Below are 55,355 nucleotides of genomic sequence, written 5' to 3' on the forward strand. Positions count from 1 at the left end.
GTGGGCGGTGGCGGGCGGCCGTCGGGTATGAGCGGCAAGGCGGGGCTGGGATGAAGGCGGTAACGGTGGCGGGCGGTTCCTCGGAACGGTCGGAGCCCGACGAGAAGACGCTCCCGGAAGCGGAACCCGACACGGTCGTGGAGGAACCCGCGGCGGCCGGCTCCGAGGCGGAGGCCGAAGCGGAAGCCGAAGCTGTGTCCGAGTCAGAGTCCGAGTCCGAAGCCGCGTCCGAGTCCGAGTCCGTCGAGGACTCTCCCGCCGGTCCGGACGAAGCGGAGGAGACCGCCCCGGCAGCCGAAGGCGGGGACCACAAGGACTCCGTCGTGTCCGACGACGCGGACGGCACCGCTGACGGGGTGCCTGACGCGCCCGGGGCTGTGGACGAGTCCGAGGCCGGCGGCCCGGAGACCACCGAGCCGGAGGCCGGAACCGGGCCCGACGCGACGGAGCATGCCGAGGAGGCCGACGCCGATGCCGCCGCTGTGAAGGCCGAGGAGGCCGACCTCGGGCCCGAGGCAACGCACGACGCAGACGCCGAGCCCGACGCGCCGAAGACCGAGGCTGCGGAAGCCCCGGAGGCCCCGACCGAACCCGGGCCCGAGGCAACGCACGACGCCCACCCCGACACCGAGCCCGACGCTCCGAACGCTGACGCTCCGAACACCGACGCTCCGAACGCCGACGCTGCGGAGGCGGACGCTGCGGAGGCCGCCGAGGCCGAATCCGGGCCCGACGGCCCGGAGACCACCGAAACCGCCGAGCCCACCGACACCACGACCGACGCCGGACCCGGGCCCGACGCCACGGCCGACACCGAGGACGCCGACGCCGACGCCGAGAACCACGCGCCGAAGGCCGAGGCCGCCGGGACTGCCGAGACCGCGCCCGGGACGGGGCCCGGGGACCGGGACGACGCCTCCGCCGCGTCGGCGGGTCCGCCCCGGCGGGTGCCCTCCTGGGCGCGGGGGGCCGAGCGCGACTCCGAGAAGACCAGTCAGTTCGTCGCGCTCAAGCCCCTGGACACCCCCGCACCCGCCCAGACCCCGGGCCCGGGCCCGGCGCACCCGCCGCCCCCGGCCGAGTCCGGGGCCAAGACCGCGGCACCGATGCCCCCGCTGGACCTGTTGGCCGAGCTCACCAACACCCCTCCCCCGCCGGAGACCCCCCGCCGGACCGCGCTGCGCCGCGTCAAGGTGTGGACCCCGATCCTGCTGCTCCTCACAGGCGCGTTCACCGGGGCCCAGTTGCTGCGCCCCCTGCCCGCCCCCACGGTCGTCGCCGACGCGCCCGACCGCACCCTCGACGGGCAGTTCTCCATCCCCTGGCCAGCCAAGGGACAGGGCGCCGTCCGCGTCCCCGGCTCCGGCGACATCGGCACCTTCGGTGAACAGAAGCCCGTCCCGACCGCCAGCGTCGCCAAGGTGATGACGGCCTACGTCATCCTCAAGAACCACCCGCTGCGCAAGACCGATCCCGGCCCCTCCATCGAGGTCGACGCGAAGGCCGTGACGGACGGCACCTCCGAGCACGAGTCCCGCGTCGAAGGACTCACCGCCGGCACGAAGTTCAGCCAGCAGGACATGCTCAAGATGCTCATGATCCCCTCGGCCAACAACGTCGCCCGCCTGCTGGCGCGCTGGGACACCGGCAGCGACTCCGAGGCGGCGTTCGTCGAGAAGATGAACGCCGCCGCCAGAGAACTCGGCATGCGTGACACCACGTACACCGATCCCAGCGGCCTGGACGCGGGGACCGTCAGCACCGCCGCCGACCAGCTGAAGCTCGCCGAGGCGGTCATGAAGGACGAGTCGTTCCGCGCGATCGTCGCCCTGCCGAACGCCACGATCAAGGGTCTGCCCCAGCCGATCATCAACAACAACGACACCCTCACGGCCCAGGGCCTGAGCATCCGGGGCATCAAGACCGGCTCCAGCACGCCCGCCGGCGGAGCCCTGATGTGGGCGGCGTACAAGTCGGTCGGCGACGAAACCCCGCTGATCCTCGGCACGCTGATGGACCAGCACGTGGAGGGACCGGACCCGGACGGCGCCAACAGCCTGATCCTGGTGAAGGCGAACAGCAAGAAGATCATCGAAGCGGTACGGGAGGCACTCGCGTCGGCCCCGGTCGTCCGCAAGGGGCAGCTGGTGGGGTACGTGGACGACGGGCTCGGCGGCCGTACCCCGCTGGTGGCCACGAAGGACCTGAACGTGGTCGGCGTACCGGGCCAGCGGCTGCAGCTCACCCTCGGAACCGGGGCGGCGCCGGTACCGCACACGGCGAAGGCCGGGTCGGAGATCGGCGTGCTGACGGCCGGTGAGGGGGGCGGGGCGAAGAGCGTGCCCGTGGCCGTCCAGGGCGACCTGGCCGAGCCCTCGTTCGGCACCCGGCTCACCCGACTCGGCTAGGACACCGCCACCCGTACGGATGACATCCCCCGCGTCAGGCTGCCCCGACCGGCGGCGACCACCCGGTGCATGCGGAGAATCTGTCTCTGCGGTCCGGCGAAGGGGAGGCAGGTGCGCGGCACGGTGGTCGAAACGGCCTGCTGGTGGGCGGTCCTGGCGGGGGTGTCCCTCGTGGTGGTCAGTTCACTCAGCCCGGTCGAACTGGCCGTGGCCGGCTCCGGTGCGGCGGGCGCGGCCCTTGTCGCGGTCCGGACGAGACGGGCGGCCGGGGTACGGGTACGGGGCACGGCCGGAGCGCTGCGGGCGCTCGGAGTACTGCCGTTCACGGCCGCGCGGGGCTGCGCCACGCTGGTACGGGTCCTCGTACCGGTCCTGCTGCGGCGCGGGCCGGGCAGCGGACGCGTCCGCCGGATCCGGCTGCGCGAGGGGACGGACGCGGGCTGGGCGGCGACGGCCCTGGGCTGGTCCGCCGACACGTGCGTCCTCGACGTCCCCGAGGGGACGGCGGAGGTCGTCGTGCACACCGTCGACGGCGGCGGCGCCATCGAGCGGGCGGTGGCCCGCCGTTCGGGCGACGGCCGGTGAACGCCTGGTCGGCGGCGGCCCTCGTGCTCCTCGTGGCCGCCTTTCCCGCGTGCATGTGGGCTTCGGCCCGGGGCAGCGCGGTGCACCGGCTGGCGGGCGTCTGCCTGGCCGGTACCGTCACCGGCGCCCTCTTCCTGGTCCTGCCGGAGGCGTACGACCGGTCCTCCTACCAGGACCTGGCGCTGGTCCTGGCCGTCCTCTCCCCGGCGGGCGTCCTGGTGTTCACCCGTTTCGTCGGCGGCCGGCCACGGTCCGAGGGCGGCTGAGATGACGGCCGCGCACGGGGCGGCACTGGCCCTGCTCTGGGCCGGAGTTGCCTGCGTCCTGCTGGCCGCGGCGGCCCTGGTGCTGCTGCCGGGCCCCTACTCGCGGCTGCACGCGCTGGCCCCCGCGAACGGCCTCGGCGTGGTGCTGATCGCGCTATCCGTCGCGGTGGAGCAGGGACCGGGGCGGGCGGCCGTCAAGACGCTGCTGATCGGCTTGCTCATGGCCGTCGGCGGGACCGTGAGCACCATCGCGGTCGGGAACGTCACCACCGAGGCGCCGGAGGCGCCCGCGGAGACCGGGGCGGGACGCCGTGACTGACGCGCTGACCGCTGTCTCCCTGCTGCTGGTCGTGGTGGCCGCGACGATCTCCGTGCTGTGCCGGGAGCCGGTACGCCAGGCCGCCGCGCTGGCGGTCCTCGGGCTGGCGCTGGCGGTCCTGTTCACCGTGCTCCAGGCCCCGGACGTGGCCATGTCCCAGCTGGCGGTCGGCACGGCGCTGACGCCCGCTGCTGATCCTGCTCACCACCCGCAAGGTCCGCCTCGAACCCGCCGACGCCGACGAGCCGGATGCGGATACGGATACGGATACGGGCACGGCCACGGATCCGGCTGCGGCCACGGAGGAGGGGCGGTGAAGGACCGGACCAGGCTGCTGCTCTTCGTCCCGGCCGCCGCCGTGCTCGCCGGCTTCCTCGCGGCCGCCTGCCTGCGGCTGCCGCCCTTCGGTACGGACGTCCATCCGTACGGCGACCGCGCGGTGGCCGCGGCGCTCGCCCACCACACGGCGAACGTGGTCTCCTCCGTCAACTTCGACCTCCGGGCGCTCGACACCCTCGTCGAGGAGTCCATCCTGTTCGTGACCGTGCTGGCGTCCACCCTGCTGCTGCGGCTGGCCCGCGACGAGCACAAGGGACGGCCCCGGCCCGGGCACTCCCTCCCCACCACACGGCTGTTCGGCGCCGTCCTGCTGCCCGTCGCCCTGGTCGTCGGTGTGTACGTCGTCGCCCACGGGCAGCTCACGCCCGGCGGCGGGTTCCAGGGCGGTGTGGTGCTGGCGACCGCCCTCCACCTCGCCTACCTCGCGGCCGACTACCGGGTGCTGGAGAAGGTCCGGCCACTCACCGTCCTCGACGTCACGGACGCGCTGGCCGCCGTGTCGTTCACGGTGATGGGCCTGGCCGGTCTCGCGGCGGGCGGTGCGTACCTGGAGAACGTGCTCCCGCTGGGCGCGTTCGGCCAGATCACCTCGGGCGGCTTCGTCCCGCTCTTCAACGCCGCCGTGGGGGTCGAGGTGGGCTCGGGCCTGGTGGTGCTCCTCGCCCACTTCCTCGACCAGGCGGTCGAGATCGGTGGATCCGACCGACCGGAGGACCGGAACTGATGGGCGCCGTGCCGTTCCTGGCCGCCGTATGGGTGCTGCTGGTGGCCCTCTACGGGCTGGTGACCAGCCGCAATCTCATCCACGCGGTCGGCTGCCTCGCCGTCGCGCAGTCGTCCACGTATCTGATGCTGCTCGGTGTCGGCTACCGCCGCGGTGGCACGGCCCCCGTCTTCGGGGACCTGGAGCCCGGCAGCCGCCCCGTGGTGGATCCCGTCGTACAGGCCCTCACCCTCACCGACATCGTGGTCGGCGCGACGGTGACGGCGCTGCTGCTCGCCCTCACCATCCAGCTGCGCAAACGCCACGGGACGATCGACCCGCGGGCGCTGACCGGGCTCCGGGGCTGACGGGGTGCCGGCCGCCCCGGCCGTCCTGCTGCCGCTCGCCGTTGCCGTCCCGCTGATCGGCGCGGCCCTGCTGGCCGTGGCCGGCCGGTGGCTGCCCCGGCTGGGCTGCGACGTCCTCGCGACCGCGACCGCCGGGGCGGATCTGGTCTGCCTGGTCCTGCTGTGGCCCCACGCAGCCGAGCGGGCGACGGCCAGGATCGGCGGTCTGCCCGCGGGGGTGGGCATCGTGCTCGCCGCCGACCCGGTCGGGGCGGGACTGGCCCTGCTCGCTTCGGCGCTGGTCCTCGCCGTACTCGTCTACTCCTGGCGGTACTTCGACGAGCCGTCGGGAGACCGGGCAGGCCTCTTCCCCGCGCTGCTCCTGCTCTTCGAGGCGGGGATGGCCGGTTTCGTCCTCACCGCCGACCTGTTCAACGCGTTCGTCTTCTTCGAGCTGATGAGCGTCGCCGCGTACGCCCTCACCGGTTACCGCATCGAGGACCCGAGGCCCCTCCAGGGCGCCCTCACCTTCGCCCTGGTCACCTCGTTCGCCGCGTACTGCTCGCTCCTGGGCATCACCCTGCTGTACGGCCGTACGGGCGAGCTGAATCTCGCCCGGCTCGGGGAGCGGCTCGCGGGGCGGCCGACGGACGTGCTCACGGTGGTCGCCTTCGTCCTCGTCGTCACCGCGATGCTGGTGAAGGCCGCAGCCGTGCCGTTCCACTTCTGGCTGCCCGACGCCCACGCGGTCGCGCCCACGCCCGTCTGCATGCTGATGTCCGGTGTCATGGTCGAAACGGGGGTGTACGGCACGGCCCGCGTCTACTGGACGGTGTTCTCCGGGCCCGGCGGGCTGCCGCTGGGCGCCTTCCGGAACACCTTCGTGGCCCTGGGCGTGGTCACGGCGCTGCTGGGCGCCCTCATGTGCTGGCAGCAGCGGCACCTGAAGCGGATGCTGGCCTTCTCGACCGTGAGCCACGTGGGGCTGTTCCTGGTCGGGATCGCCCTGCTCACCCCGGCCGGCGCCGCGGCGACCGCGGTGTACGTGGCGGGGCACGGCTGTGCGAAGGCGGCGCTGTTCGGGCTGTGCGGCGTACTGCTGAACCGGTTCGGTTCGGTGGACGAGCACGGCCTGTACGGACGGGCCCGTCGGCACCGGGCGGTCGGCGCGCTGTTCGGACTGGGCGGCCTGGTGCTGGCGGGGCTGCCGCCCTTCGGCACCGGCCTGGGCAAGGCGCTGGCCGAGGAGGAGGCGGGGGACGCGCTGGCCGCGGTGTTCGTCCTGACCTCCGCGGTGACGGGGGCGACCGTGCTGCGGGCGGCGGCGCGGGTCTTCCGGGGGGCGGGTCACCGGCCGCGCGAGCGCCCGGGCGAGGCCGAGACCACCGGTGAGGGCGAGGAACCGGAGGTCCGCCCGGGACGCGGGCGGCTGCCCTGGCCCCTGGTGGCGGTGCCGGCCGTGCTGCTGGGCCTGTGCCTGCTGGTCGGCTGCGTACCGGCCGTCGCGGAGAGCTTGGCGCACGGCGGGGCCCTGTTCACCGACCGCTCCGGTTACGCGGCTGCCGTGGCCGGAATCCCGGGCGGGGGCGCCGGTGCCGCACAGCCGCCGCACACGGGCTGGACGGCGGAGGGGGTCGGGCTCGGGACGGTCTCGACTCTGCTGGCCTGCCTGCTGACGTGGTGTGCGCTGTTCGGCCGGGCCCCGGCTTCGCTGCTCCGGTCGGCGGCGCAGGCGGTGGTGCCGCTGCGGCGTCTGCATTCGGGACTGCTCGGCGACTACCTGGCCTGGCTGGCGGTGGGCGCGGCCGCACTTCTCGTGGCACTTGCCCTGCAGACGTAGGCGCGGCAGACGTAGGCGCGATCGCGCAGCGCGGTCTGGACCGGGTCTAATGGCGCTCTTCCATCCCGATCGCGTCCTCCAGGTCCTTGTGGGCCTGGCGCGGCTCGCCCTCCTGCTGGTCCAGGAGGGCGGCGGCGATGGCGTCCAGCTTGCGCTGGATGGCGTGCTCGGCGCGGCGCTCGGAATTCTTGAGCAAGGCCAGCAGGAGGAGGGAGACGGCGGCCATCGCATCGCCCGCGAGGTGCTGCCATTCGATCGGCAGGCGGGCCACGTGAGCGGCGATGTAGCCCGCCACGAGGGCCACGCACAGCATCGAGAAGAGGGCGGAACTCGTGAAGTTGGAGGCGAGCTCGGCCAGCTTCTCGAAGCGGCCGATCCCGCCGTCGCCCTTCTTCTCCTTCTCCGCGGGATGCTGGAAGCTCATGCTGCACGCCTGCCCCGGCGCGGCCCGCTCATACCCGCAGCACGTGCCATTCCACGCGGACGGCCGCGGCCCCGGGGAGGTGTTCCCGGGCCCGCGGCCGTCTGCCGCAGTGCGCTGTCAGGCCTGGGGCGGCACCCGGGACGGGCGGCCCGCGCCGCGCGTCAGGGAGTAGCCGAAGATGCCCGCGAGGGCGCCCAGGATCCCTCCGGCCGCCGTCCAGAGCCAGCGGTCCGACCACCAGCCCCCGGACCAGCCGTCCTCGGGTTCGCGCAGCGATCCGGTCACGGTGGCCGGGACCAGCGGGGCGGCGAGAGCGCCGTCCACGGCCTGGGCGCCGCCGGTCTCCCGCACCGAGGCCTCCACGGACGCGCGTACCGGCAGGCCGAGGTCCTCCTCCGGCAGGTCGACGACGGTCAGACGCACGTAGTAGCTGCCCGGGAGCGGGTCGTTGGCCCACTGCTCGGCCGCGGCGCGGACCGTGCGCAGGGTGCAGGACAGCTCCACCGAGGCGGCGTCCTTGGCCGCGGCCCGGGACTGCATGCCGTAGGTGCACGCCTGCCGGCGGCGCAGACCGTCGTACACGTCGAGCTGCCAGGTCGCGGCGCCGTGCCGGGTGGCGGAATCGGGCAGCGTGACCGCTGCCTTCACGGTCACCCGCTGCTGCGCGTCGACGGGCAGGACCCAGTAGAGGTAGTCACCGGTGGACGCGCCGGCGGTGGCCCGCTGCCCCGGACGGAACGCCGCGGCGGTACGGAAGCTCGTACCGGCCTCGGTCGGAGCGGCGGCCCCGCCCTGCCCGGACGGCGAGCCGGTACTGGGGCTGGGGCTCGCCGACGGGGTGTCCGCGGCGGCCGTTCCCACGGCCGGTCCCGCCACCGTGAGGGCGGCGGCAGCGGCCAGCAGCGGGGCGGTCAGTGTGCGTACGGTACGCATCAGTTGGTCCTCCAGACGGAGATGCGCCAGCGTGAGATCCATCCCCACACCACACCGGCCGCCAGCCCGGTGAGCACCAGGACGGCCAGCAGCCACCAGCCGCGGCCGAGGCCGAAGGCGGCGGCGTCGGACGCCTCGTCGGGGCCGTCCACCACGTCGATGGTCAGCTCGACGGGCATGCCCGGGGTGGTCTTGCCGGAAGCGGGCGCGGAGAAGGAGTTGCTGACCTGGATGCAGACGGTCTCCGCCGCGTCCTTCGCGTCCTCGTCCGCGCCGTCGGACTCGGCCTTCGGGTAGCGCAGGCCGGTCGACAGGACGTCGGTGCGTCCGTCACCCGCCTCCGAGCCCCGGACGATCTCGCGGCCGTGCACGGTGGTGGCGCGCAGCAGGACGCCGTAGTCGTTGTTGACGGCGCGGTCGGCGGCGATGCTCACCGAGGCGCGCAGCTCCTGGCCGGGGCGGACGTCGACCCGGTACCAGCGGTGTTCGCCGAAGGTCTCGCGGTCGCTGTAGAGGCCGGGCTTCAGCTGCGGGGCGCCCGCGCACTGCTTTGTGCCCTCGGTGGCCACGGGGTTGACCACGGGGTCGGCGGCCCGGTCGACCAGCTGTTTCACCCTGCCGGAGAGTTCCGCGGTGTGCTGCACGGAGGTGTACGTACCGCCGGTGGCCTCGGCGATGCAGGTGAGCTGGGCCCGGGTCTTGGCGTCCGGGACGAGGCCGAGGGTGTCGATGACCAGATGAATGCCCTTGGCGGCGATGTCGCGCGCCACTTCGCACGGGTCGAGCGGGGCGCAGGTGTCCTCGCCGTCGGTGATGAGCACGATCCGCTTGGTGGCGTCGCCGCCGTCCAGGTCCTGGGCCGCGGCGAGCAGGGCGGGGCCGATCGGCGTCCAGCCGGTGGGGGCGAGCGTCGCGACGGCGGTCTTCGCCTCCGTCCGGTTGAGCGGCCCGACCGGGTAGAGCTGCTTGGTGTCCTTGCAGCCGAGGGCCTTGTCCTCACCCGGGTAGGTGGCTCCCAGGGTTCGTATGCCGAGCCGCACTTCGTCGGGGACCGCGTCGATGACCTCGTTGAAGGCCTGCTTCGCGGCGACCATCCGGGACTGGCCGTCGATGTCGGTCGCCCGCATGGAGCCGCTGACGTCGAGGACGAGGTCGACCTTCGGGGGTTCCTTCGCCGTCGGTCCGTCGGCGGCGGTGGCGCTCGCCGGGAAGAGCCCGACGGCCAGGGCGGCGAGCAGGCCGCACGCCCCGGCCGCCAGCCGTTTTGTTGTGATCATCGCCGGATCGTATTGAGGATCGTCCGCCAATCCAAAACGGGCTGCCGGTCCCGGTCTTCGGTCCTTGCCGGGCGCCGGATCGGGCGCGACGGCCGTCGCCGCGCGGGATATCCCGGTGCGGGGGACGAAGGGTGCGTTCTAGGGTGCGGGGATGACCTCCCGTACCTTCCGCATCACCGTCCGCGGCTCCTTCGACGGCCTCACGGCCGGCCAGCGGGCCGAGCTGATGGCCGCCGCTCCCGAACACGACGTGCTGCACGCGGCGTTCACCGCCGAGGGCCACCTCGCGTACGAGGACGTTGCCGTCCGCCCCTTCTTCACCTTCCGCTTCCTGGATTCGGGTGAGGCCGAGGAGGACATCCTCGATGCGACGGCCCGCGCCGAACTCGCCGCGGAGAGCTGGCTGACGGAGCGCGGGTACGGCTTCAAGCAGCTCCGGTCCCGGGGTCAGGACCTCTCGCTGGCCCCGCTGGGCAAGCGCGGGCGCCGCGAGGCCGCCCGCGCCGACGGCTGGTCATGACGGGCCGGGGGATCCCCGTCCGTAGCGGCGAAGGTGGCCGCCAGGTGCGTGTGGAGCGCCTGTGCCGTGGGTGGGGAGAGGCGGGCGCCGAGGTAGCCGTCCGGGCGGATCACGAATGCCGTCGGCCCGTCCACCGCGTACAGGCGGGCGAACTCGCCGGCGGTGTCGCGGTAGACCGGCACCACGGTCCGGCCGGCTGTCGGGGCGTCGGGGCCGAGCACCACGCAGGTCTCCACCCGGTCCCGGGACGACTCCTGTGCCGTCCGCGCGAGTTCGTCGATCCACCGGCCGTCCGCGCTCCCGCTCGCGGCTCCGCCTCCGCTCCCGTACAGCACGAGTACGTGTCCGCGTTCGCGCAGGACGTCGTACAGCCGCACCGGGTAGACGGCGATGGGTCCGGTGAGACCGCCGCAGTCCGGGGCCCGGTCGCCGGGGCGGGGTCCGGGGCCCTCGCCGGGCGGGTCGACGATCGGGCTGCCCCGGTAACCGACGAGCAGTTGGGCCTCGCGCAGCATCAGCGTGGCCGGGTCCTCCGGGTCGGCCTGGACTCCCTCGGCGGCGTGCCGCACGGTGCGGCCGACGACCTCCTCTCCCACGGGCCGGCGTTCGGCGTCGTAGCTCGCGAGGAGGTCGGGGTGGGCGCCGCCGTCGACGGCGAGGGCGAGCTTCCAGGCCAGGTTCACGGCGTCCTGGATACCGGTGTTCATGCCCTGGGCGCCGGTCGGCGGGTGGATGTGCGCGGCGTCCCCGGCGACGAAGACCCGGCCGTCGGCATAGCGGTCCACGATCCGGTGGCTGATGCGGAACACCGAGGCCCAGCGGATGTTCGAGGCGGTGGTGGGGCGCGGCGACAACCGGTCCAGGACGGTCTGGATGTCGGCGAGCCCGGGGGCCCGGCCGCTCTCCGGGCCGTGCGCGATGCCGTCGCCCTCGGGGGCGGCCCCGGCCTGCCGCGCGGCCGAGAACCCGGGCGGTACGTTCATGGACACCCGGTAGCGGCCCGGGCCGGGCAGCGGGATGCACACCAGCGTGTCGTCGACCGTGCCGTCCTCGCCCCGGTGCATGGAGCGGACGCCGTACTCGTGCGGCAGGTCCCAGTCGAGCTCGACGTCGCCGAGCATGAACTCCTCGGGGAACGCGCCGCCCGCGTAGCTGAGCCCGAGCCCTTTGCGGACGATGCTGTGTGCGCCGTCGCAGCCGACCAGGAAACGGGTCCGTACCTCTTCTTCCGCGCCGGAGGGGGTGACCAGCCGGCTGGTCACCCCGTCCGCGTCCTGGGCGAACGAGACCAGCTCGGCGCCGCGCTCGATCCCGGTCCCGAAGCGGGCCAGGAACTCTTCGAGGATGCGCTCGGTCTCGTACTGGGGCAGCGCGGCGAACCCGTACGGAACCTCGGGCGGCAAGGAGAGCTCGATGCGCGACTGCTCCGCGCCGTTGACGTACGCCAGCTGGCCGCGCATCGGGGCGGCCGCGTCCAGGGCGGCGCGGACCAGTCCCATGCGGTCCCACATCTCCAGGGTGCGCGGCTGGATGCCCACGGCTTTGGCGAACGGGAGACGGGCGGGCAGCCGGTCGACGATCCGGCAGGAGACCCCGCGCCTGCGGAGTTCCACCGCCGCGGTCAGCCCGACCGGCCCGGCGCCGGCTACCAGTACGTCGGTTGCGAAGGTGTGCCCCACTGACGCCTCCTGGCGTGCGGCCCCCGTCGAGTCGGTTTCCCTCCATGGTGGCCGCCCGCCCGGCGTGCGGCACCTTTACTCGATCACGAGGTCCACGTCGATGTTGCCGCGCGTGGCACGGGAGTACGGGCAGACCTCGTGCGCCTGCTTGACCAGCAGGGTGCCGGTCTCGCCCGCCAGGGACTCGGGGAGCTCGACGCGCAGGACCACGCCCAGGCCGAAGCCGGCGCCGTCCTTGCCGATGGAGACCTCCGCCGTGACGGAGACCTCGCTGGTGTCGGCCTTGGCCTGGCGGCCGACGAGGCCGAGCGCGCTGGCGAAGCAGGCCGCGTAACCGGCCGCGAAGAGCTGCTCGGGGTTGGTGCCCTGCCCGTTGCCGCCGAGCGCCGGGGGCATGGCCAGGGCGAGGTCGAGCTGGCCGTCGGAGCTGACGGTGCGGCCCTCGCGGCCGTTGGCGGTGGCGACAGCGGTGTACAGCGCGTCCATCGGAGTTCCTCTCGCAGAAATGAGCCGTTGCGGCGGCCGTTCGGTCGGCCTCGCTCCACCATTAGAGCACGCAATTGAGTTGTGCACAATTCAATGCCTCGCAAGTCCGCCCGGGTACACTGGCCCCTATGACCGAGAAGCCGACCGCAATCCACCCCGACCGGGACTTCCTGCGCCTGGACGGCCAGATCTGCTTCGCGCTGAACGCGGCGAGCCGAGCCTTCGGCGGCCTCTACCGCGTCGTCCTCAAGGACCTGGGCCTGACCTACCCGCAGTACCTGGTGATGCTGGTGCTGTGGGAGCACGGGGAGCTGCCGGTCAAGGAGATCGGACAGCACCTCCGGCTCGATTCCGGGACGCTGTCCCCGCTGCTCAAGCGACTGGAGGCGGCCGGTCTGGTCCGCCGCGAGCGCAGCGCCGAGGACGAGCGCTCCGTGCGCGCCCACCTCACCGAGGAGGGCGCGGCGTTGCGTACCCGAGCGGCGGAGGTACCGCGGCGGATCGCGACCGCGACCGGATTCGAGCTGACCGAGATCCTCGACCTCCAGGCCCGCCTGAACCGCCTCACCGCCGCCCTGGACGCCGCGGTCCCGCAGGAGGCGTGAAGCCGCCCGGCGCGATCACCGCCTCCTTGCCACACTGGGTCCAGGAGGTACGCGATGGACCCGGTGGCTGCGCTGGACCGGATCGCCTTCCTGCTGGAGCGCGCCCAGGCGCCCACCTATCGGGTGCGGGCCTTCCGGACGGCCGCGGCCGCTCTCCAGCGGATGGGCGAGGACGAAACCGCCGAACGCGTGACGGCCGGCTCCCTGGAGGCAGTCAAGGGCATCGGCCCCAAGACGGCCCAGGTGGTCCGCGAGGCCCTCGACGGGGTGGTGCCGGCCTATCTGCAGAAGCTCGAGGACGAGGCCGCCGCGCACCCCGAGGGGCCGCCGGCCACTCCCGCCGCCACGGCGCTGCGGGCGGCGCTGCGCGGGGACTGCCACGTGCACTCGGACTGGTCCGACGGGGGCAGCCCGATCGAGGTGATGGGCCGGGCGGCGGCCTCGCTGGGGCACGAGTACGCCGTGCTCACCGATCACTCGCCCCGGCTCACCGTCGCCCGGGGACTCTCCCCGGAACGGCTGCGGGAACAGCTGCGGGTGGTGGCGGAGCTCAACGAGACCTGGGCTCCGTTCAGACTCCTGACGGGCATCGAGTGCGACATCCTCGACGACGGTTCCCTGGACCAGGAACCGGAGCTGCTGGAGCAGCTCGACGTGGTCGTCGGCTCCGTCCATTCGAAGCTGCGGATGGACGCTCCCGCGATGACCCGGCGGCTGCTGGCGGCCGTGCGCAATCCCCTGCTGGACGTACTGGGCCACTGCACGGGGCGACTCGTGACCGGACGGACCCGGCCCGAGTCGCAGTTCGACGCCGAAGCGGTCTTCGCGGCCTGCGCCGAGTCCGGCGCCGCCGTGGAGATCAACAGCCGGCCCGAGCGGCTGGACCCGCCCCGGCGGCTGCTGCGCCTCGCCGTCGACAGCGGGACCCTGTTCGCGATCGACACGGACGCGCACGCGCCCGGCCAGCTGGACTGGCAGATCCTCGGCTGCGAACGGGCCGCGGAGTGCGCGGTCCCGGCCGGGCGCGTCGTCAACACCTGGCCGGCGGAGCGGCTCCTCACCTGGACCCGTACTAGAACCGCCTGAGCTGGACCACCAGCAGCAGGACATCGGCTCCGGCGACGGCCAGCACCGCGCGGAACGGGAGCCGCCCCGCCGGGCGTCGGCCCGCCAGGAGCACCGTCGCCGTCGTGGCGGCCAGCAGGCCCCAGCCGTACGCCGTCACCCGTCCCGGCGGGCCCACGACCAGCGCGGCGGCCGAGGCGAGCACCAGGAGGCCGGCGAGCGCAGCCGAGACCCGGGCGCCGAGCCGTTGCGGCAGGCCCACGACCCCGGTGGCGAGGTCGTCGGCGATGTCGGGCAGGACGTTGGCGAAGTGCGCGCCCGCGCCCAGCAGGGCCGCGGCGGCCGTGAGCCACGGCGGCGGCCACGGCGCACCGGGCAGGCCGAGGGTGACGAAGGCGGGGAGCAGTCCGAAGGCCAGGGCGTACGGGAGCCAGGAGGCGGCCGTGCCCTTCAGCTTGAGGTTGTACGCCCAGGCAGCCGCCACGCCCGCGAGGTGGACGGCGCCCGCGAGCAGCCCGCAGGCCAGCGAGAGCGGGACGCAGACCAGCAGTGCCAGGGCCGCCGCGCGGGTGACGGCCGCGGGTCGCACCGTACCGGCCACCAGGGGTTTGTCCCGCCGCCCCGCGGCCAGGTCGCGTCGCACGTCGACCCGGTCGTTGCACCAGCCGACGGAGAGCTGCCCGGCGGCCACCGCGCCCACGGCGGCCGCCGCTGTCGCGAGGCCGAGCCCCGCGGCGGCCGCGAGCACCGCGCCGAAGAGGGTCACCGCCGCCGCGGGCAGGGGATGACAGGCCGCCAGCAGCCCCACGGCCGCGCCACGCCGGCGTACAGCCGCGCCAGGCTGACGTACGGCGGCGGCCGGGCCGGCCCCGGTTGCGGCGCCGACGGCGGCCGCGGCACCGGTTGCGGCTCCGGTTCCGGGTCCGGTGGGCCGGGGCGGCGGGCCGGTCTCTGCGGTTCGCGCGGGCACACCGACACGCTAAGCCGCGCCGCGCCCGGTTCGCCTGATTCATTACGATGTGTCAGTTGTTTTCTATGGTGAATCAATGACACGTGTCCTGGCAGTGAGCAGCGTGTTCCCGCCGCATCACCATCCGCAGGCCGAGATCACGGAAGCGCTCGCCCGTTTCCTGCCGCCCGGCCCCGATACCGCGCTGCTGCGCCGCGTCCACGCCTCGGTGCGCGTGGAGTCCCGTCATCTCGCGCTCCCGCTGGAGCGCTACGGGCCGTGGAACGATTTCGGCACGACGAACGCCCTCTTCCTGGAGGCGGCTCTGGAGCTCGGCGGCCGGGCCGTCGGACTCGCCCTCGCCGACGCGGGCCTCGCGGCGCCCGAGATCGACCTCGTCCTGTCGACCACGGTGACCGGGCTCGCGACCCCCTCGCTGGAGGCCCGGCTCGCCTCGCGCACCGCGCTGCGCCCCGACGTGAAGCGGATCCCCCTGTTCGGTCTCGGCTGCGCGGCGGGCGCCGCCGGTGTCGGCCATCTCCACGACTGCCTGACGGGCCGGCCAGGCCACGCGGCCCTGCTGCTGTCCACCGAACTCTGTTCGCTCACCCTGCAGCCCACGGACACCTCCATGGCGAACCTGGTGGCGGGAGCCCTCTTCGGCGACGGCGCGGGCGCGCTCGTCGCGGTGGGGCGCGACCATCCCCTGCACGCCACCGGCGCCGGACCCGCGGTGGTGGCCGCGCGCAGCCGCCTCTACCCGGGCACCGAGCACCTGCTCGGCTGGGACATCGGCCACTGGGGCATGCGCATGGTCCTCGGACGTGAACTGCCGGACCTGGTCAGGCTGCACGTGGCCGAGGAGGTCGAGACCTTCCTCGCCGCGCACGACCTCAAGCCCGCGGACGTCGACACGTGGATCTGCCATCCGGGCGGCCCGAAGATCCTCGACACGCTCGCGGACGCGCTGAGCCTGCCCGAATCGGCCTTCGCGGCGAGCCGCCGCTCGCTGGCGGCCGCCGGGAACCTCTCCTCCGCCTCGGTCCTGCACATCCTGGGCGGCGTCCAGGCCGCGGGGCCGCCACCGCCCGGTTCGGTCGGTCTGATGCTGGCCTTCGGGCCGGGCTTCGCCTCCGAACTCGTCCTGCTCCGCTGGTGACCGCTGATTGGTGACTCCATGCCCATGACCTCGTCCATGGCCCCCTCCATGACCCTGTACCTGCTGCTCATCGGCCTGGTCGCGGCCGAACGGCTCGCCGAGCTGGTCACGGCCCGCCGCCACACGGCCTGGACCCTGGCCCAGGGCGGCCGCGAATACGGCCGCCGCCACTACCCGGCCATGGTCGCCCTGCACACCGCGCTGCTGGTGGGCTGCGCGGTGGAACCCCTGGCCGCCGGCCGCCCGTTCATCCCCGTACTGGGCTGGCCGGCCCTCGCCCTCGTCCTGGCCGCGCAGGTCCTGCGCTGGTGGTGCATCGCCACCCTGGGACGGCGCTGGAACACCCGGGTGCTGGTGGTCCCCGGCCTGCCCCTGGTGGCGGCCGGCCCGTACCGGTTGCTGCGCCACCCGAACTACGTCGCGGTCGTGGTGGAGGGCTTCGCGCTGCCGCTGGTGCACACCGCCTGGCTGACCGCGCTCGGCTTCACCGCGCTCAACCTGTTGCTGCTGCGCGTACGGATCGGCTGTGAGGAGGCCGCGCTGACGGACGGTGGGCGCCTGCGCGCGCCCGCCTCGGTACCCACGTCGGGCTCCCGCTCGTGATCGACCTGCTGATCGCGGGCGGCGGCCCGGCGGGCCTGGCGACGGCCATCCACGGCGCACTGGCCGGTCTGGAGGTGGTGGTCGTCGAGCCCCGGCCCACCCCGATCGACAAGGCCTGCGGGGAGGGGCTGATGCCGGGGGCGGTACGGCGGCTGCTGGAGCTGGGCGTGCCCGTGACCGGGCAGCCCTTCCGCGGCATCCGCTACGTCGACGCGGCGAGCGGGCGGCAGGCCGAGGGGCTGTTCCGCTCCGGACCCGGCCTCGGCACCCGGCGCACCGTCCTCCAGGCCGCGCTGGCCGAGCGCGCGGCGCAGCTGGGCGTGCGGGTGGTCCGGCAGCGCGTCGAGGGGATCGGCCAGGACGGCGACACCGTCAATGCAGCGGGTCTCACGGCCCGCTACCTGGTCGCGGCCGACGGCCTCCACTCCCCCGTCCGGCGCCGTCTCGGTCTCTGTGCGCCGCCCGCGCCCGCCCGGCCGGCCCGCTACGGCCTGCGCCGCCACTACACCGTCGAGCCGTGGAGCGACCTCGTCGAGGTCCACTGGTCGGCCCACTGCGAGGCGTACGTCACCCCGCTCGCACCCGACCGGATCGGCGTGGCCGTACTGACCGCGGAGCAGGCCCCGTTCGACGTGCAGCTCGCCCGGTTCCCGCTGCTGGCGGCGCGGTTGCCCGCGTCCCCCGGTGCGGCGGTGCGCGGGGCCGGGCCGCTGCGTCAAGGGGCCCGCGTACGGGTGGCGGGACGCGTCCTGTTCGTCGGTGACGCGGCGGGGTACGTGGACGCGCTGACCGGTGAGGGCCTGACACTGGCCGTGACGGCGGCGGGCGAGCTGGTCCGCTGCGTACGGGCGGGGCGGCCCCAGGCGTACGAGCAGGCCTGGCGGGAGCTGTCGCGCGGCTACCGCACGCTCACCGAGTCCCTGCTCTGGGCGCGCCACCGGCCGCGGCTCGCCCGGCGGATCGTCCCGCTCGCCGCCCGGCTCCCCCGCGTGTTCACGAAGGCGGTGAACCTCTTGGCGTGAGCGCCGGGGACCGGACGTGAAACGGCACCCCGCCCGGACAGGGCGCGGGGTGCCGCTCGTCTCACCGCCGGATCAGGCCGGGCTCTCCTGACGGTTGCTCAGTGCCAGGCCCGCGAGGACGGCTGCGGCGGCCGCGCAGAGCACCGCGAGGACACCGGCCCAGGCCAGGGACCCGCCCACCGCCCCGGCCAGGGGATCGAATCCCGCCACGCCGCCGACCACGTGCAGGACGACTACACCGACGGCCGTCGCCGCTGCGGCCCGCCACACCACCGCGGTGTCCCGGAGTACCAGGACCGCCCCGAGGCCGAGGCAGAGCACGGTGGCCAGGAGGGGCAGGAGGGGCAGGAGGTCTTCGGGAGCCGCCGACGGCAGGGCCGCGAGCTCCTTGGGCAGGTGCAGCGCGCCGCTGACCAGCAGGGCGACCGCCACCGGCCAGCGCAGGACGTGCCGCAGCGCCGGTGAGCCGGAGCCGGCCGGTCTGCCCTCCGGTCCGGTGCCCCGGGTGTTTCGGCCGCGCGGCTTCTCGTACGGGGCGGCGTACGGCTCCCGGTACGGCGGCTCGTGCGACGTGTACGGCTCCTCGGGCTGCCGGCCGTGGGACTCCTTCTGGGGCGCCGCCGGCGGCGCGGGCGCCGCGGCCCCGGCCCGCTCCTCGGGCTCCGCGTCGCCGGAGTCCTCCGGCTGCCCGGACTCTTCGGCGCCGAGGATGCTCACCAGCTGGGCCACCTCCTCGATGGGCCGTCCGAGGGCAGCGGCGCGCAGGGTGATGTCCGCCTCGGCCACCTCGTGCGGGGGCTCGCCCAAGAGGGCGACCATCCGCCGCACTTCGTGCACGGGACGGGCCACGGCGGCCGTACGGAGCGCCTCGTGTCCTGGGTTGGGCTGCCGGCCGTTGTCCTTGAGGAGGCTCACCAGAGCGGTGACCTCTTCGAGCGGGCGGCAGGTCGCCGCCGTGTCCAGCAGGGTGCGGACGGGCTTCGGGCCCGGGGCGGTGATGTCGGGTATCTCGTGGCGGTCTTCGTCATCCGTCGCCGCGAAGGTGAGGGGGTCATTCATGGAAAGCTCCGTTCGCCGACACGCGGGTCTACACATCGCGGGCCGGTCATCGTGCGTCATGGGAAGCGCACGCCTTGTTACATTTACTGACAGTTCCTCTCACTGCGCCATTCGGGGCGGGCAAACGGGGGGCTCGTTGGGTCCACGGAGAAGGGGCGTTCGACCGTGCCCGAACTGCGGAAATCCTGGCGCAGGTGCCTGCTGCCCCTGACGCTGACGCTGCCCGTCGTACTCCTGGTCGCCGCGGCGGCGGGTCCGGAGCGGCCCGTGGCGGACACCGACCGGGGGCCGGTGCGCGGCCGGTCGCACGGGGCGTACTCCACCTTCGAGGGCATCCCGTACGCCGCTCCCCCGACGGGCGCCCGGCGCTGGCGGCTTCCGGAGCCCGCGGCCCGGTGGAGGGGGGTGCGCGACGCGGGGGCCGTCGGCTCCCGCTGCGTGCAGCTGCCCGCGGTCGGGCCCGGCGGGCCGAGCGGCTCGGAGGACTGCCTGTACCTGAACGTCACCGCGCCCACGGGCACCGCCCGGGGCGCGCGGCGGCCCGTCATGGTCTGGTTCCACGGCGGGGGCTTCGTCGACGGCGCGGGCGACATGTACCCGGCCGAACGGCTCGCCGTCCGGGGCGACGTCGTGGTCGTGACCGTCAACTACCGGCTGGGAGTCTTCGGGCTGTTCGGCCATCCGGAGCTCGGCGGGGCTCCCGGCTTCGCGCTCGCCGACCAGCAGGCGGCGCTGCGCTGGGTGCGGGCGAACGCGGAGCACTTCGGCGCGGACCCGCGCAACGTCACGGTGTTCGGCGCATCGGCAGGCGGCCTCAGCGTCTGCGCGCACCTCACCTCCCCGGCGTCGGCGGGCCTGTTCCACAAGGCGATCGTCCAGAGCGGATCGTGCTCGACCACGGCGCCGCCGTGGTCCCTGCTGCCCACGCTCGGTACGTACGAGCCCTTCGTACCCGAGCAGCGCACGGTCGCGGACGGTGTGCTGGCGGCGGCGCGGCTGGGCTGCGGCGGTTCCACGGCGGTGCTGGACTGCCTGCGCCGGCTCGACATCCGCACCCTCATGACGCCGGGGCTCACGCAGACCTTCTCCAAGGTTTCGTACGGCGGTGCCCAACTGCCCGTGGAACCCCGGCGGGCGCTCGAGGCCGGGCGGTTCCACCGGGTGCCGGTGATGCAGGGAACGACCCGGGACGAGATGCGGCTCTTCGTGGCGCAGACGCTGGCGGCGTACCCAGTCGGCGACGCAGCCGCTTACCGGGCCCGGCTGGAGCGGTCCTTCGGGGCTTCGACGGCACGCGCCGTCGAGGCGAGCTATCCGGTATCGGCCTACCCGACGCCGGCGGTGACGTGGGCCACGCTGCTGTCCGACGCGTCGTTCACCTGCCCGGCCCTGCGGGACAGCAGTGCGCTGGCCCGGCGCACGGCGACGTACGGCTACCGGTTCAGCGACGGCGACGCGCCCAACTTCACCGGCCTGCCGGAGGCGCCGGGGCTGCCGTACGGCGCCTCGCACGGCTTCGAACTGCCCTACCTGTTCCCGATGGTGCCGCTGACGGACCCGCAGCGGGAGCTGGCGGACCGGATGACCGGCTACTGGACCCGGTTCGCCCGCACCGGCGTGCCGGCGGACGCGGGAGCGCCGTGGTGGCCGCGCTACCGCTCACCGGCCTCGGTGCTGTCGCTGGCGCCGGGTGCGGGCGGGATCCGCACGGTGGACGCCCGCGCCGAACACCACTGCGCCCTCTGGGACGCGCGATGGCCCGCGGTCACCAGGTCTCGGTGACGACGACCCCGTCGCCGGTGCGGACGACGAGCGAGCCGCTGTCGCCGTAGCCCTCGCGCCGCCAGTCGGCGAACACCTTGGCGATGTGGCGGGCGTCGTCCCCGCGCCCCTTGCCCACGGACCGGGTGCTGAAGGTGATCCTCGCCTCGCCGACGGTGCGGACCTTGCGGACACGGGTCTCCGTGACGACGACGTCCTCGAAATCGGTGCGGTGCTTGGCCCAGTACGCGTTGAAGTCCCGGGTCATGTCGAACCAGTCCGCCGGACCGCACGGCCCGCCGCCGTTGGTCATCGGGGCGTCACCCGAGGGGGCGGCGGCGCCGGTCTGCTGATCGGTCGGAGGGCCTGCGTAGCCGCCGGTCTCCTGATCCGTGGGCGGACCGGCGTACGAGCCCGTCTCCTGGTCGGTCGGAGGACCCGCGTAGCCGCCGGTCTCCTGGTCCGTCGGAGGACCCGCGTACGAGCCCGTCTCCTGGTCCGTCGGAGGACCCGCGTACGAGCCCGTCTCCTGATCCGTCGGAGGACCCGCGTACGAGCCCGTCTCCTGATCCGTCGGAGGACCCGCGTAGCCGCCGGTCTGTTCTTCCGTCGGCACGTCGAGCGCGCACTTCTGCGGCGTGAGGCTGGGAACGGGCGCGGGCCCCGCGGCCTGGCCCGCCCCCTTGGTCCCGCAGCCCGCCAGCACCGCGCACAGCAGTCCCGCCACGAGCACCCGGCCGGTCGTCTTCGTCGTCATGGTCATCCCCCTCGGCCCTCAAGAGGGAAATCAACCGTCCGCGGTTCCCTCGCCGCCGGATCGCGGGCTAGCGTGCTGTCATGACCCGCTCCGAGGGCCGCCCCCTGCTCTTCCTGGACGTGGACGGACCGCTCATCCCGTTCGGGGCGGGCCCGTACCCGCAGGGGGACGAGGCCAATCCGCTGCTCGCGAGGATCGATCCGGCCCTCGGGCCGGAACTGGCGGCCCTGCCGTGCGAGCTGGTGTGGGCCACGACCTGGATGGCGGACGCGAACGAGTGCGTCGCGCCCCTGCTCGGTCTGCCCGAGCTTCCCCTGGTGGTGTGGCCGGAACCCTCCGGTGCAGACGTGTGGTCCCGGATCCACTGGAAGACCCCGGCGCTCGTCGACCACGCTGCGGGCCAACCCTTCATCTGGGTGGACGACGAGATCACCGACGCCGACCGGGCCTGGGTGGCATCCCACCACCGCGGCCCGGCCCTGCTCCACCGGGTGGACGCCGGCCGGGGTCTGACCGGCGCCGACCTCACCGTGCTGCGCGGCTGGCTGGACGCGGCGGGGCGTGCTGGTCATTTCTCCGCCTTCGGGGCGGTGGCCGGGGAGTAGAGGAACGAGAACCGTTCCATGACGTTCTGCCGCTGTGTGTTGTGGAAGGCCGCGATGCGCCAGGTTCCGTCGGTGTCGCGGACCAGGGTGTACGTCTGGACCTTGGACAGTTCGGCGGGGCCGGGCTTGCCGCCGCTGTAGTCGTCGCCGCGGCCGGTCAGGAGGGCGGCGTCCTTGCCGAGGAAGCGCAGGTCGAGGTAGGAGGCGGCCAGCTTGGTGCCCTTGACGAAGTCCTCGAACAGCGCGCGGTGGCCTTCGGTGATGTCGGAGCGGCCCTCGTAGTGGCTGCCCAGGTACGAGGTGTACGTGGCGTTCTCGGTGAACTGGCGGCCGTACGCCTCCGCGTCGCCGCGGCCCCAGGCGTCGGTGAGGGCATCGAGAGTGGCGCAGACGGCCTCGCCGTCCGTACGGGTCGCGCCCGCCGGGATGACGTCGGCGCAGGCTTCCGTTCCGGGGCGCCGCACGTCGGAGGTGGCGTCGAGGTAGACGTACGCGCCGACGGCGCCGAGGGCGAGGACGGCGGTGGTGGCGAGCGCGGCGCGCTTGACGGTCTTGGTGTTCACGGGATGCCTCTCAGTCGACGCGTGAGGATGGATGACGGCCGCCGCCCCATTGATTACACTGAGACAGCAACTGCACAGATGCAGTATCTGCACACGTGCAGATAAATGGCAAGGGAATGGTGTCGCGATGGCGGAGCAGGACGACCGGCGTGCGGTCTTTCGGGACTACATCGATGCCGTGGGGCTGCACGGCATGGCGGGCGCGGAGGCGGCCGGCCTCCAGGCGTCCGAGTGGTACGCGCTCAGCCGCATCACCCTGGCGGGCGGGCTCACTTCCGGCGAACTCGCCGCCGGGACCGGGCTCACCACAGGGGCTACGACGCGGCTGATCGACCGGCTGGAGCGTGCGGGGTACGTACGGCGCACCGCCGACCCGGCCGACCGGCGCAAGGTCGTGGTCGAGGCCGTACCCGGCGCGCTGGCGGGAATCGAGGCGGTCGTGGGCCCCGCCCGGAGGCGGATCGCCGACGTACTCGCCGGGTACACGCCGGAACAACTGGACCTGCTCTTCGACTACTTCACCCGCGCGGCTCCGGCGTTCCGCGAGGCGACGGAGGAGATCCGAGCGGCGACCCAGGAACGCAAGGGCAGCCGCTGAGCCCTGTCGTCAAAATGGCGGCCGGGCCGGGCGGGACTTTGAGGACGGGGTCCGGCGCCCGCCCCGGGCGGCCCGCCCTCCTGCTCGGTCGGGCGGGCCGGGCACGCGCCCTCGCCCCCCGGTGGGCGGGCGTCGGCTACGGGCCGCAGGCGGGGGCCTTGAGCTGCACGTGCCCGCCGGCCGCGGCCCGATTGCGGCGGCTCCTACGAGCGGGACACCGCGCTGCCCGGCTCTGCGCCTGACCGCCGCCCTTCGCGGACCCGCCCGAGCCCTTCAGGTCCAGGACGCGGAGACCAGGGAGCGTTCCGCCGCCGCCAGGTAGACGGCGGCCGACAGCCAGGCCCGGGCGTAGGGCTCGGACGAGGAGTCGGCGAGCCGGCCGAATACGTCACGGGGGCGGCGGTCGGCCTCGGCGGCGAGGGCTGTGGTCAGTTCCGCCGCCGCGGGGAGCCCGGCCCGGCGCAGCGGACCGTACGCGGCGAGGGCTGTGGTCAGTTCCGCCGCCGCGGGGAGCCCGGCCCGGCGCAGCGGACCGTACGCGGCGAGGGGTTCGGTGCCCCGCGCGGCCTCGGCCACGGCGCGGCGGCCGCCCGCGACCCCGGTCTCCAGGAGGCGGCGTACGCGCCACAGCGGGGAGTCGGCCAGCGGGTCCGGTCCGGTGGGGGCCGGCTCCGGGGCCGGCCCGGCGGTCCGCGGGGGAAAGTGGCCGCCCTGGAGCCGGTCGTAGCCGAGGTCAGCGCGGCCCAGCCATTCGTCGGGCAGCCGCAGCGTGTACGCGGCGCCCGGCACCGGGCCGACGGCGAGGGGCCGCAGGGTGGCGGCCCGGTCCAGGTCGGGGCGGCCCAGGACCCGCAGCGAGAGGCCGGGGTACGAGGCGAGGCGGCGCAGGTTCTCCGTGTGCGGCAGCTCCGGGTGGGGGTGCGCGGGCCGCAGCCGCAGCAGGGGCGCGTCGGGGCGTGCCTCGCGGACGAGGACGTCCTCGCCCGCCGCGCCGACTACCGTGACGTCGCAGCCGAGCAGCGCGGGCCCGGCCGCGTCCGCTCCGGCCGGCGCGCGGGTGACGGCCTCCGTCGCCGGCCGGGCGAAGAGCGCCGCGGCGGGGCCTTCGGTCCAGGGCGTGCCGCGCAGCGGCGTCGCCTTGACCCCGCGTCCGGCACCGAGCCTGCCCTCGGGGGAGACGGTCGCGCCGGCGATGCGCAGGCCGCCTCGGGCCAGCGCGGCGTGGTCGAGGACGGCGCCGCCGAGGGCGACGGTGGCCGAGCCGGCGCCGCGGGCCCGGGCCAGACCGCCGGGGCGCACGTCGGCGACCGAGTAGGCGGCGCCGTCGGGGGCCAGCAGGTGGGTGACCACTCCCCCGTGCCCGGTGGCGGAGAGCACGGGCTCCCGGCACAGGCCGTACACGTGAAGGCTGCCGCCCGGCGCGTAGGCACGGCGGGCGGCGCCGATCAGCGCGGATGAGGCGGACCCGGCGGCCAGCAGGGCGGCGGTGTGGAGGAGTTCACGGAAGGCGGTGGTGAGGTCGCCGAGCCGCTGACCTGCACGCCGCTCCCGGGCGGCGCGCAGGCCGCGTACGACCCGCAGGGCGGCCGCCTCGGCGCGCGGCAGCCCGGCGAGGCGAGCGGTGTGCGCTGCGCGCAGCAGCTCGGCCTGGACGACGGCCCCTCCGGCGGTGACCCCGGCGGCGAGGGCCTCGGCGGCTGCCTGCCACAGGGCGGCCGCGGCGCGCAGTTGGGCATCGGTGAGCGTGGCCTCGGGTTCGCGCTCGGACCGGGGCACCTGCCCGGGCGCCGCCGGCTGCTGCTCCGGTACGGGTGGCGGCGGGGCCGTTTCCGCGCCCGGTTCCGTGTCCACCAGAGGTTCCGTGTCCGCGAGCGGGGCGGCGCCCAGGGCGGCGGCCCGGTGGAGACAGCGCGGGGCCAACAGGCAGGTGCACACCACCTGTTCGGCGGCGGTGACCGCGCCCGTGGGACCGGGGCGCAGGGTGACGACGGCGTCCTCCCCGAAGGTGAGGACGACGGCGCCGTCCGCCTCCGGCACGGCGAGGGCGCCGCAGCCCGCGGTGGCTGCGTCCAGCTTCTTGCGCAGCCGGGCGCTGAGCTGCTCGACGGCCTCGGCGAGCACCTCGGGGGCGACGGGCGGCAGTGGGGTGTCGGTGCTGGTCAACGGGATTCTCCACGGAGGCGGTCGCCGACCCAGCGGGCGAGGGCGAGCGGACTGAGGGCGGCCACCGGCATGCCGGCCGCGACGAGTTGCCGGGCGACCGGAACCGAGTACCGGGGCGTGCCGGTGTCGTCGAGCGCGGCGCAGCCGAGCAGTTGGGCGCCGGAGGCGGCGAGCGCGCGGACCTCGCCGAGGAGCCCGCCGATCGGGGCGCCCTCCTCGAAGTCGCTGACCACGACGACGAGGGTGCGGCTGGGGACGGTGATCAGCGAGCGGGCGTGCGCGAGTCCGGCGGCGATGTGCGTGCCGCCGCCGACACGGACCTCCAGCAGGAGCGAGAGCGGGTCCTCGACGCGGTCGGTGAGGTCCACGACCTGGGTGGAGAAGGCGAGGAAGTGGGTGGACAGGGTCGGTACGCCACCCAGTACGGCCGCGGTCAGCGCCGACCAGATGACGGAGGCCTCCATCGAGCCGGAGACGTCGACGACGAGGATGAGCCTCCAGTCGGTTTCGCGGCTCGCCCGGGTGCTGAAGACGGGCCTCTCCGGAACGACGACCAGGCTCCCGTCGGGCCGCCGCCGGGTGTGCGCGAGGTTGGCCCGCAGGGTGCGGGCCAGGTCCAGCCTGCCGCCCGGGAGGCGGGTGGGGCGCGGGGTGGCGAGGCCGGAGAGGGCCGGGCGCAGCCGGGTCGCCAGCTCCTTGGCGAGTTCGTCGACCAGCCGTCTGACCAGGGGACGCAGCCGGGCCAGCCGGGCTTCGGGCAGCCCGCCGGCGAGGGACAGGACGGAGCTCAGCAGTTCCACGGAGGGGCGTACGGCCGCCGGGTCGAGCTGGGCCAGTACGTCGGTGCGGCCCGCCCCGGCCGCTTCGCCCAGCACCTCTTCCCGTACGTCGGCGCCGAACAGGGCCTGCAGTTCCTGCGACCACTCGCGGGCGGTGGGGAAGGAAGCCCCCTGACCACCGCCCTGGCCGCCGCCTTGCCCGCCGTCGGAGCCGATGCCGGAGGCGCCTTCGCCGCGGCCGGCGCCGTACAGCTCGTCGAGGGCGTGGGCGTAGCGGCGGGCGCCCGCGGACAGCCGGTCGTGTTCGCGTCCGAGCAGCAGCCGCCAGCGGTCGGCGGGGGCGAGCCGCAGGCCGGCGGGAGCCGGTGCGCGCGGGGCCTCGACGGTCGGCGGTGCCGGGGGCGGCAGCGCGTCCGCGGCGTGCGGAGGGAGTTCCTCGAGGGCGGCGAGTCCGGCGGCGTCGGCGGCGGCCCAGAGGGCGAGCAGCGCGGGCGGCGCGTCGAGCGCGAGGTCGATCCGGTCGCCGAGCCGCTCGGCCACCGTGTCCAGCAACCGGTCGCGGGCGGCGGGGGAAAGAGCGTCGAAGCCGCCGCGCAGGGCGGGCAGACGGTCGAGGAAGAGACGGTCGGTGAGGTGCTCGACGCGGTCCAGGAGCGGGGCGAGGGCGGCCGGGGAGGACTGGAGCAGCGGCCCCGCGGCCGTGAGGATTCCCGCGAGCCGCCGGGTCAGGGCGCGGCGGCTGTCGGCGGTGGACGCGCCGTCGATCCATCCGGCGGCGCGGTCACCGAGCCGGGCGGCCGGATCTAGGTCGAGGAGGACCCGTACGGCCAGGGCCGCGCCCTGGATCAGCGGGGACGCGGATGCGGCCAGGGCGGAAAGGGCCTCGTCGGTGCGCAGCCCGAGGTGGTGGGCGGCGGCGCGGTCGGCGAGAGCCACGAGGGCGGCGGCGTCGGCGGGGTCGTCGCTGCCGGCGAGGCCGGGCAGCGACCGGACCGCCGCTTCGAGGAGGTCCCGGGTGAGCGCGGCGGCGGTGGCGCGGGAGTCGGCGCGGGTACCGGGGAGGTGGCCGCGGTGGAGGGCCTCCAGGAGGTCGAGCGCCTCGAGGAGTTCGGGCAGGGCCGCGGTCTGCGGCAGGACGGTGGCCGCCTCGTGGAGCCGTACGTCGACCAGCTCGGGCAGATCGCACCGCGCGGCGGCGGCCAGCCCGGCGAGGATCTGCGCCGGTGTCGGGCCGCCGTCGGCGGCGGCGCGGCGCGCGGTGTCGCGGAGGGTGCCGGCGGCGGCCTGGGCGGCGGTGACGCCGCGGACTCCGGCGAGATCGAGGCGGGCCGGGACGGAAGGGGTCCAGGACAGCCGCCACTTGGTGCCGAGGGCGGTCCCGTCGCCGGTGGCGGAGACCGTGAGGGGCTCGCCGTAGGAGGCGCCGCAGACCAGGAGCCGCTGGAGCAGGACCTCGCGGCGGGCGTCGAGGGCCGAGCGCAGCGGGTCGAGGCGGACCTCGCGGGGGGCGGGGTCGTCCGGTGCGGGCAGCCGCAGCTGCGCCAGCTCTGCCTCGACGGAGGGGCCGAGGCCGGAGCGGGGGGCGTGCGGGGTGATCCGCCCGCGGGCGGTGCCCACGAGCACCGCCTCCAGGGCACGCGCCAACGCCCGTCCCCGGCCGAGGGGTTCACCCTGGCCGAGGACGGTGCTCACGGCCTCCAGGAGTTCCCCGCGGCCGGGCGCGGGGAGTCCGCGCAGGGCGGCCAGGTCGCAGGCGAGCCGCAGCGTCTCGGCGGCCTCGCCGGTCCCGGCGGTGTGTCCGGCGCGGCGCAGCTCGCGGCAGATCCCGGTGACGGCGACGGAGGCGGCATCCCGGAGGCGCCCGGGGTCGCCGCCGGCGTCGAGAACGGCCTGCTGCCAGAGGGGATCCCGAATCCCGGCGGGATACCCGGAGCGGGAGTCGAGCAGGTCGAAGGAGTACGGCACGAACGAGGTGACGGGCCGCTCCGCGTGCGCGGCCGCCTCGCCGGTACCGGGCTCGCCCCCGCCGGCGGCCCCGGAGCCCGCCCCCACCCCGGCCCGGCCGGACCGGGGACGCGGCAGGGCATCCGGGTCGAGGCCCGTAACGGCGCCTTGTGCGGGGGCGGGGGAACTGGCGGCAGGGAACGCCGTGGGCCCGGCGACCGGGCCGACGGCGGAGGCGGGCCCTGTTCCGGGCACCGCCTCCGCCACGGCGCCACCGCCGCCGGTCGGGTTGGGCCCGCCCGGGCGCATGCCGGGTGCGGTGCCGGGTGCGGTGCCGGGTGCGTTGGGCCCGCCCGGGCGCATGCCGGGTGCGGCACTGTCCTCGGCCGCTGCCCCCGCGCCGGGACCGGGCCCGCCGTCGGGGACCGGTCCCGTACCCGCGTCGGAAGCGGGGGCGGTTGCGGCGTCCGCGCCCAGGAGGGCCGGGGCGTGGAACGCGCCGATCACTGCGGCCACTCGGTGGCCTGCGGCGGTCGCGGTGGCGATGACACCGCGCATGTAGGCCTCGCGGGCCAGGTCCACCGGCGGAACGGCCGGCGTGTCCTGGCGCAGGGCCCATCCGACGCCGAGCGCGGCGCGGCGCACGGCCTCCGGCGAGCAGCCCGGCGCGAGGACCTCGACGGCGCGGTCCCACAGATCGTCACCGTCCCGGCCCGTCCCGGCGGCGGCGAGGGCCTCGCCGAAGGAGCGGCCGGAGCCTGACGCTCCGCCGGGGCCCGTGGCCACGCCCACGGGCGGGGTCACGCCCGTCGGGATCCCGCTCGGAGCCAGGGCCGGGCTCGGAGCCAGGGCCGGGCTCGGAGTCGAGGCCGTGTCCTGAGCCCCGCCGGAAACTGCGCCGGGGCCCGACACCGCAACCGGAGCCGTACCCGAGACCGAAGCCGAAGCCACGCCGGGGAGCGGAACCGGAGCCGGGACCGAAGCCACGCCGGCACCCGGGCCCGGAGCCGTGCCCGAGACCGAAGCCGAAGCCACGGGAACCGGAACTGGAGCCGGGGCCGAAACCGCGCCAGGGACCGGAACAGAAGCCGGGGCCGATACCGCGCCGGGGACCGGGACCGGAGTCAGGGACGGGACCGGGGCCGAAGCCGCGCCGGGGAGCGGAGTCAGGGTCGGGACCGAGGCCGTGCCGGGAACCGGGCCCGGAACCGGGACCGAGACCGAGACCGAGGCCGTGCCGGGGAGCGGGCCCGGAACCGGAGCCGTGCCGGGGTCCGGGACCGGAGTCAGGGTCGGGGCCGCGGTCGCGGCCGGCGCCCCGGCCGGCTGGGTCCAGGCGCGGTCGGACAGGGGGAGGTCGCAGCAGACGACCGTCGCGCCGGAGCGGTGGGCCCAGCGGAGCGCGGCCAGTTCCGGAGAGAAGTCCGCGAACGGGTAGAAGGCGAGGCGGCCGTCCGCGGCCGTGCCCGCCAGGGCGACCGGGGCGACGGTCTCCGGGTCGGCCAGGTGCTCCAGCCACGGCTGGAAGTCCGCCGGCAGCTCGACGCAGACGACGTCCGCGCCGGAGGCGTCCAGCAGGGCGGGGACCACCGCGGCCAGCGCGGGGCTGTGGTGGCGTACCCCCAGCAGGTACGGCACGCGGGAGGCCGCCAGCGCGTCGACGGCCGCGCGCGGCTCGGCCGTCAACGCAGGCTCCCGCGCAGGTCCCAGAGGCGGCGCCACATCGCCGAGCCGTCCTCGGCCCGGCGGCGGACCGGGCCGTCCCAGTACCCCAGCAGCCGCCCGTGGTCGGCCGGGTCGTCCTTGCGTACGACGCCCAGCAGGTGCCCGGGCAGCAGGTCCAGCACGTCCCCGCCCGGCAGGTACGCGGCCGCGACCCCCAGCGAGGCCGCCACCTGCACGGCTTCGGCGGTGGACATGACCGTACCGGGGCGTTCCACGTCCCAGCCCTCGGCGGAACGCCCGGAGCGCAGGTCCCGGAAGACGGTGACGAGCGCGTCGAGCACCGCGTCGTCGACGGCGAAGGCGGCGCCGGCCCGCCGGACGGCGGCGACCGCTTGCCGCCGGATCAGCGTGGCCTCGGCGTCCGCGTCGGCGATCGGGGCGACGGTCTCGAAGTTGAAGCGCCGCTTGAGCGCGGCGGACATCTCGGAGACGCCGCGGTCTCGCAGGTTGGCCGTCGCGATGACCGTGAAGCCGGGCGCCGCGCAGACCACCGCGTCCTCGGTGGCGGTCAGTTCGGGCACGCTGACCCGCCGGTCGGACAGGATGGACACCAGCGCGTCCTGCACCTCGGGCAGGCAGCGGGTGATCTCCTCGACGCGGACCACCCGCCCGGTCCGCATGGCGGAGAGCACCGGCGAGTCGACCAGGGCTCCCACGGTCGGCCCCTGGGCCAGCAGCAGCGCGTAGTTCCAGCCGTAGCGGAAGGCGTCCTCGGTGGTGCCCGCCGTGCCCTGCACGGTGAGGGCGCTGGTGCCGCAGACGGCGGCGGCCAGCAGTTCGCTGAGCATCGACTTGGCGGTGCCGGGCTCGCCGGTGAGCAGCAGGCCGCGCTCTCCGGCGAGGGTGACCACGCACCGCTCCACCAGGGCCCGTTCGCCGACGAACTTGGGAGCGATGGCGAGCTTGGCTCCGCCGTTGGGCAGGGTGAGTTCGGCGCCGTCGCTGCCGCAGACGAAGGTGACGACGGCGCGCGGGGTCAGCGCCCAGCCGGGCGGGCGGGGGCCCGGGTCCTGGGCGGCGAGGAAGGCGAGTTCGGCGGCGTACCGCTCCTCGGCGGGCAGCACCTGCCGGCCTGCGGGGGCGGATCGTTCGGTGACGGTCATAAGGAGTCCTCGGAACGGGGTGGTCGGGTGGAGGGGTTCAGCGGCGGCGGGCGCGGGTGCGCTTCACCTTGAGCTCCCCGAAGCGCGGAACGTCGCCTTCGCGGACCCGCTGCCACGCGCGGCGGTAGAGGTCCGCGGCCGGTTCGGCGGGCACCAGCGGCGCCTGCAGGGTGTGGCCGTACATCGGGAGCTTCCACTGCTCCGCCGGCAGCACCGGGAAGGCCATGTCCACCCAGCCGCCCGGCAGGAACAGCGAGCGCCCGGCCCGGCTCCGGCTGGCCGACACCACCAGGTCGGTGGCGGCCAGTTCGGCGCGGGCGGCCTTGAGCCGGGCGGGCTTCCAGCCGGTCCAGCGCGCGGTGTTGCGGTCGGTGGGATCGGGCATGGCGAGCAGCATGAGGTACAGGGCGGCCGCGTCGGCCCCCAGTCCGTGCGCGTCGGCGGCCTCCCCGACCAGCTCGGGGACCGACCGGCTGGGGTCCTGCGGCCACCAGGTGCCGTCCTTGTCGACGGCGCCCGCCGCCGGGGCGCCCGGGTCGGCGAGCAGGGCGGCGAAGCTCTGGTCGTGGGCGGCCCGCAGGGCCGTCTCGACCGCGGAGGGCCGCTGGTCGTCGCCGCGCATGACCGCCAGGTACGGGTCGGATCCGGTGGAGTCCAGCAGCGCCGGGCGCAGCGCGGGCCGGGGCCGGTTGTCCTGGGTGGCCATGATCACTGCGCCGTACCGCTCGTAGCCCTCGCCGGTCTCGGTCGGAGTGCCCGCCGCCTTGCGGAAATCGGTGAGCTCGATGTAATGCCCGCTGTTGAGCAGCAGTTCGGGGGCGGCGAGCCGCCGCCGTACGGCCGTCAGCGCGGGCGGCAGAGCCGCTCGTACGGGATCGCCCGCGGGCAGCCGGTGGGCGAGCCAGGCCATCATGCCCATGGCGCCGGTCAGGACGGCCGAGGTGAAGGGGGTGATGGCCGGCTCGCGGGGCTCCACATGGTCGCCCCGCACCGTCCACGCCACGTCGACGGAGAGCTCCGTGGAGAGGGCCGGGTTGAGGATCGCGGACAGGGCGCGGGGCACGGCCCACCCGGTGCGCACCACCCGCGAGGCCTCGGTGAGCAGCCAGTCCGGGACCGGGGTACGACGGCCCACGCGCCGGTTCCACACCTCGGCGGCGGCGGCCGCGTCGGGGCCCTCGGTCCACAGGAGTGCCGGGTCGGCGGGCAGCAGCGCGGCGACGACGGCCCGGCGGACCACGACGTCGAGGCTCTTGAGCTCGTCGCGGGCGGGCACCGCGTCCGCGGCCTTGATGTCGAGCAGGGAGCGCAGTTCGGCGGGCAGGAAGTGCCCGTTCCCCAAGCTCTCCACGAAGGGCAGCCCGGCGACCACCAGCCGAGCCAGTGCCCGGGAGACCCCGGTGAGCCGTGCGAACTCCTCGGCGGCTTCGGGGACGAAGGGCGCCGGGCCCCGGTCGGCGGCCTCGGTGAGGAAGCGGGCCAGCCAGTCGGGACCGCGCTCGGGGTCACCCAGCGGGGCGTCGCCGCGCAGCGTGTAGGGGCCGGGCACGGTGAAGCGGCCGGTGGGGTCGTGGAGGAGAGCCCCGAACTCGTGCCCGTCGGGCACGGATTCGCTGTGCTCGGTCGTGGCGAGGACGGCTCCTCCGCCGAGCGGGAGTACGGAGCGCCCGTTCAGTGCGCGCTCGACTCCGTCGGGGGTACTCAGGTGGCGCTGGTCGAGGTGGACCAGGACCCGGCGCCAGCGGTCCGCGGACCCCTCGGCGGAGGCCAGGCCCAGCGCGTCGATCTCGCGGAGCAGGCTGATCACGGCGGCGCGCTCCTCGTCGGTGGTTCCGGCGGCGACCGCGCGGTAGGCGACGGCGGCGGGCTGGTCGAGCAGCGGTGTCCAGGGCAGCGCGGAGTAGGGCAGTTGGGGCATGTCGAAGTGCAGCCTGCCGGGTACTCCGGCCGCCGCGGAGTCGGCACGGGCGGCGGCGAGTTCGCGCAGGAAGCGGTGGGCGACGTCGGTGTCGGAGCCCCAGTGGTAGTAGCCGGTGCCGGTGAGTCCGCTCAGCGCCCGGTCGATCAGCTGGTCGGTGGGGCCCTGTGAGCCGGTGTCGGCGGTTTCGGCGTCCGGCCGCAGCCGGGCGGCGATCTTGTCGAGGGCCTTCTGCTGCACGAGGGCGAAGCGCAGGACCTCGATGATGCCGCTGATCAGCTCGGGGGCGGTGACCTGGGGCAGGGCCGTGCTCACCAGGGCGGGCAGGTCGTCGGCCTTCGTGGCCGCGGCGGCCGACTTGAGCAGGGCGCCGACGGTTTCCCGGTCGGCGGTGCGCAGCGCGGCCGACCCCTCGGGGTCGCGGGGGCGCAGGGCGTACCAGTGGGAGAGCGGGGGGAGGTCCACGCTGCCGGTGGCGAAGGGAACGCGGCGCTCGTCCCCGCGCGACTGGGCGGTGATGACCCCGTCGGGGTCGCTGATGCGCAGCTCGCGATAGTTGCTGGACAGCGCGCGCGGGCGGTCGTCGCCGGGGAAGGTGAGCGCCGCGAGCGGCGCGTTGCCGCCTTCGGGGACGGTGACGGTGCGGCCGCTGGTGTCGGCGCCCCGCCAGCCGTGGCCGGGGATGCGGACGGTGCGCCACCCGAGCAGGCCGCCGGAGGGTGCGCCGAGCACCGAGCCCGGCACGGTGGGCGTCGGTCGCAGCCGGCAGGAGTACCCGGGGGAACCGCCTTGGACCGGGTGCCCGTCCAGGGTGTCGGTCAGGAACCCGGGCAGGGAGTACCGGCCGAGGTCACCCGTGACGGGGTCGTACTCGCGCCAGCCCTTTTCGGTGGTGTGGTCGCGCTGCTGCCACACCCAGCACGAGGTGCCGTCGGACAGCATCGCCCGCTCGTCCGGCAGCTTCGTGTCCCCGCGGTGCAGGACACCGCCGCCGACGGCGCGCCCGCCGTCCGGGAGCGGCAGGCTGAGGTGTTCGGAGCGCAACTGCCAGTGGTGGCGGTCGGTGTCGAGGGTGAAGACGGTACCGGGCGAGGTGTGCCAGTAGCCCTGCGTCTCGTTGGTGCTCCAGGAGTTCCAGAAGACCAGGAGTTCACCGTCGACGTAGTGGAACCCGTAGCGGTACTGGGAGCCGGTGGGGACCCTCAGGTCGTGGTCGAGGACCGTGGAGTCGGCGTCGATGACCCGGACCTGGGTGGAGTTGGCGACGATCAGGTACGGCCACGCCTCGGCGATGGTCAGGCCGCGCCGGTCCTGGACGGATCCCAGTTCGGCGACCGCGCTCTCCCAGGAGGGCCAGGTCAGCTCTTCGAAGAGGCCTCCGCGCAGGGTACGGGCGAGGGTTTCGGCGAGATCGGCGGCAGCCGCCGCGGCCACCTCCTCGGGGGCGAGTTCGAGGGCTTCGGTGGGCAGCCAGGTCAGGCGCCGGATGGCGTCGGGGACTCCGGGCAGGCCCGCGGCGGCGGAGGAGCGGGCGACGCCGCGCATCCACTCGGTGAGCAGCGGGCGGCCGCCGGGCGAGGCGGCGACGCGGCGGATGATGTCGTTGCCGCCGTCGCCGAGGCTGTTCAGCGCACTGTGGAAGGCGGGGTGGAACCGCTCGTCGGCGGCGACGGCGAGCAGGTCCCGGCGCTGGTCGGCACGGGCCCAGTCCTGCAGGTTCAGCTGGTCGTGCCGGTGCCTGCTCTCCTTGACGTCGGGGTCCGCGACGGGGATTCCCAGGGTGAGCAGCAGGTCGAGGAGGTCCGCGTCCTGGACCCCGACCCGCAGACCCGCTTCGCGGCCGGGCCGGGCGAGCTCGGTGCGCAGCCGGCCCGCGCAGCGCTCGACGACGTCGAGGAGCACCGCGGGCGTGGGGCGTTGGCCCCAGCCTGCGTGGCGGGCGGCGTGGAAGCGCTCCAGCCAGCCGGCGGTGCCGTCGGCGCACCGCTGCTCGGCGGGCAGGTCCTCGGATTCCAGCCCGGCGGTGGCGCCGGACTCGACCAGGATGTCCAGCCACAGGCCGGTGAGTTCGACGCTGTCGCCGCCGCCGGGCGGGGTCAGCCCGAGGAGCGTGCCGCGTACGGAGGGAACGCGCCGGGCGAGCGCGACGAGCGCGCCGCGGTGGGCCTTCCACCAGCCGGTCGCGGCGCGCAGGGTGGCGGGCAGCGGCAGGAGTTCGGCGAGGTACTCCTGCTCGGGCTCGGTGCCCGTCAGGCCCGCGGCGCGGGCCAGGCGGCGCAGTTCGGTGGCTGCCTGCGCGGAGGGCGGCAGCCCGCCCGCGGTGCGGCGCACGCACAGGCGCCGGAAGCGCTCGTGGGCCTCGGTGGGGCTGACGCGGACGGCCAGTTCCTTGCCGTAGCCGGTGAGCACCTTGACCGGCAGGGCGCCGGCCAGGGCGAATTCGAGGAAGACGGCATCGAGTCGGTCCTCGTCGATGCTCAGCCCGTGCTGGGCCTCGGCGGTACGGGCGCGGCCGAACAGCTGGGCGGCGTACGTGGTGTTCTCGACGGCGAGGAAGATGCGGGCGGCCTGCTCGTGGAAGACCGGCAGGAAGTGCGGGACGGCGGCGCCGAGCCGACCGGCCAGCTCGTGGCAGGCGTCGAGGGCCGCCTTGGGCTTCGTCTTGGCCTGCCGCGCGATGCGGTCGAGTTCGGGCACGACGGCGAGGGCGTGGTGGCCGTCCTCCGGGTGGTGGACGAGCACCCATTCGGGGAAGCCGAGTTCCTGACGGTGGCCGAGGCCGACGACGGGCGGTTCGCCCTCTTCGGGTACGAGGCCCAGGAAGCCTGCGGCGAGGTCCTCGGCCACGCCCAGTTCGGCGGCGGCGAGGCGGACGACGACACGGTCCTCGCCCAGGGCCGGGTGGCGGTAGGCGCGCGCGGTCAGGTCGACGGCGGTGGGGCCCGCACCCTCGGTGCCGTGCGGAAGTACCGCCCCGGCCTTGAGCAGCAGTTCGGCCTCGCTCACGGACGCGCCGTCCTTTCCCGTGGTGATGGTGGTGCTTTCGATGGTGGTGCTCGTGCTGTCGGTGGTGCTCGTGCCGGTGGTGCTCGTGCTGTCGGTGGTGCTCACGCCTCCCCGCCCTCCTCGATCTTGCGCCCGGCGTACAGCGCCGCGGCCATCCGCATCCCCTCGGACCAGGCCACCGGTCCGACCCCGGCCAGGGGCAGCGCCCGGCCGTCCTCGCCGTGCCAGGTCAGCGCGCCGGTGGTGGTCTCGTCGTCGTAGTAGGGCTCACCGATCCACACCGCGGCCTCCGTACCCCGGCCGGTGTCACGGACGTTGCAGGTGGCGTAGCCGCCGGAGACCCGGTAGCCGAGGCCGGTCGCCCGGGCGGCGAGGCTGAAGCGGGTGGGGAAGACCCCACCCGCGTAGTCGCGTACCTCGGTGGCGGTCGCGACGAGCCCGGCGGGCTTGCGCCAGGTGGCGCGGTGGATCTGCTCGACCCGCTGCACGATGCCCAGTTCGGCCGCGAAGTCCCGTACGTCCTCCAGGTCGGGCAGCAGCACCGGGTGCGGCAGCGTCACCGTGCGCGGGGACAGCCGTACGGTCTCGCCGTCGAGGTTGACCACCTTCAGCTCACCGGACTCCGTGGCGTCCCGCAGGAAGCCCACCTCGTCGGGGTCGTCGCCGACCACGGCCAGGTCGCGCAGGGCGCTCTGCCAGGCCTCGTCCGGCCACACCCGGGCGAGCAGCGCGGTCGGCACGGGCAGCGAGGACACCATCCAGGTGTCGACCTTGGCGACACAGGCGGCCGCGTGCCGGTCGAGCCATTCGGCGAGCCGGCGCAGCCGGTCCACCTCGGGATGGTCCTTCAGCGCCTTGGGCAGGGTCTTCAGCTGCCGCCCCGCCGCCCGGCCCTTGCTGGACCGCGCCGCCACCCGCCCTTCCACCAGGGCGATCTCGTACCCCTCGCCCGCCGCCACCCATGCCATCAGTCCGCGTCCCTCCGCCTGTCCCCGCCACGTCCGCGCAGCCCTGACACGGGGGTGGGAACCCCCTGAGCTGCGGTGTATGCCGGGAGACTAGCGAGCGCCACTGACAACGCCCTCCGGAGGGCGGCAGGTCGGTTCTTTGTCCGGTTCTGGGTAGTGTTCAGGGAACATTGACGCGTAGTCGGTTTGGGGTGGGGTCCATGGTTCGTCAGATACGGGTGCCTGCCGCGGCCCTGGCGGCGTCGCTGCTGCTGGCCGTGGCCGGCTGCTCCGGTCCCGCCGCGCCGGGGACGGGCCCGGACGCGAAGCCCTCCGCCTCGGGTGCCACCCCCAGGGCCCCTGCGCCGACCGACGGCAAGCCCGCCGGCGGCGACGCCCTGCCGGGCATGGTCACGACGGCGGTGGCCCGGACCCAGCTCGCCGCGCTGAAGGTGGCGCCGGCCGGCACGATGGCCGGGTACAGCCGGGACAAGTTCACGCACTGGGCGCAGCAGGGCGAGAAGTGCGACACCCGTGAGACCGTCCTCCAGCGGGACGGTACCGGCGTGGCGCGGGACTCCGAATGCCGGGCCGTGTCCGGCACGTGGAAGAGCCTCTACGACGGGGTGGTCGTCACGGACGCGGCGAAGATGGACATCGACCACATGGTGCCGCTCGCCGAGGGATGGCGCTCGGGCGCGGCCGGCTGGGACGCCGCCCGGCGCAAGGCCTTCGCCAACGACCTGACCCACCCTCAGCTGCTGGCCGTGACCGCCGCCTCGAACCGCTCCAAGGGCGACCAGAGCCCGGACCTCTGGCAGCCGCCGGACAAGACCGTCTGGTGCCAGTACGGACGGGCCTGGACCACCGTCAAATCGACCTACGCCCTGACCGTCACCGAACCGGAGAAGAAGATGCTCGCCACGATGCTGGACACCTGTACCTCATGACCGACGGACGTACCTCATGACCGACGCACAGCAGTGGCAGGACCAGGTGCAGGCCGGGCCGGGCGGCGCGATGACCGACGAGGTCGGCGTCATCACCGGCCCGCTCACCCTGCGCACCACGGCGGTGGCCGGGGGCCTGGCCCGGTTCGACGTCCAGTACACCGACGCGGACGAGTGGTACACCCTCACCGGCAGCCCCGTCCCCCACCACGGCGACCCCGCGGCCCTGCACGCCGCGACCCTCACCGCGATCCGCGCCGGCCACGGTGCGCAGGCGCCGGGCACCGCGTCCGCCTGAGCCCGCGGAAGGACGCACCCGCCGAAGGACGGAAGTACGGCAGGCGGCAGGCGGCAGGCGGGGATCAGGCCTCGTACTCGGTCAGGTCGATGCTGTGGATCTGCAGGAGGTGGTGGTGTTCGGGCTCGGTCGTGTCGCGCTCCGGCACCATGCCCAGCTTGCGGATCACGTTCTCGGAATCGTCGTTGCCCGCCCGGTTGATCGCGATGACCCGGTCGAGCCCGCGGTCCTGGAGCGCGAACTCGAGCGTGGCCTGAGCCGCCTCGGACGCGTAGCCCTGGCCCCAGTACTGGCGGCCGAGCCGCCAGCTGATGTCCACCGCCGGCAGCACCTCCGGCAGGTACTCGGGAACCGAGAGGCCGACGACGCCGATGAGCTCGCCGGATCCGAGGAGCTCCACGGCGAAGAGCCCGAAGCCCTCCTCGTCCCACTCCTCCTCCCAGCGCTCGATGTCCTCGGCCGTCCGGTCCAGGTCGCGGGTGGAGCCGTCCCCGATCCAGCGCATCACCTCCGGGTCGGCGTTGATCTCCGACAGGGGGACGAGGTCGTCCTCGGTCCAGCGGCGGAGGAGGAGGCGGGGGGTACGGATCTCGGTCATGCCCCACATCCTGCCGAAAGTCGGCCGACCAGCGGTAATCGGTCATTGCCGCCGTGTTGCGGATTCGTGGCCATCACGGTGGGAATGTTTTCGCGGCTCGCCCCGGGCCGTTACGGTCCGTCGGGAAGCCACGACCGAGGAGTGACCCCGCCATGACCTCCGAACTGTCGGACGAGAGCCGGTACGACCGGACGCGCCTGCGGCAATGGGCGCGCGGCCGCGCCCGCTCCGCCGGAGTGGACCGCCGGGACCTGCTCAGGCTGTTCGCGGCGGGGGCCGCCGCCGGATCCCTGGGGCTGGGAGCGGCCGGGACGGCCTCGGCCGCGACCGGCGCCGGCGCGGGCGCCGACGCCACCGCCGGCGCGGCCGCGTCGCCCGGGACCGTCAAGCCGCTGCCGCCCGAGCTGTTCACCATCCGCGGCACCAACGCGGAGACGAACTTCGCCGCCCTGCGCGGCACCGGCCCGCTCACTCCCGTCGACCGGTTCTTCGTACGGAACCACACCACCACCCCACGGCTCGAAGCCGGCGGATGGACGCTGGAGGTGTGGGGCGACGGGCTGGCGGCCGGCCCGGTCGCGTTCTCGTACGACCGGCTGCGCGCGCTGCCGGCGGTCGAGCGGACACTGTTCATCGAGTGCGCGGGCAACGGCCGCAGCTTCTACGCCACCCAGCAGGGCCAGCCGGTCAGCGGCACCCCGTGGACCCTGGGCGGGATCGGCGTCGGCCACTGGCGCGGCGCGCGGCTGTCGGACGTACTGAGGCTGGCGGGTGTGACGCCCGGCGCCGTCGACGTCCTGCCGCGCGGGCTGGACGACGAGGTGATCGCGAACGGTGTGAACCTCGGGCGGGTGCGGCGCCCGCTGCCGGTGTCGAAGGCACTGGACGACGTACTGCTCGCCTACGAGATGAACGGGCGGCCGCTGCCGCCCGACCACGGCGGCCCGGTCCGCCTCGTCGTACCGCAGTGGGCCGGGATCTCCTCGGTCAAGTGGGTCGGTGACATCGAGGTCAGCGACCGGCCGCTGTACTCGCCGTGGAACACCGACACGTACCGGCTGTTCGGGCCCCGGTATCCGGCGGAGGGCGCCCAGTTCACCCGGCAGACCCTCAAGAGCGCCTTCGAGCTGGAGCTGGGGGCGACCGTCCCCGTGCACCGGACGCGGCTGCTGACCGGCCGCTCCTGGTCGGGCGCGGCGCCCGTACTGCGGGTGGACGTCAGCACCGACGGCGGTGTCCGCTGGCAGCGGGCCCGGTTGCACGACGCGCCGCGCCGGGGCAGCTGGGTCCGCTGGTCGCTGCCGTGGACCCCGCGAGCCGCGGGCCCCACGGCGCTGCTGGCCCGGGCGACCGACGCCACCGGGCGCACGCAGCCCGCGACGGCCGCCCACAACACGCAGGGCTACCTCTTCGACGCGGTCGTGCGGCACCCGGTGACGGTGGTCTGAACAACGCCGTGCCTGCCCCACTGTGCTCGGCACAACGGTGGTCCGACAACGGCGGCTCACGGGGTGTGGAAGCGGACCTCCGGAGCGTCGGCGGAAGGACCGTCCAGTACGGGCTGGGGCGTGCCCTTGAGGTGCTGGTCGAAGAAGGCTCCGACGTAGCGCCGGGTCAGCTCGACCGAGCGGACGCCGGACAGCGGGGCCTCGGGGGACGGGATGCCCAGCCGGTCGCCGATCACCGGGAAGTCGCTGAAGCTGAAGTGGCCGGAGTCCGCGAAGGTGATCCAGCGCTTCCAGCCGTCGAGCTTCGGCCATTCGCCGTCCCAGCTCTGGTTCTGGCCGGGGCCCCGGTCCTGCGCGCCGAGCAGCATGAAGGGGCGCCCGCCGAGCCCGGTCCCGGGGACCGGTGTGGCGAGTCCGCCGTCCATGTCGACCCCGGCCAGGACCCTCGGGTCCGTCGCCATCGCGGCGGCCGCCGAGGCACCGCCGATGGAGTGGCCCGCCATCGCGATGCGGCTCGCGTCGATGAGGCCGGCGTGCCGCCAGGCCGGGTCGCGTCCGGTGAGCCGGTCCAGGAGGAAGGACACGTCGCGGGCGCGTGTGTCGCTGACCACGTGCATGCCGCCCGCCGCCTCGACCTTCTCGCAGGCCAGGCACTGGAGCACGCGCCCGCCGGGGAAGGCGGTTCCCGCGCTCTCGTACGCGTGGTCGACCGCGGCGACGACGTAGCCGCGCGAGGCCAGGTCCTCGGCCAGTGCGGTGAGGGTGGCGCGGGGGACGGTGAAGCCGGGAGAGAGCACGATCAGCGGATAGCGGCCGGCGACGGGGCGTGCGTGGGACCGGGAGTGGGCCGCGGTACCGGCCAGGGTCTCGACCGGGATCACCTTGTCCAGCCCCCGGTCGACCAGCAGCAGCCTGGCCTCCTCGCGGGTGAGGTAGCGCACGGGACCGCCGGTGCCGCGCTGCGCCGGATAGCGCATGGTCACCATCAGCTCGCGCGGCCCGGACCCCGCCCAGGGGTCGGTCCGGCTCCGGTCCACGAGGTGGAGCGTCTCCTGTCCTACGGAGAAAAGGCCGGTGGGACGGGGTAGTTCCACCGTGGTGCGGCGGCTCTCGGCCACGGCCGCGGAATCGGCGGCGGCCGAGGTGCCCGCGGCGGCGAGCGGGACCGGCAGGAGCATGGCGAGTAAGACGGCTGCGGAAGCCGTACGGCGTCGGTTCATGGATCCGAACCTACTGAGCCTGACCTGTCGGATCGTCAACTCGCAGGAGGACGGCCCCCTCCCACCTGGGAAGGGTCCGGCTCACCCTGAAGTCGTAGTTCCCCCGGTGACGCTGATGGCGCTGAGCTTCTCCCGCAGGTACGTGTGGGAGTCGACCGGGTCGTGCACCACGCGCCCGACGGGGGCGGGCAGGGACTCCACGCGGGTGTGGGGATCGCACTCGTAGAAGTAGACCAGCGAGATCAGCTCCTCGGCCGGCACGTCGGCGGGCGGCGGCAGCACGCGGTGGCGGCCGGCGCGCCACCGGTCCCCGGTCCAACGGGCCATCAGGTCGCCGATGTTGACCGTGAGCGCGTGCGGGTCGTAAGGGGCGTCCTGCCAGCCGTCGGCGTCGGTGTGGATCTGCAGCCCGCCCGCTCCTTGCTGGCGGTCGAGGATCGTGACCGTGCCGAAGTCGGTGTGCGCCCCGATGCGGAACTGGCCGGGCAGCGGCCGCCCCACGACCTCGGTACCCGGGTACCAGTTGAGGTTGAAGCCCCAGGTGGGGTGAGAGGTGTGGCGTGTGAAGTGGTCCTCGTCGAGACCGAGGGCGGTGGCCAGCAGTTCCAGCAGCTCGTCGGAGAGGGCCCGCATCAGGCTCAGGTACTCGGTCACCAGCGGCCGCAGCGAGGGCGCCTCCGCCGGCCACGCGTTGGGACGGAACCACTCGGCGTCCACCCCCGGCACACCGGTGGGGTCCTCCGCCGCCCAGGACCAGGACTCCTTCAGGTCGGGCGGCGAAGCCTTGCCTTCCGCGTAGCTGTTGGCCTCTGCCCCCGGGCCGAGCCAGCCCCGACCGCCGACGGCGACCGCGTACGGCGCCTTCACCGGGGCGGGCAGCCGGAAGAACTCGCGCGCCGCCTCCCGGATCCGTGCGGGCAGCGCGGGGTCCACCCCGTGGCCGGTCACCAGGAGGAAACCCGCCGCGCGCAGCGCCTCGTCGACGCGGGCCGCCGTACGCGCGCGGACGTCGGGTCCGCCGGACCGCCACGGCCCGAGATCGATCACGGGGACCTGGGATGTCACCACGGGAGACCTGCCTTCCGAGCTCCGAGCCTGGGGGCGTCGGGTCAGAGGCTATCGCCCGGGCCGCCCAGTCCGCCGGAAGACATCGAAGCGTCCCGCTCACTGATGGTGACGGCCGACACCGGCGGCGGTGACCGGGAAGAGCGTCCCGGAAAGGACCAGAATGAGAGCGTGGGGGCCGGGGGCTCAGGAGGGACGGAGCGAGTGGTGGAGATGTCGACCAAGGAGGTCTTCGGAGCTCCGTGCTGGGTGAGCCTGATGGCCCGCGACCTCGAGACGGCGCAGCGCTTCTACGCCGCGGTCACCGGCTGGAGGTTCCGGCGCGCCCGTCTCGGCGACGCCTTCTCCGTCGCCGAGCTGGACGGCGTGCCGGTCGCGGGCATCGGAGCGCTGGCCTCCGACCTGGGCGTCGCGGTGGCGTGGACCCCCTACTTCGCCGTCGACGACGCCGACACGGCGGTGGACCGGATCCGGGAGCGCACCGGCACCATCGCCGTCGGCCCGGTCTCCTTCGCCTCCGGCGGCCGCGCGGCGCTCGTCGCCGACCCCGACGGCGCGGTCTTCGGCATCTGGCAGGGCTCCGTCTCCGCCCACTGGCGGGTGGGCAAGGGCCCCGCGCCGGCCTGGCTGGAGCTGCGTACGAGGAACGCCTTCGACGCGGCGATCTTCTACGGCGCCGTGCTGGAGTGGGCCTCCGGGCGCCCCGGATGCTGCGAGGTCTCGTACGAGGAGGACCAGGTCGTCCTGCGGCAGGGCGGCGAGCCCGTCGCCCGCCTCAACAGCGGCCCGGTCGAGCTCGCCTCCTACTCCCCCCACACCAGGCCCCGCTGGCACGTCCACTTCCGTGTCCCCGCGCTCCGCCCCGCCATCGAGGCCGCCGTGGCAATGGGCGGGCGCACCGTCTCGGACATCGCGTCGAACGCCGCGGAGCGGTGGGTGGCGTTGCGCGACCCCGACGGAGCCCTCTTCACCCTGACGACGTCCCTCGCGGCTGACCCGGCCTGACCCCGCCGCGGGCACTCCGGCGATCAGGTGTCAGGGCAGCTCCGGGACGAAGGGGAGGTAGTCCTCTGCCGTAGCGGCGGGGATCACGGTGTAGCTGGCCTCGGGCAGTTCGTTCCACATCCCGGGCAGGTTGCCCAGGGGCTCGGAGACCACGAGCCGTGTCGCATCGGAGACCTCGTTGAGGAAGTGCAGCTCGGGGTGGAGGTGCCGGACGGTCTCGGCCTTGCTGCTGTAGAACAGCGACCTCGACCGCCCTTGGCTCGAGTAGCGGAACGCCCACAGCCGCTCGCCGTCGCTCACCGCCACCGTCATCTGGAGGGGGTCGGGTACGCCGTGCTCCTTGCCGAGCCGCTCCACCAGGCCGACCATCCGCGCGACGGCTCCCGGCACGTCCTGGTCGAGGCCGTAGGTGACCGCGAGGTAGAACATCACCTCGGAGTCCGTGGAGCCTTCGATGGCCGGGAAGAGGGCCGGATCCACGGCCATGCAGAGGTCCCGCTGCAGCCGCTGGAAGTCCGTGATCGCCCCGTTGTGCATCCACAGCCACCGTCCGTGGCGGAAGGGGTGGCAGTTGGTCTGCTGGATCGCCGATCCGGTGGAGGCGCGGACGTGCGCGAAGAACAGCGGCGAGCGTACGTGCGCGGCCAGCTCGCGCAGGTTGCGGTTGTTCCACGCCGGTGCGATGTCCCGGAAGACGGCGGGGGTGCCGTCACCACTGCCGTCCGCGCTGTACCAGCCGATGCCGAAGCCGTCGCCGTTGGTCGACTCCACGCCCATGCGCGCGTGGAGGCTCTGGTTGATGAGCGAGTGCTCCGGACGGTAGAGCACTGCGTCGAGCGTCAGGGGCGAACCCGAGTAGGCGAGCCAGCGGCACATGGACACCATCCCCTTTTCAGCCTGGTCCGAGCCTAAGCCAGTCAGCGGGACGGAGCGCGTCTGGCCGTCCGTACGGGTCACGCTCGGTGACGGTTCGAGATGCGAGCGCACAACACTGCTGGTTCGCTGAATCCGCCCGCTCTCCCCCACAGATCCAAGGAGCGATCATGAGCGTTTCAGGCGAGTCCCGCGGCCGGTCCCAGCAGATGCGCGCCAAGGCCCAGGAACTGAACGAAGCGGCTGACCGTTCGAAGGACGCGGACGAGCGCCAGCGCCTGCGGGACAAGGCCCGCCGTCTCATGGAGCAGAGCGAGCGGGAGAGCGGGATGGACGACCGCGGCATGGACCCCATGTAGCCCGTACGTCCCGCTCCCGTCCGTCCCGGTCCCGTCCGTCCCGCTCCTTTCCGTCCCGCTCCTGTACGTCCCGGCCCCTCCCTTCCGGTCCCGTACGGAAAGGCACGGGCACAGGCACACCGGCCGGTGGCCGCCGCGATCCCCCGTCGCCGCGGACACCGGCCGGTGCGGTCTCAGGCGCCTGCCACGTGCTGGGTGACGCAGTGGACTCCGCCGCCGCCCCAGGCGAGGGTGCGCGCCGGGGCGCCGACCACCTCGCGCCCGGGGAAGAGGGTGGCGAACTGTGCGAGGGCGAGGGTGTCCGCCGGTTCACCGGCCGTGGGCACGACGACGCTGCCGCTGGTCAGGTAGTAGTTGGTGTAGCTGAAGGTCTCGACGGTCAGCCCCTGGTGGCGGAACTGCGGCTGGTGGTGCATCTCCACCACCTGGAAGCGGCGGCCGCACGCGTCGGTGGAGGCGTCGAGGACCGCCTTGTTGGCGGCCATCCGGTCGTGGTTGGGGTGGGCGGGGTCGGGCTGGGTGTGGAGCAGCAGCCGGGCGGGGCCCAGGTAGGCGGCGACGAGGTCCACGTGCCCGTTGGTGATGTCGTCGTGGTACAGGCCGTACGGGAGCCAGATGACCTTGCGCGCTCCGTACGAGGCGAGCAGCGTGGCCTCGATCTGCGCCCGGGTCATGCCGGGGTTCCGGTTGGGGTGGAGCAGGCACTCCTCGGTGGTGATGAGGGTGCCCTGTCCGTCGGTGAGGACCGAGCCGCCTTCCAGGACCATGTCGACGGGGGTGCGGGGCAGGCCCAGTTGCGCGCACACGCCCACGGGCAGCAGGTCGTCCTTGTCGAAGGGGTACTTCTCGCCCCATCCGTTGAACCGGAAGTCGAGTCCGGCCCGCTGGGTCCGCGCGTCGTTCACGACGAAGACCGGCGCGGTGTCCCGGGTCCAGCAGTCGTTGACCGGGTACTCGACCACCGTCACCGAGCTGCCGCACTGCGTGCGTGCCTGCTGCGCCGTGCCCGGTTCGGCGAACATGAGCACCGGCTCGAACCGGGCGACGGCCTTGGCGATGCCGGCCACCTCGGCCTGGACGCCGGTGAGCAGTCCGCCCCACCCTGCGGTTCTGTCCCAGGGCCAGGCCATCACGCAGGCGGAGTGCGCCTCCCATTCGGCCGGAGCGTGGAGCGGGTCGTCGCCCGCCGCGCGCGTGGCCGAAGGGAGGTTCCGGGCGGCGGCGGCAGGGCCGGCGAACAGGGGGACGGCGGCGGCCGCGAGGGCGGCGGCGCCGAAGCCGCGCCGTGTCATGTGGGGGCGGGAGGGGCGCGGGAGGGGCGTACGTGGCAGGTGCATGTCACTACTCCTTCTGTCGGGTGCGGTTGTCGGCGGGGGGCGGGGGGCGGGGGATCAGAGGCGTTCGGCGGTGAGCGCGCCCGCGCGCCCGTCCCCGTCCTCCTGGTTGTCGTGGTCCTCCGTGCGCGCCTGCGCGGCGCGCAGCGTGTCCTGCGGCTTCTTGACCCTCAGATAGACCAGCCCCGCGATGATCACCGCTCCGGTGCCGAGCAGACCCGCCCAGATCTGGTACCAGGGGGCTCCCGGCGGGGCGAGGACGGCTCGCGGCCAGCACACGTTGGCGACTTCGAACGCGGTCCACAGGACGGCCAGCACGTTCAGGAAGGTGCCCTTGCGGCCCTGCCGGACATGGCCGGAGGGGGTCCAGCTCCCCCGCACCCGGGCGATCAGCGCGGCCAGCGTGACCAGGAAGAACGGCAGGAAGGTGGCCGCGGTGCCGAAGGCGATCAGGCTGCCGATCGCCGTGGCGTTCAGGCCGAGCAGCAGGCCCGTACAGCTGACGAAGGTCGAGGCGACGAGACCGCCGATGGGTGCCTGCCTCCGGTTGACCCGGCGCACCAGGCGGGAGAAGGGGAACACCCCGTCGCGCGCCAGCGAGTACACCCCGCGCGCGGCCCCGCCCTGGGAGGCCATCGCGCAGGCGAGGAACCCGACCAGGACCACGGCCACGAAGGGCTTGTCGGACCAGGAGCCGAACGCGGTGGTGACGGCGGTGGTCACCGGGTCCAGGTCCTCACCCGCGACGACGGCCCGCGGCGAGGGGTGGGCGAGGGCGACCGCCATCGCGTTGAGGATGACGACCAGGCCGACGCTGAGCAGCGCCCACCACATGGCGCGCGGGACCTGGCGGCCGGCGTCCTTGGTCTCCTCAGCGGTCGAGACGCAGGCGTCGAATCCGATGAAGCCCCAGCCCGCGACGGCCAGGACGGCGAGGAAGGCCACCGTGGCCGATCCCCCGGACAGCTCTTCGGCGCCGAGGGTCTCGGTGAACAGCGCGAAGCCGTGCTCGCGGAAGAACAGCAGCAGCGCGAAGCCGACCAGTACGGAGGCAATGGCCTCGGCGGCGATGCCCAGGGAGACGAACCAGCTCAGGATCCTGATCCCGTAGGCGTTGACGAGCATGCACACCAGCAGGATCCCGGCGGCCACCGCGACCATGGCGCCCGGTGTGGGCGTGGCGCCGACGAGGGCGAAGACCCAGGGGGCCGCCAGGTAGGCGACTGTGGTGTTGCCGAACATCACGGCGAACTGCCACACCCAGCCGCTCATCCAGCCGAAGGAGGGGCCCAGCAGCCGCCGGCCCCACTGGTAGGGGCCGCCGGCCAGTGGCCACTGCGAGGCCAGCTCGGAGTAGACGTTCACCACCAGGCACTGGCCCAGCAGCACGATCGGCAGCGCCCAGACCCAGGCGGGCCCGGCGATCATCGTGCCGACCATCGAGACGGCGTAGAGGGCGACGACGGGCGAGACGACGGCGAAGCCCATCGCGATGTTCCCGAGGACGCCGAGGCTGCGGTTCAGCTCCTGGGTGTAGCCCAGATCGGTCAGGCGGGCGGCGTCGGCGTCGCCCGTTCCAGGGCGTGCGGAGGGAAGGTCTGGCATGCGCACCTCTCACGGAGGGATGACGCGCCGGGGGTGCCGACGCGTCCCGGAAATTAAATCTAACGTTGTTAGGTATCGGGAATGCGGGGACCTTAACCCGGCCCGGACCCCTTGGAAAGACCCTGCGTGCGGGTAACCTGACGGCCCGGAACGAGGGGGATCACACGTGGGCCGACCGAACCAACCACTGCTCAGCCGCGGGATCATCGCGCGCGCGGCCCTCGAACTCCTCGACCAGGAGGGCCCCCAGGCGCTGAAGATGCGCACGCTCGCCGACCGCCTCGGCGTCCGGGGAGCGTCGCTGTACCACCACGTGGCGTCCAAGGAGGACGTGCTCGACGCGGTCTCGGAGCTGATCAACGAAGAGATCGATCTGAGCCCGCTCGACGCACCGGACTGGCGCGAGGGGATCGCGGCGTACGCGCGCGGCTACCGCCGGGTGTACCTGCGGCACCCGAACGCGATCGCCCCCGCCGCCCGCCGCCGGGTCGAGGCGGACCGGGCCCTGCGCGGCTACGACGCGCTGCTCGGCGCACTGATCCGGGCCGGCTGCACCCCGGCGCAGGCGGCCGAGGCCGCCGCCGCCATCGACTACCTGGTCCTGGGGTCGGCGCTGGAGACCTTCACGGCCGGTTTCACCCGCGCCGCGGGCGACTACCGTCCCGCCTACCCGGCCCTCGCCGACTCCCTCACCGGCGCCGCGGCGACCGGCGGCGGCCTGGCCGAACTGGACGACCGCGGATTCGAGCTGGGCCTCGGCCTGGTCCTGGACGGTCTCACCGCACGGTCGTCCCGCGGGCATGGAGCGGTCGAGCCCGGGTAGCCGCGCGTCATGACGGACCGCGAAGCAACACGCGAGGGTGCACGGCGCAAGGGTGCAGGACGCGAGGGTGCAGGACGCGAGGGTGTACGGACCGCCTCCCAGGGCGGCATGGGCCGAGAGGTGGTGGCCCGGTGCGGACTGGCGGCGCGCGGCGTGCTGTACGTGCTGGTCGGTGTGCTCGCCCTCCGCGTGGCGTTCGGTGACGGCGGCGGCAAGGAGGCGGACCGCCAGGGCGCACTGCAGGAGCTCATGGAACAGCCGTTCGGCCGCGTCCTCGTGTGGGCCGTCGGCATCGGCCTGGTGTGCATGATGCTGTGGCGGCTGTCGGAGACCGTGTTCGGCGCGGCCGGCCCCGACGGCGGCAAAGCCGGGAAGCGGCTGGCGTCGGCGGCCCGGACGGTGTTCTACGGGGTGGTCGCGTTCTCGGTGCTGTCCTTCGCCGCCGGGTCCGGCGGCCAGCGGTCCAGCGACGAGCAGTCGCGCGACGTGACGGCCAAGGTGATGGAGCTCCCGGGCGGCCCGTGGTGGGTCGGCGCGGCCGGCGCGGCGATCGCCGTCGGGGGCGTCGTGATCGCCGTGCAGGCGGCGCGGCGCACGTTCCGCAAGAAACTGGCGATGGGCCGGATGTCCGGGGAGGTCCGCAAGGCGGTCGAGTTCCTCGGCGTGACCGGCGGCGTGGCCCGCGGCGCCGTCTTCGCCGCGGCCGGCGCCTTCATCGTGTACGCCGCGGTCCGTTACGACCCCGCGGAGGCGAAGGGTGTCGACGACACCCTTCGGGCCTTCGCCCAGACCCCGGCGGGACCGTGGCTCCTCGTGGTGGTCGCCGCCGGGCTCATGCTGTTCGGGCTGTTCTCCTGGGCGATGGCCGTCTGGAGCCGGGTCTGAAGGAACCTGACCGGACCCGGCCTCCCGCCTAGAGCCGGACCTCCCACTGCGCCGTGGAGCGCAGGGTGCGGGCGATCTTGGGGTCACGCACCGAGGACGTGCGGTCCTCCGCGGTGACCGACAGCCGGTGCGTGCGGAAGTCGAACAGCCACAGATCGGCCACCGCCACCTGGGTCCGGCCCTCGAACCTCTTCAGCTCCCTGCCGTCCAGGTACCAGCGGACCACGAGCTGACGCCCGTCCGCTCCGGCCAGCTTCGGCACGGCCGCCTTCGCCGTGTGGCGCGCCCGCAGGGTGCGGTCGGTCGGGGTGAGGGGCGTGACGGTCCTGGCGTGCTGGTAGAACCCGCCGATCATCGCCTCGACACCGGGGAGGTTGAAGGGCTTGCCGAGGACCCGCATGATCGAGTTGTCCGTGGGCCGGTACAGGCCGGAGACGAAGTAGCCGCCGCCCTCGTACGTGCCGACCGGGCCGCCGTCCGGGGACGGCTCCCCGAGCCAGCGGTACCACTTGGCCCGCTGCCCGGCCATCGGGCCGGCGGCCAGGGTGGAGCTGTTGGACTCGCCGGGCTCGGGGCCGGTGTACTTCTCGTAGTCCGGGACGCCCGGGTAGAAGTACTCGTCGGCGAGCTTGCCGAGCGAGTGGCCGGTCTCGTGGATGGCGACCTGGCCGGACTTCGCGTGGCCGGCCGAGGCAGTCGAGATCCCCTCGTAGCCGAGGGTGGCGCTGCGTTCGTTGTAGCCCGCTCCGCCGTACTTGGCGCTGTTGGCCAGCACGATGACCAGGTCGGCGGCCGGCGCCTTGGCCACGTAGGCGTCGACCTTGGGCTGGTCGATGCACAGCAGCCGCTCGATGTCCTCGCACCAGAAGTACGAGCCGAGGGCGGTGTCCCGGACGGTGGCCGCGTCCGGGTCGCCGGAGACACCGGACTCGCGCGAGACGGCGTCGACGGTCCACACGTTGAAGAGGTTCCGGTAGGTGGTGTAGGGCTCGACGGCCGTGACCTCGTCCCATTTCTGCCGGGCGTCGGCGTGGAAGCGTTCCAGTTCGGCGGCGGTGTAGCCGTCGCCGATGACGACGACGTCGAGGCGGTCGGCGGTGGAACCGTTGTCGATCATCTTGGCGACCTCGCCGTCGGCCGCCCGCTCGGCCGGGGAGAGCCCGCCCGCGGTCTTCGCCGGCGCGCCGGCGGCCGGTACGCGGGTGTGGCCGGACCCGGCGTCACCGCCGTGCTCCGGCCCCGGTATCTCGACCTCCACCCCCGCCCCGGCCCTCACCGGCGCGTCGGCCCCGCGCGCGGGCCCGGCGGCCACCAGCACGGCGGTGGCACAGGCCGCCGCGACGGCTCCGCGCAGAGCCGCGCGGGCGGCTGGGCGTCTGACCGGACGCCTGGCTGGACGCATCACTGGACGCATGAAGTCCTCCCCCTGGAAAGGAAGTTAAGAAGCGAGATAAGTCAGTTGAATCGGTTGCTTAAATTAGGTGGCGCGCAGGGCGTGCGCAATGGCCTGTTCCCGCTGAATACTGGGGAGTTCGAGCAACCAGGGGGGATTCCATGGACGAACCGGCCCGTATCGGACGCAGGGTTCAGCGCATGCGCGGAGAACTAGGCCTCACTCAGAGACAGTTGGCCGAGCCCAACTACACCCCTGCCTACGTCTCCACGCTGGAGTCGGGCAAGGTCCGCCCCTCCGAGACCGCCCTGCGCTACCTGGCCGGACGCCTGGGCACCACGTACGAGGAGCTGGCCACCGGCCGCCCCGCCCACCTGGCCACCGAGGTGCGGCTCGGCCTCGCCGAGGCCCAGCAGACGCTCGCGACCGGCGCCGCCGACGAGGCCGCCGCCCGCTACCGCCGGCTGCTCACCGAAGCGGAAGAGCTCGCCCTGGCCCCCGAGCAGGCGGAGGCGCTGCTCGGACTGGGTGACTGCGCCCTGGAATCCGGCGAACTCGCCGATGCGATCCGCCACTTCGAGGCGAGCGAGCGGCTGCTCGCCGATGAGCCGCTGCCCCGCCGCGCCCGCCCCATCCGCGGCCGCGCCGTCGCCCACCTGCTCGCCGGAGAGCTGCGCTACGCCTGCTACCTGCTGGAATCCACCATCGACGAGCTGAGCACGAGCGGGCTGGCCGACCCCGAGGCGCTGGTCCTGCTCTACGCCGCGGTGATCGGCCCGTACATCGACATGGGCGCCCACGCCCGCGCCGCCCACGCGGCCGAGCTCGCCCTCGCGCTGGCCCCGCAGGTCAGCGATCCGGCCCTGGTCGCGGGGATGCACCGGCAGGTGGCGCGGACCTTCCTCGCCGAGGGGCGGGTGGCCGACGCCGACGCCTCCCTCGCCAAGGCCCAGGCGATCTACGGGCAGCTGCGGCTGCGGACCGACCTGGCGCACTGCCACTGGATGCGCGGCTACGTACAGGCCCAGAACGGTGAACTCGACTCGGCCGAACGGGAGTTGCGTACGGCGAGGGAGATGCTGTCCGCCCGGCGCGCCGCCCTGTACACCGCCCAGGTGGAGGTGGAGCTGGCCGACGTACTGCGCCGGCTCGGCCGGTACCACGAAGCCGCGGAACTGCTGTCGGCGCTGCTGGAGCTGGGGGACAGCCACGGCGCCGTGCACGCGGCCGGCGCGCACCGGCTCCTCGGCCTGATGGCCGAGGAGCGCGGCGAGCCCGAGTCCGCCGAGGAGCACTACGTGCAGGCGCTGGCACTGCTGGAGCGCAGCGGGGCCAGCGGCGATCTCGCCGATCTGTGCCGGATGCTGGGCGACCTGCTGCGCCGGACCGGCCGGACCGAGGCGGCCCTCGACGCGTACCGCACGGGCCTGGGCCACCGGGCCGCGCCGGGTACCACCACGTTGGGCCCGGCGCCCGTCGCGCCCGTGTTCCGGTCGGGCCGGCTCAGTGGTTCTCGGTGGGCTGGAGATCGCGCGGAATGAGCGCCCAGGTCGTCGCCGCGGCGGCGACCGCGAGGCCGCCGGCCATGAGGAACGCCGGGGTGATGGCGAGGGTGTAGGCCTGCGAGGCGGTGTCGATCAGCGCCTGGCCGAGGGCGCCGCCCAGCCGTTCGGCGGTGTGGGCGGCCTCGCCGACGGAGTCCCGCACCGCGGCGGCGCTCGGACCGTCCAGGTCGAGGACGGGCAGGTTCCCCCGGTAGAGCGCGGCCGCGGTGGAGCCGAGGGTGGCGACGCCCATGGCCGAGCCGAGTTCGTAGCAGGTCTCCTCGATGGCGGCGGCGCTGGAGACCTCGTCCGCGGCCGCCGCGGAGATCAGCGTGACCGAGGCGACCGTGGTCGCCGTGCCGGCGCCGAGGCCCATGACGGTCAGGGCGGCCGCGAAGGCGGGGTAGCCGAGTTCGGTGAACTGCTGGAGGGTCCAGGGCATGGCCATGCCCGCGGCCAGGACGACCAGACCGGTGCCCAGCACGTGCCGTATCGCGAAGCGCTGCATCAGGACGGGGGCCACCATCGAGGCGCAGATCAGGGCGAGCGGTGCGGGCAGCAGCCGCAGGCCGGCCTCCAGCGGGGTGTAGCCCTGGCCGTACTGGAACCACTGGGTGACCAGGAACAGGATCGCGCCCATGCCCACCATGGGCAGGAAGATCGCGGTGGCCGCGACGCTGAAGGCGGGCTTGGCGAAGAGCCGCACCTGGAGCAGCGGGTTGTCCACGCGCAGCTGGCGGCGTACGAAGACGGTCAGCGCGACGGCGGCGAGCAGGAGCAGCACCCAGGGAAGCGGGTCGCCGACGCCGCTCTTGCCGAGCTGCTTGATGCCTCCGGCGAGGGCGAGCATGCCGACGACGGACTGGCCGACGCCCCACCAGTCCCACGTGCCGGTGCTGCGCGGGGCGCGCGATTCGGGGAGGTAGCGCAGCCCGGCCACGATGATCAGGGCGGCGACGGGGAGGTTGAGGAGGAAGGCGGAGTGCCAGCCGTAGTCCTGGACCAGCAGTCCGCCGACGACCGGGCCGAAGGCCATGCCGCCGCCGAAGACGGCGGCCCAGACGGCGAGGGCGAAGGCGCGTTCCCTGGCGTCGGTGAAGACGCTGCGCAGGATCGACAGGGTGGAGGGCATGATGGCCGCGCCGCCGACTCCGAGGAGGGCGCGGGCCGCGATCACGTGCCAGGCCTCGGTGGAGAAGACGGCTATGAGCGAGGCGAGCGAGAAGATGCAGAAGCCCGCCATGAGCAGCCGCTTGCGGCCCCAGCGGTCACCGAGCGCGCCGGCGGTGACCAGGAGTCCGGACAGGGCCAGCGCGTAGACGTCGATGATCCACAGCTGCTGCACGGCGGACGGCTGGAGGTCGCCGACGAGCGAGGGGAAGGCCACGTTGAGGATCGTGGTGTCCATGGAGATGAGCAGGAGGCTGCCGGAGAGGATCGCCAGGACGATCCACCGGCGGGAGTCCGGCGCGAGGCTGGGCATGAGGTTCCGATCAGGGTTGCGCGGGGTGCGCGGGCGCGGTGAACCGCGCCCCGCTCAGGAAGGACGTCAGGACCAGGTGGCCGATCTGCCGGGGAGCGAGGTGCCCGTCGCGGACGCCCTCGGCGGCCGCGTCGAGCAGACCCCAGAGCGAGTACCAGATCCAGTACGGCGGCAGGTCGGTGCGCAGCCGCCCGAGCCGCTGACCGAGGGCGAGGAAGGCCAGCGCCCGCCGGTCCTGTCGGTCGACACCGGCCCGGAACTCGGGGTCGGCGAGCACGGTGGCGTCCCGCGAGGTGAAGCCGTACAGGTGCGCGGCGGGCATCAGGGCGAGGACCAGCTCCTCGAGCGCGGCGTCGAAGGCGGCCCCGTCGGCGGTTCGGGGCAGGTCGACCGGGGTCAGACATGTGTCGACCACCTGGATCGCCCGGACCGCGACGGCTTTCAGCAGGGCCTCGCGGGTCGCGTAGCGGCGGCTGAGCGTGGCGCGACTGGTCCCGATCCCGGCAGCGATCTGCACCATGGAGGCGCTGTGGTCTCCGGCGAGGACGCGCGCAGCACTGTCCAGCAGTTCGTTCTCGTGCACGATGAGCCTCCTTCGCCTCGAACGATACAAAATTGTCTCACGCGAGGCAAACATGACCCATTATCGTGCGGAGCAGCCGTGGAGGGGGCCCGGCCCGGACGGCATGAGTTCTGCCCGCCCGGGTAGGCGCTCGGGCGTACACACCATGGGGAGACCGCATGCGCGAAGACGGCAAGGACGCCGCACGGGGCCACGGCAGGAACGAAACCGAAGAGGAGCGCGCGGACCGGCGGTGGCAGGAGCTGGTGCAGGAGATCCGGGTCGCCCAGACCGGCGTGCAGATCCTCTTCGGCTTCCTGCTGACGGTGGTCTTCACCCCGCATTTCCAGGGCCTCGCCCAGTCCGAGAAGACGGTCTACATCATCACCGTCGTCCTCGGCTCCCTCGCGACCGGCGCGCTCATCGGGCCGGTCGCCTTCCACCGCATCGTCTCGGGCCGCCGCATCAAGCCCCAGGCCGTCGTCTGGGCCTCACGGCTCACCTTCACGGGCATCGTCCTGCTGCTGGCCACCCTCACCGCCTCGCTCTACCTGGTCCTGCGGGTGGCCACGGACAGCGTCGTCGTGCCGTGGCTGGTGGCCGGTGTGCTGGCCTGGTACCTGCTGTGCTGGTTCGTCCTGCCGCTGTGGGCGCGCAGCCGCTACACCAGCAAGGACGACGGCCGGCCCTGACGTCCGCGCTGCCTACTCGGCAGTGCGGGCCCGGGCGCCCGAGCGGGTACGGCCGGGGGTCTGGGCCCGCTGCGGGTGGCGGCGTACGTACTCGCGCTCCAGCTCGTTCATCCGCTGCGTGTGGGTGACCAGGGCATCGTCCGACCCGTGCAGCAGGGTCTCGTGACGCGTGCGGTGGATGGCCTCCAGCTCCTTGAGCAGTCGGCCTTCCTCCAGATTCCGCGCCGACGGACCGCCGTCGTGCTCCGTCATGGCACGCACACCTCCTCCGCGCTCGGGTCGGCCCTCGCCGAAGCGGCTCTCGGCTTCCATCATCTCCCGCAGCGCGCCCCGCGTCCCGGCCGACCGGTTTCCGGTACCTCCCGCTTGTGCCCGGGCCGCCTCAGCAGATGCGCGGCAGTTGCTCCCCGATCGGCAGGTCCACGACCCGGGTGCCGCCGAGGCCCGTACGAGCCACGACCACCCCGGGGTGGGCGTCGACCGCCTCGCCGATCACCGCCGCGTGCCGGCCCAGCGGGTGGGCGCGCATGGCGTCGAGGACCGCGTCGGCGTGCTCGCGCGGGACGAAGGCCACCAGCTTGCCCTCGTTGGCCACGTAGAGGGGGTCGAGGCCGAGGATCGCGCAGGCGTTGCCGACGGCGGCTGGGACCGGTACGCGCCCCTCGTGGATGACGACGCCGGTACCGGAGGCGGCGGCGATCTCGTTGAGAGAGGCCGCCAGACCGCCGCGGGTGGGGTCGCGCAGGACGTGCAGGTCCGGG

The 55,355-nt window shown here is 74.2% G+C and carries 50 protein-coding genes (1 of these 50 running past the window's edge); 25 read left to right on the top strand and 25 right to left on the bottom strand.

Going from position 1 to position 55,355, the window contains the following annotated elements:
• Positions 1-50: 50 nt before the first annotated feature.
• From AB0D48_RS24680 to AB0D48_RS24710, 7 genes are all read left to right on the top strand, one after another.
• The gene (locus tag AB0D48_RS24680; RefSeq protein WP_362400833.1) at positions 51-2,408 is read left to right on the top strand and encodes a serine hydrolase; all 2,358 of its coding nucleotides are present in this window, start codon (positions 51-53) and stop codon (positions 2,406-2,408) included.
• A gap of 111 nt (positions 2,409-2,519) precedes the next feature.
• Positions 2,520-2,993, top strand: a complete 474-nt coding sequence (locus AB0D48_RS24685) for a hypothetical protein (RefSeq protein ID WP_362400836.1) — start codon at positions 2,520-2,522, stop codon at positions 2,991-2,993.
• Positions 2,990-3,259: an MrpF/PhaF family protein gene (locus AB0D48_RS24690; protein WP_362400839.1), complete on the top strand. Its 270-nt coding sequence runs from the start codon at positions 2,990-2,992 to the stop codon at positions 3,257-3,259. Before AB0D48_RS24685 ends, AB0D48_RS24690 begins: the two co-directional genes overlap by 4 nt.
• 1 nt (position 3,260) lies before the next feature.
• Positions 3,261-3,578 carry a monovalent cation/H(+) antiporter subunit G gene (locus tag AB0D48_RS24695; RefSeq protein ID WP_362400842.1) on the top strand — a complete coding sequence of 106 codons (318 nt, stop codon included), beginning with the start codon at positions 3,261-3,263 and terminating at the stop codon, positions 3,576-3,578.
• Positions 3,571-4,641 carry an MnhB domain-containing protein gene (locus AB0D48_RS24700; protein ID WP_362400845.1) on the top strand — a complete coding sequence of 357 codons (1,071 nt, stop codon included), beginning with the start codon at positions 3,571-3,573 and terminating at the stop codon, positions 4,639-4,641. Before AB0D48_RS24695 ends, AB0D48_RS24700 begins: the two co-directional genes overlap by 8 nt.
• Complete coding sequence (locus AB0D48_RS24705) at positions 4,641-4,988, top strand: cation:proton antiporter subunit C (protein WP_362400848.1); 348 nt, start codon at positions 4,641-4,643, stop codon at positions 4,986-4,988. Before AB0D48_RS24700 ends, AB0D48_RS24705 begins: the two co-directional genes overlap by 1 nt.
• Before the next feature lie 4 nt (positions 4,989-4,992).
• The gene (locus AB0D48_RS24710; protein WP_362400851.1) at positions 4,993-6,807 is read left to right on the top strand and encodes a complex I subunit 5 family protein; all 1,815 of its coding nucleotides are present in this window, start codon (positions 4,993-4,995) and stop codon (positions 6,805-6,807) included.
• Between the two features lie 46 nt (positions 6,808-6,853).
• Here AB0D48_RS24710 and AB0D48_RS24715 read toward each other — a convergent pair whose 3' ends face one another.
• From AB0D48_RS24715 to AB0D48_RS24725, 3 genes are all read right to left on the bottom strand, one after another.
• On the bottom strand, positions 6,854-7,231 hold the full coding sequence (locus AB0D48_RS24715) for a hypothetical protein (protein ID WP_362400854.1): 378 nt from the start codon (positions 7,229-7,231) through the stop codon (positions 6,854-6,856).
• A 117-nt stretch (positions 7,232-7,348) separates the two neighbouring features.
• Positions 7,349-8,164 (bottom strand): hypothetical protein, encoded by an 816-nt coding sequence (locus AB0D48_RS24720; RefSeq protein WP_362400857.1) that lies wholly within the window; start codon positions 8,162-8,164, stop codon positions 7,349-7,351.
• Complete coding sequence (locus tag AB0D48_RS24725; protein ID WP_362400860.1) at positions 8,164-9,441, bottom strand: VWA domain-containing protein; 1,278 nt, start codon at positions 9,439-9,441, stop codon at positions 8,164-8,166. Before AB0D48_RS24725 ends, AB0D48_RS24720 begins: the two co-directional genes overlap by 1 nt.
• 151 nt (positions 9,442-9,592) lie before the next feature.
• Here AB0D48_RS24725 and AB0D48_RS24730 point away from each other — a divergent pair, with 151 nt between their 5' ends.
• Positions 9,593-9,961, top strand: coding sequence for a DUF6204 family protein (locus tag AB0D48_RS24730; RefSeq protein WP_362400863.1), 369 nt, complete (start codon positions 9,593-9,595; stop codon positions 9,959-9,961).
• Here AB0D48_RS24730 and AB0D48_RS24735 read toward each other — a convergent pair.
• Both AB0D48_RS24735 and AB0D48_RS24740 read right to left on the bottom strand, forming a co-directional pair.
• Complete coding sequence (locus AB0D48_RS24735) at positions 9,889-11,640, bottom strand: FAD-dependent monooxygenase (protein WP_362400866.1); 1,752 nt, start codon at positions 11,638-11,640, stop codon at positions 9,889-9,891. The genes AB0D48_RS24730 and AB0D48_RS24735 overlap by 73 nt on opposite strands.
• Before the next feature lie 75 nt (positions 11,641-11,715).
• Complete coding sequence (locus AB0D48_RS24740; RefSeq protein WP_328929362.1) at positions 11,716-12,126, bottom strand: organic hydroperoxide resistance protein; 411 nt, start codon at positions 12,124-12,126, stop codon at positions 11,716-11,718.
• A 128-nt stretch (positions 12,127-12,254) separates the two neighbouring features.
• Here AB0D48_RS24740 and AB0D48_RS24745 point away from each other — a divergent pair, with 128 nt between their 5' ends.
• Both AB0D48_RS24745 and AB0D48_RS24750 read left to right on the top strand, forming a co-directional pair.
• The gene (locus AB0D48_RS24745; RefSeq protein ID WP_362400870.1) at positions 12,255-12,731 is read left to right on the top strand and encodes a MarR family transcriptional regulator; all 477 of its coding nucleotides are present in this window, start codon (positions 12,255-12,257) and stop codon (positions 12,729-12,731) included.
• 54 nt (positions 12,732-12,785) lie between these two features.
• Entirely contained in the window at positions 12,786-13,817 is a 1,032-nt protein-coding gene (locus tag AB0D48_RS24750) for a PHP domain-containing protein (protein WP_362400872.1), read from the top strand.
• On the opposite strand, the gene AB0D48_RS24755 is transcribed toward AB0D48_RS24750, so the two are convergent.
• Positions 13,804-14,766, bottom strand: a complete 963-nt coding sequence (locus AB0D48_RS24755) for a UbiA family prenyltransferase (protein ID WP_362400875.1) — start codon at positions 14,764-14,766, stop codon at positions 13,804-13,806. The genes AB0D48_RS24750 and AB0D48_RS24755 overlap by 14 nt on opposite strands.
• Positions 14,767-14,842: 76 nt before the next feature.
• On the opposite strand from AB0D48_RS24755, the gene AB0D48_RS24760 reads away from it, so the two are divergent.
• Genes AB0D48_RS24760 through AB0D48_RS24770 form a run of 3 tightly spaced genes read left to right on the top strand, consistent with a single transcriptional unit; the run spans position 14,843 to position 17,529 of the window.
• Positions 14,843-15,904 (top strand): 3-oxoacyl-[acyl-carrier-protein] synthase III C-terminal domain-containing protein, encoded by a 1,062-nt coding sequence (locus AB0D48_RS24760; RefSeq protein WP_362400878.1) that lies wholly within the window; start codon positions 14,843-14,845, stop codon positions 15,902-15,904.
• 48 nt (positions 15,905-15,952) lie between these two features.
• Positions 15,953-16,507, top strand: a complete 555-nt coding sequence (locus tag AB0D48_RS24765; protein ID WP_362401047.1) for an isoprenylcysteine carboxyl methyltransferase family protein — start codon at positions 15,953-15,955, stop codon at positions 16,505-16,507.
• Positions 16,504-17,529 (top strand): NAD(P)/FAD-dependent oxidoreductase, encoded by a 1,026-nt coding sequence (locus AB0D48_RS24770; RefSeq protein WP_362400881.1) that lies wholly within the window; start codon positions 16,504-16,506, stop codon positions 17,527-17,529. The genes AB0D48_RS24765 and AB0D48_RS24770 overlap by 4 nt, the downstream gene beginning before the upstream one ends.
• Before the next feature lie 72 nt (positions 17,530-17,601).
• Here AB0D48_RS24770 and AB0D48_RS24775 read toward each other — a convergent pair whose 3' ends face one another.
• Positions 17,602-18,588 carry a hypothetical protein gene (locus AB0D48_RS24775; RefSeq protein ID WP_362400884.1) on the bottom strand — a complete coding sequence of 329 codons (987 nt, stop codon included), beginning with the start codon at positions 18,586-18,588 and terminating at the stop codon, positions 17,602-17,604.
• A 165-nt stretch (positions 18,589-18,753) separates the two neighbouring features.
• On the opposite strand from AB0D48_RS24775, the gene AB0D48_RS24780 reads away from it, so the two are divergent.
• The gene (locus AB0D48_RS24780; protein WP_362400887.1) at positions 18,754-20,370 is read left to right on the top strand and encodes a carboxylesterase family protein; all 1,617 of its coding nucleotides are present in this window, start codon (positions 18,754-18,756) and stop codon (positions 20,368-20,370) included.
• Here the strand turns inward: AB0D48_RS24780 and AB0D48_RS24785 are convergent.
• Positions 20,354-21,106 carry a hypothetical protein gene (locus AB0D48_RS24785; RefSeq protein ID WP_362400890.1) on the bottom strand — a complete coding sequence of 251 codons (753 nt, stop codon included), beginning with the start codon at positions 21,104-21,106 and terminating at the stop codon, positions 20,354-20,356. The two genes, AB0D48_RS24780 and AB0D48_RS24785, sit on opposite strands and share 17 nt — an antisense overlap.
• An 80-nt stretch (positions 21,107-21,186) precedes the next feature.
• Between AB0D48_RS24785 and AB0D48_RS24790 the strand changes: the two genes are divergently transcribed.
• Complete coding sequence (locus tag AB0D48_RS24790; RefSeq protein WP_362400893.1) at positions 21,187-21,711, top strand: HAD domain-containing protein; 525 nt, start codon at positions 21,187-21,189, stop codon at positions 21,709-21,711.
• Here the strand turns inward: AB0D48_RS24790 and AB0D48_RS24795 are convergent.
• Positions 21,675-22,274 carry an SgcJ/EcaC family oxidoreductase gene (locus AB0D48_RS24795; protein WP_362400896.1) on the bottom strand — a complete coding sequence of 200 codons (600 nt, stop codon included), beginning with the start codon at positions 22,272-22,274 and terminating at the stop codon, positions 21,675-21,677. The two genes, AB0D48_RS24790 and AB0D48_RS24795, sit on opposite strands and share 37 nt — an antisense overlap.
• Before the next feature lie 127 nt (positions 22,275-22,401).
• Between AB0D48_RS24795 and AB0D48_RS24800 the strand changes: the two genes are divergently transcribed.
• The gene (locus AB0D48_RS24800; RefSeq protein WP_362400899.1) at positions 22,402-22,872 is read left to right on the top strand and encodes a MarR family transcriptional regulator; all 471 of its coding nucleotides are present in this window, start codon (positions 22,402-22,404) and stop codon (positions 22,870-22,872) included.
• Positions 22,873-23,145: 273 nt separating this feature from the next.
• Here AB0D48_RS24800 and AB0D48_RS24805 read toward each other — a convergent pair whose 3' ends face one another.
• The 5 genes from AB0D48_RS24805 to AB0D48_RS24825 form a co-directional block, all read right to left on the bottom strand.
• Positions 23,146-25,041 carry a hypothetical protein gene (locus AB0D48_RS24805; RefSeq protein ID WP_362401050.1) on the bottom strand — a complete coding sequence of 632 codons (1,896 nt, stop codon included), beginning with the start codon at positions 25,039-25,041 and terminating at the stop codon, positions 23,146-23,148.
• The gene (locus AB0D48_RS24810) at positions 25,032-29,444 is read right to left on the bottom strand and encodes a DUF5682 family protein (protein ID WP_362400902.1); all 4,413 of its coding nucleotides are present in this window, start codon (positions 29,442-29,444) and stop codon (positions 25,032-25,034) included. The genes AB0D48_RS24805 and AB0D48_RS24810 overlap by 10 nt, the downstream gene beginning before the upstream one ends.
• Positions 29,441-30,586, bottom strand: a complete 1,146-nt coding sequence (locus tag AB0D48_RS24815; RefSeq protein WP_362400905.1) for an AAA family ATPase — start codon at positions 30,584-30,586, stop codon at positions 29,441-29,443. The genes AB0D48_RS24810 and AB0D48_RS24815 overlap by 4 nt, the downstream gene beginning before the upstream one ends.
• A 37-nt stretch (positions 30,587-30,623) precedes the next feature.
• Positions 30,624-35,510: a DNA-binding protein gene (locus AB0D48_RS24820; RefSeq protein WP_362401053.1), complete on the bottom strand. Its 4,887-nt coding sequence runs from the start codon at positions 35,508-35,510 to the stop codon at positions 30,624-30,626.
• 101 nt (positions 35,511-35,611) lie between these two features.
• Positions 35,612-36,478 (bottom strand): DUF4132 domain-containing protein, encoded by an 867-nt coding sequence (locus AB0D48_RS24825; protein WP_362400907.1) that lies wholly within the window; start codon positions 36,476-36,478, stop codon positions 35,612-35,614.
• A gap of 200 nt (positions 36,479-36,678) precedes the next feature.
• Between AB0D48_RS24825 and AB0D48_RS24830 the strand changes: the two genes are divergently transcribed.
• Both AB0D48_RS24830 and AB0D48_RS24835 read left to right on the top strand, forming a co-directional pair.
• On the top strand, positions 36,679-37,407 hold the full coding sequence (locus AB0D48_RS24830) for an HNH endonuclease family protein (RefSeq protein WP_362400910.1): 729 nt from the start codon (positions 36,679-36,681) through the stop codon (positions 37,405-37,407).
• A 16-nt stretch (positions 37,408-37,423) separates the two neighbouring features.
• Positions 37,424-37,705: a hypothetical protein gene (locus AB0D48_RS24835; protein WP_362400913.1), complete on the top strand. Its 282-nt coding sequence runs from the start codon at positions 37,424-37,426 to the stop codon at positions 37,703-37,705.
• Between the two features lie 64 nt (positions 37,706-37,769).
• Here the strand turns inward: AB0D48_RS24835 and AB0D48_RS24840 are convergent, their stop codons facing one another.
• Entirely contained in the window at positions 37,770-38,303 is a 534-nt protein-coding gene (locus tag AB0D48_RS24840) for a GNAT family N-acetyltransferase (protein ID WP_362400916.1), read from the bottom strand.
• A gap of 152 nt (positions 38,304-38,455) precedes the next feature.
• Between AB0D48_RS24840 and AB0D48_RS24845 the strand changes: the two genes are divergently transcribed.
• Positions 38,456-39,751, top strand: coding sequence for a sulfite oxidase (locus tag AB0D48_RS24845; RefSeq protein ID WP_362400919.1), 1,296 nt, complete (start codon positions 38,456-38,458; stop codon positions 39,749-39,751).
• A gap of 56 nt (positions 39,752-39,807) precedes the next feature.
• Here the strand turns inward: AB0D48_RS24845 and AB0D48_RS24850 are convergent, their stop codons facing one another.
• Positions 39,808-40,971 (bottom strand): alpha/beta hydrolase, encoded by a 1,164-nt coding sequence (locus AB0D48_RS24850; RefSeq protein ID WP_362400922.1) that lies wholly within the window; start codon positions 40,969-40,971, stop codon positions 39,808-39,810.
• An 81-nt stretch (positions 40,972-41,052) separates the two neighbouring features.
• Complete coding sequence (locus AB0D48_RS24855) at positions 41,053-42,039, bottom strand: 2-oxoglutarate and iron-dependent oxygenase domain-containing protein (protein ID WP_362400925.1); 987 nt, start codon at positions 42,037-42,039, stop codon at positions 41,053-41,055.
• A 210-nt stretch (positions 42,040-42,249) separates the two neighbouring features.
• Here AB0D48_RS24855 and AB0D48_RS24860 point away from each other — a divergent pair, with 210 nt between their 5' ends.
• The gene (locus AB0D48_RS24860) at positions 42,250-43,041 is read left to right on the top strand and encodes a VOC family protein (protein WP_362401056.1); all 792 of its coding nucleotides are present in this window, start codon (positions 42,250-42,252) and stop codon (positions 43,039-43,041) included.
• A gap of 30 nt (positions 43,042-43,071) precedes the next feature.
• Here the strand turns inward: AB0D48_RS24860 and AB0D48_RS24865 are convergent, their stop codons facing one another.
• Positions 43,072-43,917: a class II glutamine amidotransferase gene (locus AB0D48_RS24865; RefSeq protein WP_362400928.1), complete on the bottom strand. Its 846-nt coding sequence runs from the start codon at positions 43,915-43,917 to the stop codon at positions 43,072-43,074.
• A 167-nt stretch (positions 43,918-44,084) separates the two neighbouring features.
• On the opposite strand from AB0D48_RS24865, the gene AB0D48_RS24870 reads away from it, so the two are divergent.
• A complete protein-coding gene (locus AB0D48_RS24870; RefSeq protein ID WP_362400931.1) occupies positions 44,085-44,273 on the top strand; it encodes a DUF6381 family protein in 189 nt (62 codons plus the stop codon).
• 173 nt (positions 44,274-44,446) lie between these two features.
• Here AB0D48_RS24870 and AB0D48_RS24875 read toward each other — a convergent pair whose 3' ends face one another.
• Both AB0D48_RS24875 and AB0D48_RS24880 read right to left on the bottom strand, forming a co-directional pair.
• Positions 44,447-45,610 carry an agmatine deiminase family protein gene (locus AB0D48_RS24875; protein ID WP_362400934.1) on the bottom strand — a complete coding sequence of 388 codons (1,164 nt, stop codon included), beginning with the start codon at positions 45,608-45,610 and terminating at the stop codon, positions 44,447-44,449.
• 54 nt (positions 45,611-45,664) lie between these two features.
• Complete coding sequence (locus tag AB0D48_RS24880; protein ID WP_362400937.1) at positions 45,665-47,212, bottom strand: APC family permease; 1,548 nt, start codon at positions 47,210-47,212, stop codon at positions 45,665-45,667.
• A 166-nt stretch (positions 47,213-47,378) separates the two neighbouring features.
• Here AB0D48_RS24880 and AB0D48_RS24885 point away from each other — a divergent pair, with 166 nt between their 5' ends.
• Both AB0D48_RS24885 and AB0D48_RS24890 read left to right on the top strand, forming a co-directional pair.
• Positions 47,379-48,035, top strand: coding sequence for a TetR/AcrR family transcriptional regulator C-terminal domain-containing protein (locus tag AB0D48_RS24885; RefSeq protein WP_362400940.1), 657 nt, complete (start codon positions 47,379-47,381; stop codon positions 48,033-48,035).
• 108 nt (positions 48,036-48,143) lie between these two features.
• Positions 48,144-48,920: a DUF1206 domain-containing protein gene (locus tag AB0D48_RS24890; protein WP_362401059.1), complete on the top strand. Its 777-nt coding sequence runs from the start codon at positions 48,144-48,146 to the stop codon at positions 48,918-48,920.
• A 28-nt stretch (positions 48,921-48,948) separates the two neighbouring features.
• On the opposite strand, the gene AB0D48_RS24895 is transcribed toward AB0D48_RS24890, so the two are convergent.
• On the bottom strand, positions 48,949-50,334 hold the full coding sequence (locus AB0D48_RS24895) for a M64 family metallopeptidase (RefSeq protein ID WP_362400943.1): 1,386 nt from the start codon (positions 50,332-50,334) through the stop codon (positions 48,949-48,951).
• 140 nt (positions 50,335-50,474) lie between these two features.
• Between AB0D48_RS24895 and AB0D48_RS24900 the strand changes: the two genes are divergently transcribed.
• Positions 50,475-51,854: a helix-turn-helix transcriptional regulator gene (locus AB0D48_RS24900; protein WP_362400946.1), complete on the top strand. Its 1,380-nt coding sequence runs from the start codon at positions 50,475-50,477 to the stop codon at positions 51,852-51,854.
• On the opposite strand, the gene AB0D48_RS24905 is transcribed toward AB0D48_RS24900, so the two are convergent.
• Complete coding sequence (locus tag AB0D48_RS24905; RefSeq protein WP_362400949.1) at positions 51,817-53,340, bottom strand: MFS transporter; 1,524 nt, start codon at positions 53,338-53,340, stop codon at positions 51,817-51,819. The two genes, AB0D48_RS24900 and AB0D48_RS24905, sit on opposite strands and share 38 nt — an antisense overlap.
• 10 nt (positions 53,341-53,350) lie before the next feature.
• The gene (locus AB0D48_RS24910; protein ID WP_362400952.1) at positions 53,351-53,923 is read right to left on the bottom strand and encodes a TetR/AcrR family transcriptional regulator; all 573 of its coding nucleotides are present in this window, start codon (positions 53,921-53,923) and stop codon (positions 53,351-53,353) included.
• 158 nt (positions 53,924-54,081) lie between these two features.
• Here AB0D48_RS24910 and AB0D48_RS24915 point away from each other — a divergent pair, with 158 nt between their 5' ends.
• A complete protein-coding gene (locus AB0D48_RS24915; protein WP_362400955.1) occupies positions 54,082-54,594 on the top strand; it encodes a DUF6328 family protein in 513 nt (170 codons plus the stop codon).
• Positions 54,595-54,606: 12 nt separating this feature from the next.
• Here the strand turns inward: AB0D48_RS24915 and AB0D48_RS24920 are convergent, their stop codons facing one another.
• The gene (locus tag AB0D48_RS24920) at positions 54,607-54,846 is read right to left on the bottom strand and encodes a DUF6158 family protein (RefSeq protein ID WP_362400958.1); all 240 of its coding nucleotides are present in this window, start codon (positions 54,844-54,846) and stop codon (positions 54,607-54,609) included.
• 130 nt (positions 54,847-54,976) lie between these two features.
• Positions 54,977-55,355, bottom strand: the 3' portion of a protein-coding gene (hypE, locus tag AB0D48_RS24925) for a hydrogenase expression/formation protein HypE (protein WP_362401062.1). The gene runs 698 nt beyond the window's last position; the window shows 379 of its 1,077 coding nt (coding positions 699-1,077); the start codon falls outside the window, past its right edge; it ends in the stop codon at positions 54,977-54,979.

The sequence above is a fragment of the Streptomyces sp. NPDC048269 genome, from assembly GCF_040652395.1.
Taxonomy (GTDB): domain Bacteria; phylum Actinomycetota; class Actinomycetes; order Streptomycetales; family Streptomycetaceae; genus Streptomyces.

What these genes read in the sequence shown, in the direction of transcription:
- AB0D48_RS24680 (WP_362400833.1), top strand. Translation starts at nt 51, where the DNA reads ATGAAGGCGGTAACGGTGGCGGGCGGTTCCTCGGAACGGTCGGAGCCC.
- AB0D48_RS24695 (WP_362400842.1), top strand. Translation starts at nt 3,261, where the DNA reads ATGACGGCCGCGCACGGGGCGGCACTGGCCCTGCTCTGGGCCGGAGTT.
- AB0D48_RS24705 (WP_362400848.1), top strand. Translation starts at nt 4,641, where the DNA reads ATGGGCGCCGTGCCGTTCCTGGCCGCCGTATGGGTGCTGCTGGTGGCC.
- AB0D48_RS24715 (WP_362400854.1), bottom strand. Translation starts at nt 7,231, where the DNA reads ATGAGCTTCCAGCATCCCGCGGAGAAGGAGAAGAAGGGCGACGGCGGG.
- AB0D48_RS24720 (WP_362400857.1), bottom strand. Translation starts at nt 8,164, where the DNA reads ATGCGTACCGTACGCACACTGACCGCCCCGCTGCTGGCCGCTGCCGCC.
- AB0D48_RS24725 (WP_362400860.1), bottom strand. Translation starts at nt 9,441, where the DNA reads ATGATCACAACAAAACGGCTGGCGGCCGGGGCGTGCGGCCTGCTCGCC.
- AB0D48_RS24730 (WP_362400863.1), top strand. Translation starts at nt 9,593, where the DNA reads ATGACCTCCCGTACCTTCCGCATCACCGTCCGCGGCTCCTTCGACGGC.
- AB0D48_RS24740 (WP_328929362.1), bottom strand. Translation starts at nt 12,126, where the DNA reads ATGGACGCGCTGTACACCGCTGTCGCCACCGCCAACGGCCGCGAGGGC.
- AB0D48_RS24745 (WP_362400870.1), top strand. Translation starts at nt 12,255, where the DNA reads ATGACCGAGAAGCCGACCGCAATCCACCCCGACCGGGACTTCCTGCGC.
- AB0D48_RS24750 (WP_362400872.1), top strand. Translation starts at nt 12,786, where the DNA reads ATGGACCCGGTGGCTGCGCTGGACCGGATCGCCTTCCTGCTGGAGCGC.
- AB0D48_RS24760 (WP_362400878.1), top strand. Translation starts at nt 14,843, where the DNA reads ATGACACGTGTCCTGGCAGTGAGCAGCGTGTTCCCGCCGCATCACCAT.
- AB0D48_RS24765 (WP_362401047.1), top strand. Translation starts at nt 15,953, where the DNA reads ATGACCCTGTACCTGCTGCTCATCGGCCTGGTCGCGGCCGAACGGCTC.
- AB0D48_RS24775 (WP_362400884.1), bottom strand. Translation starts at nt 18,588, where the DNA reads ATGAATGACCCCCTCACCTTCGCGGCGACGGATGACGAAGACCGCCAC.
- AB0D48_RS24785 (WP_362400890.1), bottom strand. Translation starts at nt 21,106, where the DNA reads ATGACGACGAAGACGACCGGCCGGGTGCTCGTGGCGGGACTGCTGTGC.
- AB0D48_RS24790 (WP_362400893.1), top strand. Translation starts at nt 21,187, where the DNA reads ATGACCCGCTCCGAGGGCCGCCCCCTGCTCTTCCTGGACGTGGACGGA.
- AB0D48_RS24800 (WP_362400899.1), top strand. Translation starts at nt 22,402, where the DNA reads ATGGCGGAGCAGGACGACCGGCGTGCGGTCTTTCGGGACTACATCGAT.
- AB0D48_RS24815 (WP_362400905.1), bottom strand. Translation starts at nt 30,586, where the DNA reads ATGACCGTCACCGAACGATCCGCCCCCGCAGGCCGGCAGGTGCTGCCC.
- AB0D48_RS24825 (WP_362400907.1), bottom strand. Translation starts at nt 36,478, where the DNA reads ATGGCATGGGTGGCGGCGGGCGAGGGGTACGAGATCGCCCTGGTGGAA.
- AB0D48_RS24830 (WP_362400910.1), top strand. Translation starts at nt 36,679, where the DNA reads ATGGTTCGTCAGATACGGGTGCCTGCCGCGGCCCTGGCGGCGTCGCTG.
- AB0D48_RS24835 (WP_362400913.1), top strand. Translation starts at nt 37,424, where the DNA reads ATGACCGACGCACAGCAGTGGCAGGACCAGGTGCAGGCCGGGCCGGGC.
- AB0D48_RS24840 (WP_362400916.1), bottom strand. Translation starts at nt 38,303, where the DNA reads ATGACCGAGATCCGTACCCCCCGCCTCCTCCTCCGCCGCTGGACCGAG.
- AB0D48_RS24845 (WP_362400919.1), top strand. Translation starts at nt 38,456, where the DNA reads ATGACCTCCGAACTGTCGGACGAGAGCCGGTACGACCGGACGCGCCTG.
- AB0D48_RS24850 (WP_362400922.1), bottom strand. Translation starts at nt 40,971, where the DNA reads ATGAACCGACGCCGTACGGCTTCCGCAGCCGTCTTACTCGCCATGCTC.
- AB0D48_RS24860 (WP_362401056.1), top strand. Translation starts at nt 42,250, where the DNA reads ATGTCGACCAAGGAGGTCTTCGGAGCTCCGTGCTGGGTGAGCCTGATG.
- AB0D48_RS24865 (WP_362400928.1), bottom strand. Translation starts at nt 43,917, where the DNA reads ATGTGCCGCTGGCTCGCCTACTCGGGTTCGCCCCTGACGCTCGACGCA.
- AB0D48_RS24870 (WP_362400931.1), top strand. Translation starts at nt 44,085, where the DNA reads ATGAGCGTTTCAGGCGAGTCCCGCGGCCGGTCCCAGCAGATGCGCGCC.
- AB0D48_RS24875 (WP_362400934.1), bottom strand. Translation starts at nt 45,610, where the DNA reads ATGCACCTGCCACGTACGCCCCTCCCGCGCCCCTCCCGCCCCCACATG.
- AB0D48_RS24880 (WP_362400937.1), bottom strand. Translation starts at nt 47,212, where the DNA reads ATGCCAGACCTTCCCTCCGCACGCCCTGGAACGGGCGACGCCGACGCC.
- AB0D48_RS24890 (WP_362401059.1), top strand. Translation starts at nt 48,144, where the DNA reads ATGGGCCGAGAGGTGGTGGCCCGGTGCGGACTGGCGGCGCGCGGCGTG.
- AB0D48_RS24895 (WP_362400943.1), bottom strand. Translation starts at nt 50,334, where the DNA reads ATGCGTCCAGTGATGCGTCCAGCCAGGCGTCCGGTCAGACGCCCAGCC.
- AB0D48_RS24900 (WP_362400946.1), top strand. Translation starts at nt 50,475, where the DNA reads ATGGACGAACCGGCCCGTATCGGACGCAGGGTTCAGCGCATGCGCGGA.
- AB0D48_RS24905 (WP_362400949.1), bottom strand. Translation starts at nt 53,340, where the DNA reads ATGCCCAGCCTCGCGCCGGACTCCCGCCGGTGGATCGTCCTGGCGATC.
- AB0D48_RS24915 (WP_362400955.1), top strand. Translation starts at nt 54,082, where the DNA reads ATGCGCGAAGACGGCAAGGACGCCGCACGGGGCCACGGCAGGAACGAA.
- AB0D48_RS24920 (WP_362400958.1), bottom strand. Translation starts at nt 54,846, where the DNA reads ATGACGGAGCACGACGGCGGTCCGTCGGCGCGGAATCTGGAGGAAGGC.